Raw genomic sequence first — 55,647 nt, forward strand, 5'->3', positions numbered from 1 at the left:
CCAGCGCCCGGCTGCGCATCGACGAGACCACCGTCGGCCGCAGGCTGGCGCGCGCCCAGCGCGATCTCGGCGTGCCGCTGTTCGATGCGGTCGACGGGCTGCGGCGGCCGACACGCCATTGCGAGGCAGTGCTCGAGCATGTCGGCGCGATGGCCGCCCATGTCGCGGCGATCGACCGCATCAAGGAGAGCCAGCCCGGGCCGGTCGGCCGCCTCCGCATCGCCTCGACCAACGCCGTCGCTGAAGAATTGCTGGCGCCGCGGGCGAGCGCGTTCCTGCGCGATCATCCCGGCCTGACCCTGCAATTCCTCACCTCCAGCGGCAACGTCAAATTCTCGCGCTGGCAGGCCGACCTCGCCATTCGCCTGCGCAAGCCGGAGAGGGGCGATTTCACCATCTCCAAGCTCGGCGATGTCAGGCTGTATTTCTTCGAGCCGGCAGATCGCTCGGGCGATGACTCGGTCGCCTGCGTCTATCCGGACGAGCTCGACACCATTCCCGAAGCGCAGTTCCTGCGGGCGAAGCGGCTGAAGAACGTCCGCTGCATCACCGACAATGTCCGTATCATCAGGACCATGATCCAGTCGCATCAGGCCGTCGGCGTGCTGCCCGAGCACAGCTGCGAAGGCTTGCTCGCCGACCGCAGCCTGCGCGCCACGCTGCTGCCGAAACGGCGCGACGTCTGGCTGCTCGTGCAAAATCATCTCAAGCGCGACGCCGCAACACGCGTGACGATCGACTGGGTGCGGGCCTGCTTCACGCCGCGTCCTTGACGCCGCGCCGCATGTGATCATCGCGTCACAGTGCGCGATGCGCGACAAAAAATCTTCGATCTTCCTCTTGCAACCGGAACGCGCTTCGTCTATTAGCCCGCTCCTTCGCTAGGCCATGGGTTCGGGCTCTCTGAGATCCCGACTGGCGCGGGCCGGTCTCCGGTTTCGTGTTCCGCCGAATGAAGGCAAAACGCAGGACGTAGCTCATGGAGAGCGTCGGGCTGAACGCCCGAAGGCATCGGTTCGATTCCGGTCTCTTGCCCCACGAAGGATAGCTCAGTTGGGTAGAGCAGGTGACGTTGAAATCATCGGGTCGCGGGTTCGAATCCCGCTCCAAGCGCTCCGTTTCAGCCTGAAAAGCTGATACCTCTGACGAGGACCGGACGCGCGCTTCAGTCGCAGTCCGGCCGTTTTGCCGAAAGGCTTTCCGTCCGAACCTAGACACTGTGAGACCGGCTTTGCGCCGCGGGTAGATACCGCTTGCGCTGATGCCGGGTGGCTCCACGTGACCGCGCGACACACGTCGCGCGATCGCGCGCGTGCGCCCGTCGTCATGCAAGCTCAAGCCCCGGTCCGCCGATTTTTCAGGAAGCGTCGTCCGCGTCCTCACGTCCTTTGCAACCGAAACCTGTTGTCCGGCATCGGCCGGGCGCAAATGAAGGAGGCGTGCCATGAGCTGGCAGTTGCTGATGCTGAACGTGACGGTGAAGGATGGCGAGCGCGCGTTGCTGACGCGCAACGGGCAGCTCGTGCGCGTGCTCGCGCCCGGTCGGCATCGCCTGTTCGATCCCTTGCACGAGCTGAAGGCCGAGGTGCTCGACGTCGTCCGTGCGGAATTCTCCGCCGATCGCTACGCGGTGCTGAAGGCCGCGCGGCCTGATCTGGCCGCCGAACTGTTCGAGGCGGTCGAGACCAAGGCAAACGAGGTCGCCATCGTCAGCCTCGACGGTCGGCCCGTGCATCTGATGACGCCCTGGCAGGTGCGCGTCTACTGGAAGGTCGCAACCCGCGTCGATGTCGAACGCATCGATGTGTCCGGCGATCCCAAGGTCAGCGCGCGGCATCTGGCCATGATCGAGCGCAACCGCTCGGCCGTGACGTCGGAAACGGTGGTCGAGAACCACGAGGCGGGCCTGCTCTATGTCGAGGGCCGGCTCGTGGAGCGGCTCGCGCCCGGCCGGCACGCCTTCTGGACCGTCGGCCGGAAGATCGAGGTGAAGCGCCTCGACCTGCGGCCCCAGGCGGTCGAGATCACCGCGCAGGAGATGCTGACCAAGGATCGCATCGCGCTGCGGGTGACGCTGACGGCGTTCCGTCGGGTGATCGATCCCGAGCGGACGGTTGCGACCGTGCCCGACGTGGATGCGTGGCTGTACCGCCTGGTGCAGTTCGCGATCCGCGAGGCGGTCGCGGGCCGGACGCTGGACGAGGTGCTGTCCGCGAAGGCGGCGCTGGACGCGGAGCTGCGCGACTATGTGCGGGCACGCGTCGGTGAGTCCGGCGTGGAAGTGACCGAGCTCGGCGTCAAGGACGTGATCCTGCCCGGCGAGATCCGGGAGCTGGTGAACAAGGTGGTGGAGGCGGAGCGGGTTGCGAAGGCGAACCTGATCCGCCGGCAGGAAGAGACCGCGGCGACGCGTTCGCTCCTGAACACCGCACGTCTGATGGAGGAGAACCCCCTGCTGCTGCGGCTCAAGGAGCTGGAGTCGCTGGAGCGGCTGGTCGAGAAGGTCGGCCGCATCGACCTCCATGCCGGCGAAGGCGAGGGCCTCGACGCCCTGCTGACCCGGCTCGTGCGCCTGAAGGCGCCCGAGAGCGCATGAAACCGAAGGGCCGCCTACGGGCGGCCCTTCACATGTCCGGTGTCGTCGCTTTGCCATGAACGCGTCACGGTGCCTGTGCGACCAAAATCACGGCGCCGGGATTGCAGGCGCGCGAAGGTTGCGTAATCTCGCGATGAGACTTGACCAGGGCAGGTGCATGACCACTCTTTCGGAAACGATCCGCACCTCGCGGGCGCAATCGCGGGAATGGAAGGCGATCGTCATCCTGATCCTGCTGATTCCGCTGCTGTGGTCGCCGCTGGTCCTGTTTCGCTTCGTCCTGTACCAGCCGTTCAGTATCCCGTCCGGTTCGATGGCGCCGACGCTGATGGTCGGCGACTACGTCTTCGCCGCGAAATATGCCTACGGCTATGGCCGCTATTCGTTTCCCTTCGCGCCGTCCTGGATCTCGGGCCGCGTCCTTGCCGCCGAGCCCGAACATGGCGACATCGTCGTGTTCCGGACGCCGAAGGACACTTCGGTCGACTACGTCAAGCGCGTAGTCGGGCTTCCCGGCGACCGCATCCAGATGCGGCAGGGCCAGCTCATCCTCAACGACCGTCCGGTGACGCGCGCCGCGCTCGAATACGGGCTCGCCGACAACGCCTGCGGTGTCGATGGCGGCGTCAAGGTCAAGCGCTGGCGCGAGGCGCTGGCGAACGGTGCGTCCTATGTCACCTTCGATTGCGTCGACAACGGTTTCCTCGACAATACCAGCGTCTTCACGGTGCCGCCCGGCCACTTCTTCGTGCTCGGCGACAACCGCGACAATTCCACCGACAGCCGCATGTCGACGTTCGGTTTCGTGCCGATGGACAATCTCGTCGGCAAGGTGACGCGGATCTTCTGGTCGCTCGACGAAGACGGCGAGCCGCACATCGAGCGGCTGGGGAAGGTGCGGTGAGGCGCCGCTGATCTGCGCCCCGGAATGACCGATCTCGCTACTTTTGGGTGTGGTATGCAAAACAAAAACCCCGGCATCGCTGCCGGGGTTTCGTAGTTCTTGAGATGGCCGGACCTTAGAAGTCCATGCCGCCCATGCCGCCGCCCGGGGGCATCGCCGGACCGGCTCCGCCCTTCTTGGGCAGCTCGGCGACCATGGCTTCCGTGGTGATCAGCAGCGCCGCAACCGAGGCAGCGTTCTGGATCGCGGTACGGACCACCTTGGTCGGGTCGATGATGCCCTTCTTGACGAGGTCGGCATATTCGCCGGTCTGGGAGTCGAAGCCGTAAGCGTAGGTCTTGTTCTCCAGGATCTTGCCGACGATCACCGAGCCGTCTTCACCGGCGTTGATCGCGATCTGGCGAGCGGGAGCCGACAGCGCCTTGCGCACGATCTCGACGCCGGTCTTCTGGTCGTCGTTCTTGGTGCGCAGGCCCTTGAGCTGCTCGGAGGCACGGAGCAGGGCGACGCCGCCGCCCGGGACGATGCCTTCTTCCACAGCCGCGCGGGTCGCATGCATCGCGTCATCAACGCGATCCTTGCGCTCCTTCACCTCGACCTCGGTCGCGCCGCCGACGCGGATCACCGCGACGCCGCCGGCGAGCTTGGCCAGACGCTCCTGGAGCTTCTCACGGTCGTAGTCCGAGGTGGTTTCCTCGATCTGCGCCTTGATCTGGGCCACGCGCGCTTCGATGTCGGCCTTCTTGCCGGCGCCGTTGACGATCGTGGTGTTCTCCTTGTCGATCATCACCTTCTTGGCGCGACCGAGCATGTTGAGCGTGACGTTCTCGAGCTTGATGCCGAGATCTTCCGAGATCGCCTGGCCGCCGGTCAGGATCGCGATGTCCTGCAGCATGGCCTTGCGGCGATCGCCGAAGCCCGGAGCCTTGACGGCTGCGACCTTGAGGCCGCCGCGCAGGCGGTTCACGACCAGGGTCGCGAGGGCTTCGCCTTCGACGTCCTCGGCGACGATGACCAGCGGCTTGCCGGTCTGCACAACGGCCTCGAGCAGCGGCAGCAGCTCGTTCAGCGAGGAGAGCTTCTTCTCGTTGATGAGGATGTAGGCGTCGTCCATCTCAACGCGCATCTTGTCGGCGTTGGTGACGAAGTAGGGCGAGATGTAGCCGCGGTCGAACTGCATGCCCTCGACGACGTCGAGCTCGGTCTCGAGCGACTTGGCTTCCTCGACGGTGATGACACCCTCGTTGCCGACCTTCTTCATGGCGTCGGAGAGGAACTTGCCGATCTCCGCGTCGCCGTTGGCCGAGATGGTGCCGACCTGGGCGATCTCGTCGTTCGAGGTGACCTTCTTGGAGTTCTTCTGGAGGTCCGCAACCACGGCTTCGACCGCGAGGTCGATACCGCGCTTGAGGTCCATCGGGTTCATGCCGGCGGCGACCGACTTGGCGCCTTCCTTCACGATCGCTGCTGCGAGCACGGTGGCGGTGGTGGTGCCGTCGCCGGCCGCGTCAGCGGACTTGGAGGCGACTTCGCGCACCATCTGGGCGCCCATGTTCTCGAACTTGTCCTCGAGCTCGATCTCCTTGGCGACGGTGACGCCGTCCTTGGTGATGCGGGGAGCGCCGAACGACTTGTCGAGCACGACGTTGCGGCCCTTCGGACCGAGCGTGACCTTCACCGCGTTGGCGAGAATGTCGACGCCGCGCAGCATCTTGTCGCGCGCTTCAACCGAGAATTTGACTTCTTTGGCTGCCATGTGGATTTTTCCTTGGAATGTTTGACTGGAGGGAGAGAGGGGCTCTTAGGCCGCCTTCTTCTTGGAAGCGGGGACGTCGAGAACGCCCATGATGTCGCTTTCCTTCATGATCAGCAGGTCGACGTTGTCGATCTTGACCTCGGTGCCGGACCACTTGCCGAACAGCACGCGGTCGCCGACCTTCAGGTCGATCGGGATCAGCTTGCCGGCTTCGTCGCGGCCACCCGGGCCGACGGCGACGACTTCGCCCTGCGAGGGCTTTTCCTTGGCAGTGTCGGGAATGATGATGCCGCCAGCGGTCTTCTCTTCTGCGTCGATGCGCTTGACCACGACGCGGTCGTGAAGCGGACGGAATTTCATGCAGTCCTCCTAAGCATTTGCTCGGGTTGAGATTTTCAGATTGTTAGCAATCGGTGCCCGCGAGTGCTAGCACAGGCGAGGTTGAAATAGGACAGGAATTTTGCGGGAGCAAGGGCTTCTAGCAGAAAAATAAGCACCCGGAAGCGCGGACTGCCAGAAATTCTTTTCCATCGTTAACCGGGGCGGGTCCGTATTAGCACGGTGCCGCATCTGCTGCTAACGCATTGAATTTCAACAGCTTGTTAAACTTTTGGGCTTGAGATGGATTGTCAGTTTGCGTCACATTTCTCTCATGTGAGCGCATCAGTACCGGGTGGCTCGTAAGGCGCACACCGACCAAGCCGCCCCTTGAATGCGCTCCTGCAAAGGAGGTTGGCATGGGCTTGCCGAGTGGGCGCGTTTCCGAGGATTTCCGGAAACAGATGCTGGGTTACGGGCTGACGACGGCACAAATTCTCTATCGGATGCCGGATCATCCCTCGCTGCTACAGACCTACGTCTGGCAGAACTACGACATGTTTCCGAAATTCCCGGCGCTGAAGGATTTCCTGGCGTTCTGGCAGGAGAAGCTCGATGGCCCCCTCCATTCGGTCACCGTAGCGCATTCCAAGCTGATCAAGCCGGCCGAGCTGCGCGCCGTGGATGGCGTGTTCCGGCTGCATTGAAGCGGAGCTCAGACGCCGCCGTTGCAATAGCGCTTCCACATCGCGCGGTAGGCCTCGTCCACCGCCCGCGCATATGGGACAGGGTTGCCGGCGGCCGCGGAGTCGATCTGTCCAGGCAGGTCGCGGCGCAAGCGATCGAGTGCATCGATGTCAGCGGCATGGCCAACAGCGATTTCGATATAGCCCTCATCGCTATCCGTGACCCAGTCCGGCAGGCCAAGCGCCGTGAGGATGGAGCCGGCAGCACGGCTGGGCAGGCTGTTGCCGAGTTTCGCCACCACCGGCACGCCCATCTGCAGGGCTTCCCATGTGCTGACGCCGCCGTTCTGCGGGAACGGGTCGAGGCAGATATCGACGCGATTGAAGGATGCCAGATGCTCGCTCCGCAAGGTGGCTCCGAGCAGATCGACGCGTTCGGCCGGCAATCCGCAAGCCGCAAACCGTGCCAGCAGATTGTCGCGGACCAGCTGATCGTCAAGCGCAACATCCTTGATCAGCAGTCGCGAACCCGGCACTCGCTTGAGAATCCTGGACCAGACTTCCGCGGCCTCGTCCGAAATCTTGCTGATGCGGTTGAAGACGCCGAATGTGACGAAGTCGTTCGAGATCGCCGGGGTCGGCGCCCGCTCAATCCCGGCCGGCAGTGGCGTCAGCGTCACAAAGCACGGCAGGTCGACAACGGTCTCCGCAAACAGGTGCCGGACCGCGAAAGGAATCGCGACCGGGTCCGAGAACAGATAATCGATCGTCGGCAGTCCGGTGCCAGTGCCGTGGCCCCAGCCATGGACCTGGATCGGTGCCGGCTTGCGCGCAAACACGCTGAGACGGTTTCCTCTGGTATGGCCGGACAGATCGATCAGGATATCGACGCCATCGGCGCGGATCTCGGCGTCGAGACGCTCGTCGGTCCATTGCGAGGCGTCGCGCCAGCGATCGGCAATCCCTTGGAATTCGCTGGTCGTCGTGTCCACTTTTGACGAACAAGAGTAGCAAACGATCTCGAACTGTGCCCGGTCATGGTGTTGCAGCACTGGCTTGAAAATGAACGCGGCCGAATGCGCGTTGAAGTCCGACGAGACATAGCCAAGCACCAAGCGGCGATCCGGATCGCGGCTGTTGTCATGCGGTCCGGCCGCCTCCGAAGCGATCTTCGCGCCGACACGCTCCCACCATACCTGCCGCGCCTGCTGGTGCCGTTCGACGGTGGCATCCCCCACAAAATCGAGCGTGAATATCTTGTTGGAGATCGCGCTTTGGAGGTCAGGCTGGATGTCGAGGGCTCTGCCGAAACTGGCGAGGGCTTCGTCGACCCGGCCAAGCCCGGCGAGGCAAAGGCCCAGCACCAGGTGAGCTTGAATGGAATCGGGAGCGATCGCGAGAGCCTGCTCGCAATCGTGCGAAGCCTGGGCGATTTGCTGGATCTGGAGCAGGACACCGGCCCGCGCGAGCCACCCATTCGCCTCGTCGGGTGCCAGCGCGATCGCCCGATTGCCATCTGCCAGGGCTTCGTCAAATCGCTGAAGTTCCCGCAATGCAACCGCGCGGTTCGCCAGCGCCGCGGCGTAGTCAGGCTTGATCGATAGCGCGCGGTCTAGGCTTGCGAGCGCCCCGTCATAGTTGCGCAGACGGCTGAGCGCCCAGCCCCGGCCGTTATGGGCTTCAGCAAGGCTTGCATTGAGTGCGAGCGCCCTGTCGTAGCTGTGGAGCGCCTCCTCGTGAAGGTCGAGGGCCACGCTCGCGTTACCGAGATTGGAGAGGGTTACGGCGTGGTTGGGCCGCAAGGCGAGGGCCTTTCGATAGCTCGCGCAGGCCTCGCCGTGACGCCGTAGTCCGTTGAGCGCGACGCCCAGGCTCATATGAGCATCGGCCGACCGCGGATCGACGGCGACCGCCCGGCTCAGCAGAGTTTCCGCCTGCTGATAGTTCTTGGCATCGGCCTCCAACACGCCGAGCATATGCAGCGCGATGAATTGGTTGGGGGCGAGCTGCAGGAGTTGGCGATAGGCGGCCTGGGCCTCGGGGAAAAGCCCCATCTTGTGCAACTGGAGTGCATGCCCGAGCAATGGCAGCACTTCGGCTTTCTGTCGCTTCTGAAGCCGAGCATTTTGAAATGCACGCTGACCTACGCTGCTGCCCATGAATCAAATTCCCCAGGATCTCCCGGCGAGATTAATTCAGCGTGAGAACGAATACGAGACGAGGGCGGCTCGCCACGACAGCCTGGGACAAGCTACGATTGGATCTTCGACTGACCAGCCCGCAATTGCTGCCTCGTCCAAGACTGGATAATCTGCCTTCGGGTCGTACCCGTCCGGCGGGTGCAGCTCAGATCAGGGAGGCAGACAATGGCCAAGCAAAAGGCATCAAGACCCGCAACGAAGACTGCGGTGAAGAAGCGCAGCGGAGCAAAGGCGGCGGCGCGATCGTCGGCGCGCAAAGCGGTGAAGGCGAAGGCCCGCATTGTGGCTCCGAAAAAGCCCGCGCGCCCCAGGCAACGCATCGCGATCAGCCATCACCGCGAGGAAGACTTCAAGGCCGACGGCCTGCGCGCCTACGCCAAATACCGCGACCTCGGCATTGCCGCAGCGTCCCATGGTCTCGCGCAAGCGCATGTGATCCGCCTGCAAGGCCCCTGCAATCCGGCCGAGGTCTCGAAGCTGCACTTCCACGACGTCGAATTCCAGATGGTCTACGTGCTCAAGGGCTGGGTGAAGACCTACATGGACGGGCAGGGCGAGACGCTGATGAAAGAAGGCAGCGCCTGGACCCAGCCGCCGAAGATCAAGCACATGATCCTGGACTATTCCGACGACGTCGAGCTACTCGAGGTAATCCTGCCGGCGGAGTTCAGGACGGTGGAGTTAAAGGCGTGATGTCATTCCGGGGCGCGACGAAGTCGCGAGCCCGGAATCCATTCATCCACCGTCTCCGCCGCTCTGATTCCGGGTTCGCGCTACGCGCGCCCCGGAATGACGAGGGAGATTACGTCAACACCCCCACCACCGCCCCCATCAAGCACGTCGTCAGCGTCCCCGACAGGATCGACTTCAGTCCGAGCGCGTTGATCTCCTCGCGCCGCTCGGGCGCCATCACGCCCAGGCCGCCGATCATGATGCCGAGGCTGGCGAAATTGGCGAAGCCGCACATCGCATAGAGCATGATCAGGCGCGAGCGCGGATCGAGTGCATCGGGCGGCAGCTTCGAGAAATCGACATAGGCGATCAGCTCGTTGAGCACGGTCTTCGTGCCCATCAGGCTGCCCGCCGTCACCGCCTGATCCCACGGCAATCCCATCAGCCAGCACACCGGCGCCATCACGAGGCCGAGCAGGCGCTGCAACGAGACCGTGGCGCCGCCGATGTGTGGCAAGAGGCCGAGGATGGCGTTGACGAGATAGACCAGCGCCACCAGCACCAGCAGCATCGCGACGATGTTGATCAGCAGCTCAATCCCTGCGGTGGTGCCCTTCACGATCGCATCCATCGTGCCGGAGACCTCCATCTCGGGATCGCTGGCGACCCGGGGATCCCCCAACGTGCCGCCGGTGCGCTTGTCGGAGGTTTCAGGCACCATGATCAGGCTGACGAGGATCGCAGCCGGCGCGCCCAGCACCGAGGCGATGACGAAATGCGCGGCGGCATCAGGGATGAGGGGAGCAAGGAACGTCGCATAGAGCACCAGCACCGTGCCGGCGATGCCCGCCATGCCGCCGGTCATCACCAGGAACAGCTCGCTGCGGGTCATCTGTTTCAGATAGGGCCGCACGAACAGCGGTGCCTCGACCATGCCGAGAAAGATGTTGGCGGCGGTCGACAGGCCTACCGCGCCGCCGACGCCCAGCGTCCGCTCCAGCAGCCAGGCCATGCCGCGCACGATCGGCGGCAGCACGCGCCAATAGAACAGCAGCGTCGTCAGCACGCTCATGACCAGCACGATCGGCAGCGCCTGGAACGCCAGGATGAAATCGGCGCCCGGCACCTTCAGATCGAAGGGCGGGGGGCCGCCGCCGATATAGCCGAACACGAAGGCGGAGCCGGCGCGCGAGGCCGCGGAGATCGCACCGACCGCCTCGTTGATGGCACCGAAGGCGCGCGCGACGATCGGTAGCTTCAGGAGCACGATCGCGGTGACGAAGGTGGCGACGAGGCCGATCGCCGCCTGTCGCAGCGACACGGCGCGTCGATTTTCTGCGAGCGCGAAGGCGATCAACAGCAATGCGAAAATGCCGAGTGCCGATTGCAAGCGCAGCATGATGTCCCCAAACCCTCAATGATTATGGCCGCGCCTGTGCTGCAAAGGCAATGCCGGGAGATGCGGGATACGCCCCGCTGTTGACAAGCGGGCCCGCCTCAGCCACGCGGGGGGCCGTCGATATCAGGGGGCGAGCGGTCCGAGGGTGACCCAAAAGACGATCCACGAGGCGATGCCAGAGCAGCCAATATCCGGACATCCGCCGGTCAGCGCCGGCGCGCTCCTCGCCCACCGCGCCTTCCTGTTCTTCCTGCTCTCGCGCAGCCTGTCGCGCTTTTCCAGCCAGATCGCGGCGGTCGCGATCGGCTGGCAGATCTACGATCTCACCGGCTCGGCCTTCGACCTCGGTATGGTCGGCCTGGTCCAGTTCCTGCCCACCGCGCTCCTGGTGTTCGTCGCGGGCCACGCTGCCGACCGTTTCGAGCGCAAGCGCGTGGTCCAGCTCTGCCAGCTCGTCGAAGCGGCAACCGCGCTCTATCTCGCAACCATCACTTATCTCGGCGCGGTCAGCGAGGTGCAGATCTTCATCGCGACCTTCGTGCTCGGCATCGCCGGCGCATTCGAGAGCCCGACCACGGCGGCGTTGCTGCCGTTGATCGCGCCGCAGGGCTCGCTCCAGCGCGCCACCGCCGTCTCCAGCGGCGCGGCGCAGGTCGCGACCATCACCGGGCCGGCGCTCGGCGGCCTCGCCTATGCGGTCGCCCCGCATCTTGCCTATGCCATGATGGTGGTGTTCTGGATCTTCGGGATGATCCTGACCGGCTTCATCCGGCCGCGCCCGCAGGCGGTTGCCAAGGAGGGGACGGACGCGGACAACATCTTCGCCGGCGTCCGCTTCATCCGCAGCAATCCCGCAATCCTCGGCACCATCTCGCTCGATCTGTTCGCGGTGCTGTTCGGCGGCGTCACTGCGCTGTTGCCGATCTATGCCCGCGACATCCTCCAGACCGGCCCGGTCGGGCTCGGCGTGCTGCGTGCGGCGCCCGCGGTCGGCGCGCTCCTGATGACCATGGTGCTGGCGCGCCACGCCATCTCCAGGCATGTGGGCCTGCGCATGTTCCAGGCCGTGATCGTGTTCGGCCTCGCCACCATCGTGTTCGCGCTGTCGCCCTGGATGTGGCTGTCGGTGCTCGCGCTCGCGATCCTCGGGGCCGCGGATACGATCAGCGTCGTGATCCGCTTCTCGTTGGTGCAGCTGTCCACGCCCGACGAGATGCGCGGCCGAGTCGGCGCGGTGAACTTCCTCTTCATCAACGCCTCGAACCAGCTCGGCCAGTTCGAGAGCGGCGTGGCAGCCGCGCTGCTCGGTGTCATGCCAGCCGCCGTGCTCGGCGGCGTTGCCACCGTCGCGGTGGCGCTGCTCTGGATGAAGCTGTTTCCGAGCCTGCGGCAGGTGGAGAGCTTGGAGTAGGGAAGATCGCGTGTCCCGGACGCGGGGCGGCACGAAGTGACGCACCGCAGAGCCGGGACCCAGAAGGGCCAAGAACGAGATCGCGGAGGCATGGGCCCCGGCTCAGCAGCGCGCCATTGCATGCCGCGCTGCGTCCGGGGCACGAGAGCGGCGACTAACCCCGCCCCACGAACGGCATCTTGGTCGCCATGACCGTCATGGTCAGCACGTTGGCGTCGAGCGGCAGGCCGGCCATGTAGGCGACGGCGTCGCCGACCGCCTTCGCGTCCATGCGCGGCTCCTGCTTCGATGTGCCGTCGGGCTGCAGCACGCCGGGGCCGTTGACCATGCGATCGGTCATCGGCGTCGCGGCATTGCCGATGTCGACCTGGCCGACCGCGATGTCGTACATGCGGCCGTCGAGGTTGGAGGCCTTGGTCAGGCCGGTGATGGCGTGCTTGGTCGAGGTGTAGGCTGCCGAGAACGGCCGCGGCGCATGCGCCGAGATCGAGCCGTTGTTGATGATGCGGCCGCCGCGCGGGGTCTGGTCCTTCATGATGCGGAACGCGTGCTGGGTGCACAGGAACGGGCCGGTGAGGTTGGTGTTCACCACCGCCTGCCACTGCTCGAGAGTGAGATCCTCGAAATTCACCGGAGGGGCGCCCATGCCGGCATTGTTGAACAGCACGTCCAGCCGGCCGTAGGTCGCCTTCACCTTGTCGAACAGCGCGGCGATCGAATCCGGCTTGGTCATGTCGGCGGTGACGCACAGGCTCTTGCCGGCGGGACCGAGCTTTGCGGTCTCCTCGAGCATGTCGAGCCGGCGCCCGACCAGCACCACGGTGAAGCCGGTGTTCATCAATGCCAGCGACGCCGCGCGCCCGACGCCGGTGCCGGCGCCGGTCACCACTGCGATCTTCTTTGCTTCACTCATCGTTTCCTGCCTTTTCTTGCTGTCAGGTTTTCGGTTCTTTTTCGTTCTTGTAGGGCGGCCGCGGAATGTTCTGGTGTGCCGCCCGCAGGGCCGCAGACCAGCGCGAGCGCAGATCGTGGAAATAGGGCTCGCCGGCTTCGATGCGGTGGTTGAGATCGGCCTCGCAGGCGTCCGCGCGTACCACCAGCACGTCGATCGGCAGGCCGACGCCGAGATTCGAGCGCATGGTCGAGTCCATCGAGATCAGGCCGGTCTTCAGCGCCTCGTAGAGCTCAACGTCGTAATGCATGGCGCGGTCGAGCACCGGCTTGCCGTATTTGTGCTCGCCGATCTGCAAATAGGGCGTGTCGGTGGTGCACTCGATGAAGTTGCCGGCGGTGTAGATCATGAACAGTCGCATCCGGGAGCCCTTGATCTGGCCGCCGAACAGGAACGAGACGTCGAAGGACACGTCCTCGGATCTCAGCGCCGGCCCTTCGGTCGCGTGCACCGCCCGGATTGCCCGGCCGATGCGCTGGGCGGCCTGGAACATGGTCGGTGCGTTCATCAGCGTCTCGAGCTCGCCCGTGTTGGGGTCCTCCAGGCCTTCGGTCAGCGTCGACAGCACCGACTGGCTGATGGCGAGGTTGCCGGCGCTGGCGATCGCCATGATGCGCTCGCCGGGCTTCGAGAAGATGTGAAGCTTGCGGAAGGTCGAGACGTTGTCGAGACCGGCATTGGTGCGGGTATCGGCGATCATCACCAGACCGTCCCGAACCAGGATTCCGCAACAATAGGTCATTTCCAGTCCCCGAACGCGTTTGCGCGGAATTACTAGCGAATTTCGGGGGCCGCTCCAACCCCATTCCTGCTGTCATTCCGGGGCGCGACGAAGTCGCGAGCCCGGAATCCATTCCTCAACTAACCTTGCCGCCTGATGGATTCCGGGCTCGCGCTACGCGCGCCCCGGAATGACAGTTAGTTTCGCCGCTCAATCTGCGGCATCGACCAGAAACGCCTCATCAACCGGCACGCCGAGCGCTGTGACAAGACGATTGGTCTCTGCGGCCATGCCGACGATGGCGAGCAACTCGCCATATTCGGCCTCGGTCATGCCCTTGGCCCGTGCGGCGGCGGTGTGCGAATGGATGCAGTAGCTGCAGCCATGCGCGATCGAGACCGCGACATAGAGCATTTCCTTGACCTTGGGATCGAGCGCGCCCGGAGCCATCACTTCCTTGATGCTCTCCCAGGTCCGCCGCAGCGTCTTCGGATCATGCGCCAGCGCGCGCCAGAAATTGTTGACGAAATCCGATTTCCGCACTTTGCGGATATCGTCGAAGACGGCGCGCGCTTCGGTGGAGAGTTCATCGTCCGAAAGCAGCTTAACGGTTGCCATGGGGTACCTCGCGGGGACAGTTTGGTTCCGCGAGTGTAGCACGGCCTTGCATTTGGACGGTTGCGCCTAGCTTTGCCACTGTGACTGCGATTGCGACTGCCCGCCGCGGCCGGCCTGCTCGACCTTGACCGCCACCGTCAGCGTCTCCGTGCCGCCGCCATAACGGGTGCCGCGCACCGGTGCTGCGCCGAGATAGTCGAGCCCGATCGCGACGCGGACATGAGCGTCGGTGGCGCAGATGCTGTTGGCGGGGTCGAAGCCGATCCAGCCGAGATCGGGCACGTAGGCCTCCGCCCAGGCGTGCCCGGCGTCCTGATGCAGCATACCGTCCGAGCGAAGGAAATGGCCGGAGACGAAGCGCGCCGGTACGCCGCCGGCGCGGGCGCAGGCAATGAAGATGTGCGCGTAGTCCTGGCAGACCCCGCGCTTGAGCGTGAACGCCTCCGCCGCCGAGGTGCCGCTGTGGGTGGGGTCCTCGTCGAAGGTCATGTGATCGGCAATCTGGCTCATCAGCGTATGCAGGAAGCCGAGCGTGTCGCGCTCGGCCTCGCTGCGCAACTGGCGCGCAACCGCCATCATCGCCGGATTGACGGTGGTGAGGTCGGTGGAGCGAAGAAACATGCCGGCCGGAAAGCGCTCGTCGGTGCCGCGCAGCACGCCGCCGGTGTCGTGGGTCTCGATCAGTCCTTCGGCGATGATCTTGATGTCGCCGACCGGTCCGCAGGACAGCACGTGTGTGACGTTGCCGAACGCGTCCTCATGCGTGTCGAGCTTGGTGTCCGTGGAGACGTCGATCTGCCATTCCGCCACATATTGCCCGTCATGGCTGCCGGGTGTCATGCGCAGGATCTGGATCACGCTCGTGGCCGGCGGCTCGTAGCGATAGGTCGTGGTGTGCAGGATTCGCAGGCGCATGGTAGACCGTGTCGTTAGTTGTGAGGCCGACTGCCGCCGCAAAGAAGCTCCGTCATGCCCGGGCTTGTCCCGGGCATCCACGTTCTTTCTCGTCGCGCGAAGAACGTGGATGGCCGGGACATCTAGCGCGAAGACGCGCTTCGCGCTTTTGCCCGGCCATGACGGTATCCTATTTCGTCAGTCGGAGGACATCAGATCAAATACTGCTTCGTGATGATTTCGCCCAGCCTGGAATTGTCCGTGATGAATTCCTGAATGAATTCATGCACGCCGTGCTGGAAAATGTCGTTCATATTGCTGTGTTCCAGCCGGTTGCGGATGCCGCGGGCGTGGCGCTGGGCCGGGCCCTGGCGGCCATAGGCGACGCCGATCTGGTCGAGGTTGCGCACGAGGTTGCCGTAGCAGCTCGCCAGCGAGCGCGGCAGCGTGTCGTTGAGGATGAGCAGGTCCGCAATCAGCCAGGGCTTCAGCGTTTCGCGATAGACCCAATGATAGGCCGTCAGCGCCGATACCGAGCGCAGGATCGAGCTCCACTGATAGAAGTCGAGCGGGCCGCCAACATGCTCCTCCTCAGGCAGCAGCACGTGATACTTCACGTCGAGAATGCGCGCGGTGTTGTCGGCGCGCTCCAGATGCACGCCCATCCGCGAGAACCAGTAGGCGTCGTTGCGCAGCATGGTCCGGTAGGCCGAGCCGTCGAAGCGGAGCGAGGTCTCCTGCACGAAGCGGAGGAATTTGGCGAGGTCCTCGCGCGTCGAGGTGCCTTTGCTCCAGACCGCCTGAAGCTCGATCCAGGCCGAGTTGATGGTGTCCCACATCTCGCTGGTCAGCGCGGTGCGCACCGAGCGCGAATTCAGCCGCGCCGCTTCGATGCAGTTCCTGATCGAGGACGGATTGTCCACGGAGAACGAGAGGTAGTCGACGACATTGTGCTCGTTGGCTTCCTCATAGGTCTGATAGAAGCTGGCGGCGACGCCGGCGGTGAGCAGCGCCGAGTCCCATTCGTTGGTTTTGCCGACATAGGCGGCGGGAAGCGCGGTGACGCGCAAGGTCGCATCGATGGTGCGCGCGAGATACTCGGCCCGTTCGACGTAGCGGGCGAGCCAGTAGAGGTTTTCGGCGGTACGCGACAGCATCTGTCTACTCGTCCAGGATCCAGGTGTCTTTGGTGCCGCCGCCCTGGCTGGAATTGACCACAAGGGAGCCTTCCTTCAGCGCGACGCGGGTCAGCCCGCCCGGCACGATCGTGGTGCGCTTGCTGCCGGTGAGCACGAACGGCCGCAAATCGACATGGCGAGGTGCAAGGCCTGACGCCGTGCAGGTCGGGCAGGTCGAGAGCGCCAGCGTCGGCTGCGCGATGAAACCTTCCGGCTCGCGCTTGAGCTTCTCGCGAAACGCTTCGATCGTCGCTTTGGTCGCGGCAGGTCCGATCAGCATGCCGTAGCCGCCGGAGCCATGAACCTCCTTGACGACGAGCTCGCCGAGATTGTCCAGCACGTAGGCGAGATCCTTCGGCTCGCGGCAGCGCCAGGTCGGCACGTTCTTCAGGATCGGCTCCTCGCCGAGATAAAATTTCACGATGTCAGGCATGTAGGAGTAGATCGCCTTGTCGTCGGCAATCCCGGTGCCGACGGCGTTGGCGAGCGTGATGTTGCCGGCCGCATAGGCCGACATCAGCCCGGGCACGCCGAGCACGGAATCGGGACGGAAGGTGAGGGGATCGAGGAAGTCGTCGTCGACGCGGCGATAGATGACGTCGACCCGCTTCAGCCCTTCCGTCGTCCGCATGAACACTTCGTTGTTCTTGACGATGAGATCGCGGCCCTCGACCAGCTCGATACCGAGCTTGTCGGCGAGGAAGGAGTGCTCGTAATAGGCGGAGTTGTAGACGCCGGGAGTGAGCAGGGCCACCGTCGGCTCGCCCGATGCGCTTTGCGGCGCGACGGAGCGGAGCGCCGAGAGCAGCTCGTCCGGATAGCGCTCGACCGGCGCCACCCTGTGGCGGGCGAACAGATCCGGAAACAGCCGCATCATGATCTCGCGGTTTTCCAGCATGTAGGAGACACCGGACGGCGTCCGCGCATTGTCCTCCAGCACGATGAAGTCGTTGGCGTCGACCCGGACGATGTCGATGCCGGCGATGTGCACATAGACGTCGTGCGGCACCTGCTGGCCGTTCATCTCGGGCCGGAAGACCGGGTTCTGGAAGATCAGATCGTCGGGTACGATCTCTGCGCGCAGGATGTCGCGGCCGTGATAGATGTCGCGCAGGAACATGTTGAGCGCGCGCACGCGCTGCTTCAGGCCCTTTTCCAGCAGCGCCCATTCCTTGCCCGACATGATCCGCGGGATCACGTCGAAGGGGATCAGCCGCTCGGTGGACTCGGCCTCGCCATAGACCGCGAAGGTGATGCCGATGCGGCGGAACAGGAGCTCGGCCTCCTGGCGGCGATATTCGAGCGCCTCGGGAGGCGTCTCCTTGAGCCAGCGCGCCAGCTCCTCATAGGCGGGGCGAAGCTCCCCGCCGGGAATATTCATTTCATCAAACGCGACTGCCATAGATCCCGACTTGTCTCCGCGAGGCGTTGCGCCATTGGACAGGTCGCCAAGCCCTGGTGAAGCCGCAACGTCCTGGCCATGCGGCAAGAGTGCATGACTCTGAGGTGGTAGCAAGGGCCGGGCCAGCGCGATAAGCATGGAGAGAGGGCATTTGCCTGATATGGCCGGCGGCTTGCCTGAAAAAATGGCTGAGGACTGCTTATTTCGACAGCAAAACCGCGTGACTTCAACGCGTTACCTCGGCAAAGTCGGCGCCACAGGTGAGGGACTTAAGTTATGAGCGAGATCGTCACGGCGGGCATTCTGGTCATTGGGGACGAAATTCTGTCCGGCCGGACCAAGGACAAGAATATCGGTTTCATTGCCGAATACCTCACCAATATCGGCATCGACCTGAAGGAGGTCCGGGTCGTCTCCGACGACGAGGCCGACATCATCGCGGCCTTGGACGCACTGCGGCATCGCTACACCTACGTCTTCACCACGGGCGGCATCGGGCCGACCCATGACGACATCACTGCCGACAGCGTCGCCAAGGCGTTCGGCGTCGGCATCGACCACCACCCGGAGGTGGTCGCCCGTTTCCGCGAGCGCTGGAGCGAGCAGGATCTCAACGAGGCCCGCCTGCGCATGGCCCGCATCCCCGACGGTGCCGAGCTGATCCAGAGCGCGACCATCCTCGCCCCCGGCTTCAAGATCGGCAATGTCATCGTCATGGCCGGCGTGCCCTCGATCATGCAGGCGATGATGGATATCGTCTCGCCCAAGCTGAAGTCGGGTGTGCGCATGCTGTCCGAATCGGTTCGCGCCAATGCGCGGGAGGGCGACATCGGCAGCCCCTTGCGAGCGATCGCCGCCGCTCATCCCGACACCATCATCGGCAGCTATCCCTTCATGGACGAGGAGCAGAAGCCGAACACCAATCTGGTGGTGCGCTCGCGCGATGCGGACAAGCTCGCATCCGCGATGGCGGCGGTGAAGGAAATGCTGGCGGAATTGAACATCACCCGCTAGCAGAGAAAACTGCCCGCAGACCAATGGCAGGAGACGACGATGGCTGGTGAAGCACCGGAACTGAGCGCACAGGAGCGGGCGGGCAGGGCCTTTCCGGTCTCCTGGGACCAATTCCACCGGGATTGCCGGGCGTTGACCTGGCGGCTCAACGAGGTCGGTCCGTTCCACGCGGTGATCGCGATCACCCGCGGTGGCCTCGTGCCGGCGGCGATCGTGGCGCGCGAGCTCGGCGTGCGCGTGATCGATACGGTCTGTATCGCCAGCTACGACCACAACAAGCAGGGCGAGCTCCAGGTCCTCAAGGGCATTTCGGAAGCGGCGATGAAGCTCGGCGGCGGCACCGGCAAGGGCCTCCTGATCGTCGACGATCTCGTCGACACCGGCAAGACCGGCAAGCTGGTGCGCGAGATGCTGCCCGATGCGCATTTCGCCACCGTCTACGCCAAGCCGATGGGCCGTCCGCTGGTTGACACCTTCATCACGGAAGTCTCGCAGGACACCTGGATCTTCTTCCCCTGGGACACCGCGCTGTCCTACCACCCGCCGCTGCGCGACGGCGCGGCGTGACTGAAGGCGAATGGCGAGTGGCCAATGGCGAATAGTGAATCCTCCATTCGCAATTCGCTATTCGCTACTCGCCCCCTGCAAAACCGCGTCACCCCCACCGGCGACATCATCGCCACCCCGCACCGCGGCCTGTTCACCGGCAATCGCGGCATCATCCATGATCCCGCGACGAAGACACTGCTGAGGAAGCGCTGGTCGTCGACGGCCTGGCTCACCTGCACTTGTGAATTCCGGGGCCGCCGCCGCGAGGTGATGGCACAGCGAAGCTGGACCGAGCTGTTCTTCCTGGACGAGGCCACCGCACTCGCCGCAGGCCATCGCCCCTGCTTCTATTGCCGCCGCGACGATGCCAATCGCTTCCGGGCCGCGTGGGAGAAGGGCAATCGCGTCCACGACGTCCGCATGCACGACATCGACACGGTGCTGCATCACGAGCGGCTCGATCATGGCAGGAAACGGCTGCACGCGCTGATGGTGCCGCTCGAACAGCTCCCCGCCGGTGCGATGGTTCAGCAGGGCGACGAGAGCTTTTTGGTGACGCAGGGCAGGGCGCTGCTGTGGTCGCCGGCGGGCTATGGCACGGTCGAGCGCCAGCTTGGCGAGGTGGCGTTGCTGACGCCACCCTCGACGCTACGCACGCTCAATGCCGGCTACCAGCCCATGCTGCATCGGACGGCGTCAGGCTAGAGTAAGTCCAACGCCGTCGTCGTGATCACCCCAGTTTCTCGCGCGCCAGCGCCGCACCTGCGCCGAGCGCCATCAGCTTGGCTTCGGCGATCTCGCGCGCCATCGGCGCCATGCCGCAATTGGTGGTGGCGATGATGTTGCTCTTGGGCACGAATTTCGACACCGCGTCGATCACCTGAACGACGTCTTCGGCCGTCTCCACAATGTCGCTGGCGACGTCGATCACGCCGGCCTGCACGATCTTGTTCTTCAAGAGCGCGAGCAGATCGAGCGGCACTTTCGAATTGCGACATTCGATCGCGACCTGCTGGATCGGGCTGGCGTCGATCGCGGGGAAGATCTGCTCATACTGCCGCCACTGGCTGCCCAGCGTCTCCTTCCAGTCGGTGTTGGCCTTGATGCCATAACCGTAGCAGATGTGCACCGCGGTGGCGCAGGTGAGGCCCTGCGCGGCGCGCTCCAGCGCCTTGATGCCCCAATCGTTGACCTCGTCCATGTAGACGTTGAAGGCCGGCTCGTCGAACTGCACGAGATCGACGCCGTCGGCCTGCAATGCCTTCGCTTCCTCGTTGAGCAGCTCGGCGAAGGCAAACGCCATCTTCACGCGGTCGCCATAGTAGCGATCGGCAATGGTGTCGATGATGGTCATGGGGCCGGGCAGCGTGAACTTCAGCTTCCTCTTTGTATGCGTGCGCGCCGCGCGCGCCTCAAAGGCATGAACGCGTTCCCTGAGCCGGAGCGGCGCGACCACCTGCGGCACCATCGCCTTGTAGCGATCCTTGCGGATGCCCATCTCGACCTTGTGGGCGAAGTCGATGCCTTCGACCTTCTCCAGGAAGCCGTGGACGAAATGCTGCCGGGCCTGCTCGCCTTCGGTGACGATGTCGATGCCGGCGTCCTCCTGGAACTTGACCCAGATCAGCGTCGCGTCGCGCTTGGCGCGGAGAAGCTCGTCGCCTTGCGACTTCCAGGGCGCCCAGAGCATGTTGGGCTCGGCGAGCCATTCCGGCTTCGGCAAGGAGCCGGCGATCGTGGTTGGAAACAGCATGGCGGCCCTCCCGGCAGGTTGTGTTGCGCCCCTTCCTGCCATGTCCTAACGTCAAGGTACAGAACAACAAAAGTCGCTCTCTATTCCGGCGACGGGAGCAGGGAAGGCCAAAGGAAAGGTCATGATCGACCTCTATTACGCGCCGACGCCGAACGGCTGGAAAATCTCGATCATGCTGGAGGAGCTCGGGCTTCCCTATGACGTGAAGCCCGTCAACATCCGCGCCGGCGAGCAGTTCAGCCCCGAGTTTCTGGCGATCTCCCCGAACAACCGCATCCCCGCGATCGTCGATCACGCACCCGCCGACGGCGGCGAACCGTTCTCGGCCTTCGAGACCGGCGCAGTCCTGATTTATCTGGCGGAGAAGACCGGCCGCTTCTTGGCCACCGACTTGCGCGGCCGCTCCACCACCATCCAGTGGGTGATGTGGCAGATGGCCGGGCTCGGGCCGATGCTCGGCCAGCACGGCCATTTCGCGCTCTATGCGGCGGAGAAGATCCCTTACGCGATCCAGCGCTACCGCGACGAGGCGGCCCGGCTGTATGGGGTACTCGACCGGCAGCTGGAGAAGACCGGCGCCTATGTCACCGGCGATTATTCCATCGCCGACATCGCCTGCTTCCCCTGGACCATGACCCACAAGGCGCAGGGCTTTACGCTCGACGACTATCCGAACGTCAAGCGCTGGTATGCCGAAGTCCGCGCCAGGCCGCAGGTGCAGGCGGGGCTTGCGATCGGAAAATTCGTCAAAGAGCCGTTCGACGAGGAATCACGCAAGATCATGTTTGGCCAGCGTGCGAAGGAAGTGCTGGGAAGGAACTAACGGCCACTGCTCTCACCTCGTCATTGCGAGGAGCCCGCGACAAAATTGCGAAGCAATTTTGCGCTGGCGATGAAGCAATCCAGACTGTTTCCGCGGAAAAAGATTCTGGATTGCTTCGCTTCGCTCGCAATGACGGAAGATAGAGCTTACCGATACAAGAAAAAGGAAACGCCATGATCGAATTCTTCTTCGACTGCTCCAGCCCCTGGACCTATCTCGCCTTCCACAACATCCAGCCGCTCGCCAGGGAATTGGGCGCTGAGATCGTCTGGCGGCCGATCCTGGTCGGCGGCATCTTCAACACGGTCAACCCGAGCGTCTACGCGCAGCGGGAGACGCCGGTGCCGCTGAAGGCGCGCTATATGAAGAAGGACCTTCAGGACTGGGCGCGTTCGGTAGGTCTTGCGATCAAGATGCCGCCGACTGTGTTTCCGGTGAACAGCGTGAAGGTGATGCGCGGCTGTATCTGGCTCGGGAAGGACATGGTGCCGTTTGCAACGGCCGTGTTCGAGGCCTATTGGGGCGGTGACAAGGACATCTCGCAGGACGCGGTGCTTGCCGACATCTGCAAGCAGGTCGGCATCGACGCGCCAAAATTCTTCGCGGGTATCTCGGAGCAGGGCATCAAGGATCAGCTCAAGGCGAATACGGAAGAGGTGGTCGCCCGCGGCGGCTTCGGCTCGCCGACGATCTTCGTTGGCAAGACCGATATGTACTTTGGCAATGACCGCCTGCCGTTGATCCGCGAGGCGCTGTTGCGCAGCAAGGCGAGCGCGGCCTGATGGTGCGCGCTGTCGTCTGCCGCACGTTCGGCTCGCCCGAAACGTTGCGGCTGGAGGAGTTTCCGCCGCGCGTTCTGAAGCCGGGGGAGGTGCGCGTCGCGATCCGGGCCGCCGGGCTGAATTTTCCCGACGTGCTGATGGCCGCCGGCGAATATCAGCTCAAGCCGGAACTGCCGTTCACGCCGGGCATGGAAGCCGCTGGTGACGTGACCGAGGTGGGCGCGGAGGCGCGCGGTGTTGCCGTCGGCGACAAGGTCATCGTCAAGATGCGCCACGGCGCATTCACCGAGGAAGCCGTCGTCACGCCGTCGCAGCTCACTCCCAAGCCGTCGACATTCGACTACGCCGAGGCTGCGACCTATCTCGCCGGTCATGGCACCGCCTATCATGCGTTGATTGATCGCGGCCGAATTGCGCCCGGCGAGGTGCTGCTGGTGCATGGCGCCGGCGGCGGCGTTGGCCTTGCTGCCGTCGAGATCGGCAAGATGCTGGGTGCAACCGTGATCGCGACCGCCTCCAGCGACGAGAAACTCGCCATCGCCAAGGCCCGCGGCGCGGATCATCTCGTGCGCTACGACCGCGAGCCGTTTCGCGATGCCGTCAAGCGCATCACCGATGGTCGCGGCGCCGATGTCGTGTTCGATCCCGTGGGCGGCCAGGTCTTTGAGGATTCGATGCGCTGCATCGCTTGGGGCGCGCGGCTCCTGGTGATCGGCTTCACCGGCGGCATCGGCTCGGCGAAAACCAATCTCCTGCTGATCAAGGGCGCCAGCGTGCTCGGCGTGCGCGCGGGTGAAGCGGTGCGGAAGAATCCGGCGCTCGGCGAGGTGCGCCTGAAGGCGCTGCTGCAATGGGCGGAGGAGGGCAAGCTGCGCCCGAACGTGTCGCATCGCCTGCCGCTGGAAGAGTATGCGAAGGCGATGCGGCTGTTGCTCGACCGTAAGGCGATCGGGCGGGTGGCGCTGGTGATGGAGTGACGGTGCCGTAATGACCCTACGAGAGCGTCACTTATACTCCCGCTCCGTCCACCACGGGAAATAGTCCGGCATGTCGCTGGACACCTTGTTCTTGAACTGCGCCGGACGCTTCTCCAGGAACGACACCACGCCTTCCTTGACGTCGTCCGAGCGGCCGCGGGCGTAGATGCCGCGGCTGTCGACCTTGTGGGCTTCCATGGGATCGTCAGCGCCCATCATCCGCCACATCATCTGGCGGATCAGCGCCACTGACACCGGGGCGGTCTTGGCGGCAAATTCCTTGGCGAGCGCGCGGGCCGTTGGAAGCAGATCATCGGGAGCAACGACCTTGCTAACGAGACGCCCGGCAAGCGCCTCCTGCGCCGGAAATACGCGGCCCGAATAGCACCATTCCAGCGCTTGCGATATGCCGACGATGCGCGGCAGGAACCAGCTTGATGCGGCCTCGGGCACAATGCCGCGCTGGGAGAACACGAAGCCGAACCGCGCGGCATCCGACGCAATGCGGATGTCCATCGCGAGCTGCATGGTCACGCCGATGCCGACCGCGGGGCCGTTCACGGCGGCGATCACCGGCTTCAGGCATTTGAAGATGCGCAAGGTCACCTGGCCGCCGCCGTCGCGCACCTGCGGATCGCTGTAATCGACCTTGCCGTCGGCGAAGCGCTTCACGGGACCACGGCGCGCGTCGCGATCGAACGTGTCGGCGCCGGAGGAGAGGTCGGCGCCCGCGCAAAAACCACGGCCGGCGCCGGTCACGATGATGGCGCGGACATTGTCGTCCTTGTCGGCGGCGTCGAATGCGTCGATGAGTTCGGCCTGCATCTGCGCGTTGAAGGCGTTGAGCTTGTCGGGCCGGTTCAGCGTGATGGTGAGGATCTGCTCGGCGACCTCGTATTTGATCGTCTCATAAGCCATGGGTGGTTTCCTTCGCTGTCTTGAATTCGGTCTCGCTGAGACGAGATGCATGGTCGCCACCGTCCGTCTTGCGCGGACTGGGCACGTAGCGGCCTGTAGAGGAACGTAGATGGCCGGGACAAGCCCGGCCATGACGCATGTTACTTCGCCGGCGGGCTCGGCCAGGGCCGCTGCGGCCCGCGCAAACCTTCAAAGGCCTTGGCCATGCCGAGCACGCCGATATCGTCGAAGCGGCGGCCGACGATCTGCACGCCGATGGGAAACCCCTTGGCGTCGAAGCCGCCGTTGATCGAGACGGCGGGGTTCTCCGACATATTCCACGGCACGGTATAGGCGATGTGCTCGAACGGTTTCATCGGATCGTTGGTGGGGGAAGCCCACTCCGCCGGATAGTTCACGTTTGGCGCGGTCGGCGAAATCACGTAATCGAGCTCGCAGAACAGCTTTGACGCCGCCGCGCGGATCGCCATGGTCTGGTTGAAGCCGCGGATGACGTCGACGCCCGACAGCTTGGCGCCGGACTCGCCCCATTTGAAGATATAGGGCAGCACCTTGGCCTGTTCGGCCGGCGTCAGCCTGGCCAGATCGTCCCACATCCGCGCACGCCAGAAGTTGTCGAGGCCATCGAGCATCTCGCGCGTGAGAATGCCGTCGACCTCGGTCACGACGGCGCCGGCGGATTCGAACGCCTTGGCCGCTTTCACCGCGACTTCGCGCACCGGCTTCTCGAGCGCCAGGCCGCAGCCGGGATCCAGCATCAGGCCGATGCGCAGCTTGCGCGGAGATTTCTCCAGGCCCTTCCAGTTGAGCGGTTCGGCGGGCAGGCTCATGCCGTCGCGCCGGTCGGGCTTTGCGATCGCGCTCATCATCAGCGCGCAATCGTCGACCGTGCGGGCCATCGGGCCGGCGACGCGGCCGACATAGGTGGGATCGATCGGCACCCGGCCAAAACTCGGCTTCAATCCGACGAGGCCGCACCAAGCGGCGGGCAGGCGCACCGAGCCGCCGATATCGGTGCCGAGATGCAGCGGACCGTAGCCGGCCGCCGCTGCCGCGCCTGCGCCCGCGCTGGAGCCGCCGGGGTTCTTGGAGAGGTCCCAAGGGTTACGCGCGAGCGCGTGGAAGCTGGAGAGTCCGGAGGACAGCATGCCGTAATCGGGCATGGTCGTCTTGGCGAAGATGATCGCGCCGGCCTCGCGCAGCCGCGCGGCGGGCGGGGCATCCTTCTCGGCCGGCACGAGCTTGACGCTGGCCGCCCCGAGCGGCACCGGCACGCCCTTGGTCGCGATGTTGTCTTTCACTGTGACCGGAACGCCGTCGAGCACGCCGGAAGGCTCGCCGCCGGCCCAGCGCGCGGTCGAGGCCTTCGCGGCCTCGCGCGCGCTGTCGGGGTCGAATGCATAGAGCGCCTTCAGATGCGGCTCCCACGCAGCGACGTGCGCAAGCACGTCCTCCAGCACCTCGCTCGGCGAGAATTGCTTGGCGCGATAGCCCGCGATCAGATCGACCGCGGACAGATCGTGCAGCGGGGTGACCGCCTGTTCGACGTTCTTTTTATGCATGGGCACCTACCGGCATGCGCGTCTCGATGATCCGGGCGAACATGCTGGCACCGATCGGCAGGATCTTGTCGTCGAGCACGAAGCCGGGATTGTGCACGGGCACCGAGCCGTCATGGCCGACCCAGAAATAGGCGCCGGGAATGGTCTGCAGCATGTCGGCGAAATCCTCGCTGCCCATCTTCGGCTGGGCGCGGGTGATCACGTTGGCGGGATCGACGATGGTGCACGCGACCTCCTCGACCACCTTGGACTGCTCGACCTGGTTGACCAGCACGTCGAAGGTATCGCGGATGTCGACGTCGATCACGCACTGATAGGCGCTCGCGATGCCGGCGCAGATCGTGCGGATGCGTTCGCTGATCAGGGTGCGGACTTCTTTCGAGAAGGTGCGGATGGTGCCGCACAGATGCGCGTCGCCGGGGATGACGTTGTAGGCGGAACCGGCGTGGATCTGGGTGATCGAGATGACGGCGGCCTGCAGCGGCTCGACGTTGCGGCTGACAATGGTCTGGATCGCCTGCGCCAGCGTGGTCGCGATGATCACCGCGTCCTTGGAGCGTTCGGGCATCGCGCCATGCGCGCCATAGCCGGTGATGCGGAGGTCGAAGAAGTCGGCGCTGGCCATCGCCGGGCCCGGCAGGATCGCGATCTCGCCGTGGTTGAGATCGGGCGCGTTGTGTAGGCCGTAGAGCTCATCGCACGGAAACTTCTCGAACAGGCCGTCCTTGATCATCGCGCGGGCGCCGCCGAGGCCTTCCTCGGCCGGCTGGAAGATCAGGTGCACGGTGCCGTCGAAATTCCTGGTCTCGGCGAGATAGCGCGCGGTGCCGAGCAGCATGGTGGTGTGGCCGTCATGGCCGCAGCCGTGGAAGCGGCCGGGGATTTTCGAACTCCATTTCAGATTGGTGTTCTCTTCCATCGGCAGCGCGTCCATGTCGGCGCGAAGCCCGATGCGCTTGTTGCTCGAACCCTTGCCCTTGATGACGCCGATCACGCCGGTGCCGCCGAGGCCGCGATGCACCTCGATGCCCCAGCTCTTCAGCTTGTCGGCGACGATGCCGGAGGTGCGCACTTCCTCGAAGCCAATCTCGGGATGGGCATGGAGGTCGCGGCGGATGGCGGTGAGTTCGTCGGCGTAGCCGTCGATGCGGTCGATCGTGGGCATGTGTTCCTGTCCGGTTAGTGTGAAGGAGGATTGAAAACGGGGCCGTTCGGCTTGATGCGAATGCCCGGGCGCAGGCGCGTCCAGGGCAGCGTTGCGGTGTCGGCCGGCATCGCGCCGGGCGCGGCGCAGATCATCAGCTTTTCCGCGATCGGCTCGAAGTCGGCGCGGAAGTGCACTGAGCTCTTGTTGACCAGGATCTTCTCTTCGGTGGGCTCGATGCCGACATAGCGGTACATCGCCTGGTCGGCGAGCTGTGCCTTGTGCGAGGAAACGACGACGCGGACGTCGCCGATGCGCAGGCAGGCCGAGGGACCCATCTCCATCTCGCGACCGCCATAATAAGGGCCGGGCGCGATGAAGCGGCCGTCGGAGAGCTTTTCGACCACGAAGGTCTCGCGATAAGGCTCGTCGCCGGGGATGCCGGACTTGCCGCCGAGCGACAGCGTCACGGTGGCGCCAATGCCGGCCTCATGCGCAGCCTTGGCTGAAACCGGATCGTAGATCGCGCCGGTCGCGGCGCTCGCCTTGTTGCGCACCAGCGCGCGCAGCATGCCGGTGGTGTCGGAATCGCCGCCGGCGCCGGGATTGTCCTGAGTGTCGGCAATGATGATGGGCTTGCTCGCGGTCTTCGAGAGTTCCATGGCGTGACGCACGCCGTCGTCGGGGGACCAGATCTTGCCGTCGAAATCGTCCTCGTGGCTTTCGATCAGCTTGACGATCGCATCCGCCGCGCGGTCGGCATCCGCCTGCGTCCTTCCATAAGCGAACACACTCGGACCGCAATCGCGGAAGTCGGCGGCGGGGAAGCCGGGCGCGAAAGAGAGCGTCGGAACCGCGTCGCTCTCCAGCGCTGCGAGCTGTTCGTAGATGCCTTTGGTCGGCTGGTCGTTGGTGCATTGCCAGCTGATCGGGATCAGGAACGGCAATTGCCGGAACGCCTTTGCGAAGCGCTGCTTCGTCTTCAGCAGCAGGGCGAGATGCCGCGCCGAGGCGCGGCCGGTCTCGGCCATGTCGACATGGGGATAGGTGCGGTAGGCGATCAGCGCGTCGGCATGCTCGATCATCTCGGGCGTGACGTTGGCGTGCAGGTCGAGACTGGCGACCAGCGGAACATCCTTGCCGATGACGGGGCGCACGCGGGCGAGAATCTCGCCTTCGCCGTCGTCGAGATGCTCGGTCACCATGGCGCCGTGCAGATCGAGATAGACCGCATCGATCGGGCCGGCGGCTGCGATGCCGTCGACCATCACCTTCACGATGCGCTCGAAGGCATCCCTGGTGACGTGTGCCGAGGGGCTCGCCCCGCAGGCGATCGTCGGAACGAGTTCCCAGCCGTTCGCTTCAGCGCTGTCGACGAAGCCGGCGAGGCCGACATTGATGCGCCGCATCACCTTCAACACGTCGGCGCCTTCCGTCATCGCCGGCCAGCCGCCGCCATGCTGGAAGTCCGCAAATGTCGCCTTCGTCGGGGCGAAGGTGTTGGTCTCGTGCAGGAAGCCGCCGACGGCGATACGGGTCATTCAGTTCAGTCCCAATTGAAGGTGCGCGACGTTAGCCCCGGCGTTGCGGCGAGGGCAAGCAAGGCAGGCCATCGCGCCGCGCATGGCTTTAAGCTGTTTTGGGAATACTTCCCGCGATCACCGTCATTGCGAGCGTAGCGAAGCAATCCAGACCGTTTCCGCGGAGGGATTCTGGATTGCTTCGCTCGCAATGACGAGGGGAAAGGCTTACGCGCTGACTCCCACGCCCTCCGACACCGGCCGGAAGTTCGCAAAGTCCCAGTCGCGGCCCGGAGCGGCATCGAGCAGCGCCTTGGTGTAGGCCTCCTTCGGATGCGTCAGCACCTCGGCGGCGGGGCCTTGCTCGACGACGCGGCCGTGCTGCATCACCACGACCTCGTCGCAGATTTGCGCGGCGACGCGCAAATCATGCGTGATGAACAGGATCGCGATGCCGAGACGCTTCTGGATCTCGTCGAAGAGTTCCAGCACCTGCGCCTGTACCGAGACGTCGAGCGCGGAGACCGCCTCGTCCGCGACCAGCACGTCGGGGTCGAGCGCGAGCGCGCGGGCAATGGCGATGCGCTGACGCTGGCCACCGGAAAACTGGTGCGGATAGCGCGACACCGCATCGGCCGGCAGGCCGACGAGCTCGAGCAGCTCGCGCGCCCGTTTCATCGCGTCAGTGTGCGCGACGCCGTAATTGATCGGGCCTTCGGCGATGCTCTCGCCGATGGTGACGCGCGGGTTGAGCGAGCGGTAGGGATCCTGGAACACGATCTGGATCTTCTGCCGGTGCGGCTGCAGCAGCCGCCGCGAGATGTCGGCGATCTCGCGCCCGGCGAGACGCACGCCGCCGGAGGTCGGGTCGATCAGGCGCACGATGCAGCGTGCCACCGTCGACTTGCCCGAGCCGCTTTCGCCGACGATGCCGAGCGTACGGCCCTTGCGCAACGTCAGCGTCACCTTGTCGGCGGCGACGACCTCGCGGCCTTTGCCGAAGAACGCGCGCTCCTTGTAGACCTTGCTGAGGTCGTTGGCCTCCAGCACCACGGGCTCACGGCTTTCCTCGCGCGGCGGCCGCGGCACCAGGCTCGGCACCGAGGCAAGCAGGTTGCGGGTGTATTCCATGGTCGGGTTGCGCAGCACGGTATCGAGCGGACCGGTTTCGACCAGGCGGCCCTGCCGCATCACCGCGACGCGGTCGGCGATCTCGGCGACCACGCCCATGTCGTGGGTGATGAACAGCACAGCGGTGCCGTGATCGCGCTGGAGTTCGCGGATCAGGCTCAGGATCTGCTTCTGCGTGGTGACATCGAGCGCGGTGGTCGGCTCGTCGGCAATGAGGAGTTTCGGCTCCAGCACCAGCGCCATCGCGATCATGATGCGCTGGCGCTGGCCGCCGGAGAGGCGGTGCGGGTAGGAGGCGAAGATGCGTTCGACCTGGGGCAGGTGGACTTGCTCCATCATGTCGAGGATGCGCTTCCTGCGCGCCCTGGCATCGAGCTTGGTGTGTGCACGCAGGACCTCGTCGATCTGGCGGCCGACCGGCACCACCGGATTGAGCGCGGTCATCGGCTCCTGGAAGATCATGGCCATCTGCGTCGCGCGCAATTGGCGCAGGCGGCGGTCGGTCGCGGTGAGCAGCTCTTCGCCGACCAGCTTGACGCTGCCAGCGGTGGGAACCAGCGTGCCCTTCGGCAGGAGGCCCATCGTGGTGAGCGAGGTCACCGACTTGCCCGAGCCGCTTTCGCCGACGAGGCACAGCGTCTCGCGCTCACGGACCTGGATCGAGATGCCGTCGATGATCTTCGGTCCATTCGGCTTCTTGCCGACGGAGACGACGAGATTGTTGATGTCGAGGATGGTGTTGGTCATCGCTTTATCGCTCATCACTTGCCTTCCCGCTGCTTCATGCGGGGATCGAGAGCGTCGCGGGCGGCATCGCCGATCAAATTGATGCTGAGGATGGCGATCGAGAGCAGGAGGCCGGGCCAGAAGATCAGCGATGGCTTGATCTGGAAGTACTGGCGGCCCTCGGCCATGATGTTGCCCCAGGTCGGCGTTTCCGGCGAGATGCCGGCGCCGAGGAAGGAGAGGATGGCCTCGGTGAGGATCGCGCTGGCGCAGACATAGGTGCCCTGGACGATCAGCGGCGCGATCGTGTTCGGCATCAGATGCCGCCACATGATCTTCGGCAGGCTGGAACCCACCGAGATCGCCGCCTCGACGTAAGGCTCTTCGCGCGCCGACAGCACGACCGAGCGCACCAGGCGTGCCACGCGCGGAATCTCGGGAATGGTGATCGCGATCAGCACGGTCCAGAGGCTGGCACCGGACAGCGACACCACGGCGATCGCCAGCAGGATGCTCGGCATCGCCATCAAGCCGTCCATGACCCGCATCAGCACAGCATCGACCAGCTTGAAGAAGCCGGAGACGAGGCCGATCGCGAGCCCGATGACGATCGACAGGATCGCCGAGCCGATGCCGATCAGAAGCGAGATCCGACCGCCATAGAGGACGCGCGAAGCCAAGTCACGGCCATAGGCGTCGGTGCCGAGCAGGAATTGCGCGGACGACGGCTTCAGCCGCTGCGACGGCGCGAGCTGGATCGGATCATGCGGCGCGATCAGCGGCGCGAGGATCGAGATCAGCACGATCAGCGCGAGCAGGACCGTGGCCGTCGCGATGATCGGTGTCGAGGTGAGGAATCCGAAGCGCGGCCGCAGCGGCGACGTGATCGGAATAGAGGACTGGGGAAGGGTATCGACCGACATGTTTGTCCTTGTCCTTGCCTCAGTACCGGATCCGGGGATCGAGCAGGGTGTAGGCGACGTCGATGAGAAGGTTGACGACGACGTAGATCAGCGACGTCAGCAGGATCATCGCCTGGATCACCGGATAGTCGCGCGCCAGCACCGCATCCACGGTGAGACGGCCGATGCCGGGGATGTTGAACACGCTCTCGGTGACGACGACGCCCGAAATCAGAAGCGCGAAGCCGGTGCCGATCACGGTGATCACAGGCACAGCGGCGTTGCGCAGCGCGTGCCGCATCATCACGGCAACCTCGTTGATGCCCTTTGCGCGCGCCGTGCGGACGTAATCCTCACCGAGCACGTCGAGCATCGCCGCGCGCGTCATGCGCGCGATCAGTGCGATGTAGATGAAGGAGAGCGCGCAGGTCGGCAGGATGATCCGCTCGAAGAACGGCCCGAAGCCGTTAAAGATGCTGCGGAAGCCCTGCACCGGAACCCAGCGCAATTCGATCGCGAAGATCTGGATCAGGATGTAGCCGACCACGAACACCGGGACCGAGAAGCCGAGCACGGAGAGGCCCATCACGAAACGGTCGATCCAGGTTCCGTGCTTCCACGCCGCGATCACGCCCAAGGGAACGGCGACGACGACGGCGAGGACGATGGTCGACAGCGCGATCGAGATCGACGGCTCGACGCGCTGGCCGATCATCTTCATGACAGGCAGATTGGAGATCAGCGACGTGCCGAGGTCGCCGTGCAGTAGCTTGTTCACCCAGGTGATGAACTGCACGATCAGCGGCTCGTTGAGGCCGAGCGAGGTGCGGATGCGCTCCAGCCGTTCGGGCGTGGCGTTGTCGCCGGCGAGAATCGCGGCGGGGTCGCCGGGGGTGAGGCGGAGCAGGAGGAAGACGAACAGCGCGACGACGCCCATCACGGGCACGGCGGCGAAGATTCGGCGAAGGAGATATCCGAGCAAGTTGGATCCGTCAGATTGGAGTTAATCGGCGGCAGCGGTCATAGCCTGTTCTGCCACCAGCCTAACATTTCAGCAATTCCCGTGCCATCAGGGCCACAGGTTTTGCAGTGCGGCCACTCATTTGGGGCACCTCTTCGGACGAGGCCGAGCGGAGGGGCCCGCCGGACGAAATATGGCGGCCGGGCGCAAGGCGTTCTGCGCACCCGACCACACTGTTCACTCCAGCGTCGCCAGCAGCCCCGCCATCAGGCGGCCACGCTCGACCAGGCTCTCGACCTCGATATACTCTTCGAGCGTGTGACCGTTGCCGCCGCGCACGCCCAGGCCGTCGAGCGTCGGGATGCCCATCGCACCGGTGAAGTTGCCGTCGGAGCCGCCGCCGGAGCTCGCATGCGGCAGTTCGGTGCCGAGTGATTTGGCGATGCCGCGCGCCTTTTCGTACAGCGCCATCGTGCCGGCATCCGGCTCCCACACCGGACGCGTCACGCCGCGCGTCACCTTGAAGGCGACATCGTTGGTCGTGCCCGACAGCGCCAGCATCCGCTCGACGCCGCGGTCGAGATCGGCCTGCCGCTTGGCCATGGAGAGCGCTTCCCCGGTGGCGGTCGTGGCAACGCAATTGACCCATTGCCCGCCATGCACGACGCCGACCGAGAAGGTGCAGTCCTCCGTCGTCATCGCGTCGATCGCGAGAATCTGCCGCGCCATCTCGCGGATCGCCGAGCGCCCCGCCGACAACGTCGCGCCGGCGTGGCTTGGCCGGCCGGTCGCCTCGAGATTGAAGCGTGCGATGGCGTAACGTCCGGTGGTGACGCCGTTGTCGGCACGGCCGGGCTCGGGCACCAGCACATATTTGTTGCGCGCGGCCTCGGCCTCAATGATGTCGCGCGTCGAGGGTGTGCCGACTTCCTCGTCCGGCGTGAACAGCACGGTGATCGGCAGCGGCGTGGTGAAGGATGCGCGCGCCAGCTGCCGGATCGCTTCCAGCGAGAGGTAGTTGCCGCCCTTCATGTCGTAGATGCCGGGGCCATAGCACTTGTTGCCCTCGCGCCGCCATTTCAGCGTCTCGATGGTGCCGACCGGATGGACGGTATCCATGTGGCCGGCGATCAGGATGCCGGGTTCGCCTTGCTTTGGGTGCGGAAAGCGCGCGCGGATCACGCCGCCGAAGCCTTTCCGGCCGGCGATGCGCTCGATCGTCGCACCCATGATCGCCATATCCCGCGCTGCGATATCGAGCATGCGGTTCACGGCACCGGCGTCCCAGGTCGGGCTTTCGCATTCGACCCAGCCACGCAGACCCTGGAGCATTGCCTCGGAATCGAAAGGAAGATTGGCTGGATTCATCTCAATGTCTCTCAAGCTTCGAAAGATGGAACGCGCATTGCATTGCCGCGCGGCAGGACGAGTGGAGAGTTGTAGAGCCAAACCGATCCTTGTGGAGCCCGTGCCCGCGCCGCCAGGGCTTGCAGCGAAACCGGATTGACGCGCTCGGCACTGTCTGCAAGTCTCGAAAGATAAAGGCATTGCATGAGGTTAGTTCGCCCAAGGAACGAGCCGCATGCTTAACCAATAACCTGCCTTTGAACAGTTTCACGTCAGGAGAAACTTTTTATGTTCCACTTCATGCGCCGGAGGCCTCGCGCGCTTGCCTCCAAACTTGCGCTGTCTGTCATCGCGCTGTCGACAGCGCTCGCAACGCCCGTGCTCGCAGCGGGCAAGACCATCACGGCGGTGATGCATTCCGATCTGCGCATCATCGATCCCATCTTCACCACGGCCTACATCACGCGCGACCATGGCTACATGGTCTACGACACGCTGGTGGCCCCCGATTCGACCTTCAAGATCCAGCCGCAGATGGCGGACTGGAAGATCTCCGACGACAAGCTCACCTACACCTTCACCCTGCGCGACGGGCTGAAATGGCATGACGGCGCGCCGGTGACGGCGGAGGACTGCGTCGCTTCGTTGAAGCGCTGGGCCGCGGTCGACGGCATGGGTCAGAAGCTCATGGACTTCACCGCGAGCATCGAGGCGACCGACGCCAAGACCATCACGCTGAAGCTGAAGGAGCCCTACGGCCTCGTGCTCGACTCCATCGGCAAGCCGTCCTCGCGCGTCGCCTTCATGATGCCGAAGCGCCTCGCAGAGACGCCGGCGGACAAGCAGATCCCGGAGCAGATCGGCTCGGGTCCGTTCAAGTTCGTGGCGTCGGAATTCCAGCCCGGCGTGAAAGCGGTCTACGTCAAGAACACCGACTACGTGCCGCGCAAGGAGCCGGCGAGCTGGACCTCGGGCGGCAAGGTGGCGAAGGTCGACCGCGTCGAATGGATCACGATGCCGGACTCGCAGACCGCGGTGAACGCGCTGCAGTCGGGCGACATCGATTTCATGGAGAACCTGCCTTACGACATGCTGCCGGTGCTGGAGGCGAACAAGGAGATCACGCTCGAGGTCTCGAACAAGTTCGGTTTTCAGACGCTCGGTCGGATGAACTTCCTTTATCCGCCGTTCGACAACGTGAAGGTGCGGCGGGCTGCTCTTCTGGCCATGAACCAGAAGGACGTGCTCGACGCGCTGGTCGGCAATGCCAAATATCAGAAGATCTGTGGTGCGTTCTTCATTTGCGATACGCCGTTCGCAACCGAGGCCGGCGCCGAGACTCTGGTGAAGGGCAATGGCATGGCGGAAGCCAAGAAAGCGCTCGCCGAGTCCGGCTATGACGGCACCCCGGTCGTGGTCATGGCGCCGGGCGATGTCACGACCCTCAAGGCGCAACCGATCGTTGCGGCCCAGTTGCTGCGCGAGGCCGGTTTCAAGGTCGACCTGCAGGCGACCGATTGGCAGACGGTGGTGAGCCGTCGCGCCAGCCAGAAGCCGCCGAAGGAGGGCGGCTGGAACATGTTCTTCACCAACTGGGTCGCGGCCGACGTCTCCAACCCGATCGCCAATCTCTCGATCGGCGGCCAGGGCAAGAAGGGCGGCTGGTTCGGCTGGGCGGAAAGCGCCAAGATCGAGCAGCTCAAGGACGCCTTCGTCCGTGCCCCCTCGCTCGACGAGCAGAAGAAGATCGCCGCTGACATCCAGAAGGAAGCCTACGAGCAGGTGATCTATATCCCGCTCGGGCAGTATCTCCTGCCGAGCGGCTGGCGCAAATCGCTGACCGGCGTGCTCGACGGCCCGGCAACGCCACTGTTCTGGAACGTCGACAAGTCGGAGTAGGCGGGAACGCCTGGGTTTGAAAAAGCGAACGGCGCCGCAGGTCATCGCGGCGCCGTTTTCTATGAAGCGATCCCTGGTCGATCTGGTCTAGCAGTTCCCGTCGCGCAGCTGCTCGAGCCCTTCACTTGCGAATGGCAGGCTCGTGTCCGGCCGCTCACCGGACGAACCTTGCCGTGAAGCTGGCCGTTCGATCTCCCATGCGGGCTGATCCGGTCTGTTCTCTTGTTCCATTTGGCCAATCCTCTGAATTGCTGCAGTACAACATAGAGAGGAGCGGGAAGTTCCTAGCCGATCGAACGATGATGCGGCTTGAACAGCCGTCCCTTCTCCACCACCAGCACGATTGCGAGCGCAGCGAGCGTCGACAGGAAGAAGCCGACGGAGAACGGCAGCAGTGTGCCGTCAAAGCTCTGTCCGATCGCCATGCCGACCACGATTCCGATCAGCGTCGTGATCGAGCCGTAGAGCGAGGAGGCGGTGCCGGCGATGTGGCCCTGCGGCTCCATGGCGAGCGCGGTGAAGTTAGCAACCATCATGCCAAACGAGAACATCATCAAGGCGGAGAGCACCATGAACAACGCGAGCGGCAACATGCCGAGGCTTTCCGTCAGCAGCATCACGGCGGCAACGGCCGTGTAGAGCGCCAGCGCCCCGTGCGAGATCACGCGCATGCCGAGCCGCCCGACCAGCCTCGCATTGAGGAAGCCGGCGATGGCTGTGCCGGCCGCAATCGCGGCGAAGGCGAGCGGGAAGTAATGGCCGAGGTGATAGATCCCGGTGAAAACCTGCTGGGCGCAGAAGACATAGGCGAACAGCGCGCCGATGACGCTGCCGGCGGCCGTCGCATAGCCGATGGTCTGGCGATTGGTCACGGTCTGGCGGAACGCCGAGAGCACGTCGGCGGGCGCCAGCGACCGGCGCCCGGACTCCGGAAGGGTCTCAGGCAGCCGCAGCACACACCATGCGAGCGCGAGCAGGCCATACAGCATCAGCACCACGAAGATGCCGCGCCATGCCGTCACCAGCAGCACCGCCTGTCCGAACGAGGGGGCGATGACGGGTACCGCGATGAATACCATCATCGCGAGCGACATCACGCTCGCCATGCGGCGGCCGGCATAGCAGTCGCGCACGATCGAGGTCGCGATCACGCGCGTCGCCGAGGTGCCGAGCCCCTGCAGCGCGCGCGCCAGCAGCAGCGTCTCGAACGAGGGCGCTGCGACCGCCAGCACGCTCGCCACCGCATAGACCGCCATGCCGCCGAGCAGCACCGGCCGGCGGCCGAAGCGGTCCGACAGGGGGCCCATGACGAACTGGCCGGCGCCGAAGCCGATCAGGAAGGTCGACAGCACCAGCTGGAGATGGTTGGCGACGGGGATATTGAAGGCGGTGCCGATATTGGGCAGCGCCGGCAGCATCATGTCCATCGCGAGCGGATTCAGCGCCATGATGGACGCGATCACGATGACGAATTCTGGAAAACCCATGGGGCGGTGTCCGGAGGACACCCAGGAATCGGCATTGACGTCGGACAAGAAGCTCACCTCTGAAATCGAGCGACTTTATCCATCTTCTATGCTGCGTTGCACAACCCTTGTTTCGGGATGGCTGGCAGGCGGCGCAGGCGCGGACAAGAATTGGTGAGGGAGCCAGCCCCGCTGGGCCGCCCGGAACGCGGTCTTGGGATGTGCCGGAAACCGCTGATTCACCATTCCTGCCTAAAGGTCGGCACCGGACGAGGCTCTTCGATCCCCCGGGATGAAACGGAAACCCATCCTGTCCACTGTGGCGGCTGCTTCCCGGCGCCAATGCGGCGCCTCATCGAACCAGGCCAAAAGGTATCCGTTTGTGTCCGACGTGACCGATGCAGCACGATGGTTGGGACCCTCGGCCGACCCGGCTGCGGGGCGAAGGACCTGGCTTGCCTGCCTGATCGCGCTGACCGCGCTGTTTGTGCTCGGCAATCTCGCCAATTACGCCCGGCTCGATCTCAATTATGGCTGGGATCTTCACGTCAATTGCGCGGCGGTCGATGCGCATGCCAGGGGTCTCGATCCATATTTCGTCAAGAACCTGAAGGTCACCACGCTCTCCTATCCCTATTTGCCCGTGACGCTGGATGTCTTCCGCCCGTTATGCACGGGCGGTTTTCTCGCCGGTCACTACATGGCCGTCTACTTCGTCCTCGCCGTGCTCTGCGGTCTCCTCTTGCCCGCTCTCGGCCGAACGCGCACGCGCGCGCGCGATGTTGCGCTCCAAGTGCTATGCACGCTCGGCGCCTTCGTCGGCTTCGAATGGGTGCACGTGTCGGGGAACTTCGCGATCCTGAGCGGCGTGCTGACCACGATCGCGTCGATGCTCCTGCTTCGTGCGCCAGCCGGCGGAGCGTCGGAGGATCCGAGCTTCGCCTTGCGCCTCGCCGGCGCTGCGCTGCTTGGTCTTGTGACGTCGTTCAAACTGGTGTTCTTCCCCGTGCTGGCCGCGCTCTATTTTCTGCCGCTGCCGCGTGGTCGCAAGCTGGTGCTGATCGCGGCGGCGGCGTTCAGCTTTGTCGTGCCGATCCTGATATCGCGGCTGTTGTACCCCGATCTGTTCGCGACCTGGCTGCTTGCGATTGCAGGACAGATTCCCAACCAGCACTCGGTCAATCTCGTGGAGGTCAATCCATCGCTGCTGCTGCTCGCGCAGAGCCTGATGGATCACGCCGGCAGTGACAGCAAGCCGGCCGTGTTCGCGACCTATGCGCTCGCAGCACTCGCGCTCGTGCTTGTGCCGTTCGCCTTGTCCGTCCTGCGTGTTGCTGCGGATCGGTCCGTGCGGGAAGGGGGATCGCGCCTGTTGCAGCTGGATCGCTGGCTGATGGACCATCCCCGCGCGGCCATGCGCATCACCGTGCTTGCCATGTTTGCGCTCTATCTCAGCTCGCCGCGCCTCAAGGAATATGCCTTCTTCGAGCTCGCGCTCTATGCCGCGGTTTTGGTCGTCGACCTGCCGGCCCGCGCGCTCGCTGCCGTTCTCACCGTCGGTCTTCTCATTCCCGCGCTGATCTCGCTTGCAGGGACGGCGCTCGAAGGCACTTTCATCCTCCTCATCGTCGCGCTGATGTGTTTCTGGATCCTGCTGCTGGATTTTCGCGCGGAGCCGAAACGCCTCGAGATGGAGGGCGCCTAACCATGACCGACGTCGCCGCGTCCGCGGAAAGCGGAGAACGAGGCGCTCTTGTCGCCAATGCGCGGGGGAGCAACTGGATGACCCGCTTCATCCTGGCCTTGGCGCTGCTTGTCGCCACGCTTGTCGTGATCGATATGGGCATGGACGAGACGTTCGGCTGGGATGCGCGGGTGAATTGCGCAGCCGTCGATGCGCATATCGGGGGGCTCGATCCCTATTTCGTCAAGAACCTGAAGGACACCAAGCTCTCCTATCCCTATCTTCCGGCGACCCTCGATGCCTTTCGGCCGGTCTGCGCCGGCGGTTTCCTCGTCGCGCACTACAAGCCGATCTATCTCGTTCTCGCGTTGGTCTCTGCGCTGCTGCTGCCCGGTCTCGGCAAGACCCGGCCGGGCTTGAGGGATGTCGCGCTGCGGAGCCTGTTCGCGCTCGGTGGCTTCCTCGGTTTTGAATGGATCATCGCGACAGGGAATTTTGCGATCCTGAGTGGCCTGTTGACGGCCGCATCGCTTGCCTTGTTGCTGCGTCCGGCGCAGTCCGGGCGCGGGGGCGGCACGAGCCTCGCACCACAGCTCGCCGGTGCGGCCGTGCTCGGCCTCGTCACCTCGTTCAAGCTGGTGTTCTTCCCGGTTCTTGCCGCGCTCTATTTCCTGCCGCAGCCAAGAGGTCGCAAGCTTCTCCTGATCGCCGTCGCAGCCGGCATGTTCGTGCTGCCGATCCTGGCTTCGCTGGTGATCTATCCGGACCTGTTCAGGAGTTGGCTGAGCGCGATCTTCGGCCAGATCCCCGGACAGCATTCGCCGGGGAACGAGGTCAATCCGTCGCTGCTCTTCCTCGGCCAGACGGTTGCGGACCGCATTGGGCTCGCCGGCAGCAAGCCGGTCGTTGCCGCGCTCTATGGTCTGATCGCAATCGCACTGGTGCTCGCGCCGCTCGCGATCTCGGTGTGGCGCATGGTCGGCGCGTCGCGCCCCGCCCGCAAGGCATCGCTTCTTCAGACGCTCGACGATTGGCTGGTCGAGCATCCTGACGCCGCAATGCGCATCACTGTGCTCGCGATGTACGCGCTCTATCTCTGCGCGCCTAGACTGAAGGAGTACGCCTTCTTCGAGGTGGCGCTGTACGCCGCGGTTCTCGTCGTCGATCTGCCTGCTGCGCTGATGGCGGCCGTGCTAACGGTTGCGATCGCCATCCCGACCCTGGCGTCGGTCTCGGGCGTGTTCATGGACGGGTTCAGCCAGCTCACGCTCGCGCTGATCTGTTTCTGGCTCATGCTGCCGCGTGGACCTTCAAGCGGCCCGGCCTCTTGGCACGGGCCCCGGCAGACCTGACCTTACCGGGGCGCGGCCTCTCGTCGGGTGTAGAGGCTGACATACGCGCCGGTATATTCCTCTTTCCAGCCTCTCTCGCTGACCAGGAAGTGCCGCAGCGGGTCATGTGCTCTGACCCAGAGCACGGCATCGATCTTGTACTTGCTAATCACCTTGTCCCAGGTCGCCTCGTCGATGTCCCACCGGACCAGCTTGAGATAATCGCGCAGCAGCTCGTCCGGGTAGGCGGTCGCCGCCCGGCCGTCGACGAAGACGGGCACTGATCCCTGCGTCCTGAAGATCAGGAGCCCACCGATGTTCCAGTGGTTCAGCAGGCGCGCGTGCGAGCTGTGCGCCTCGAGATAGCGCGCATCCTCCTCCGAGAGCATGTCGGGCAATGCCAGAGCCGGTCTCACCTGCATGAACGTGAAGGGCAGCAACAGGATGCCGACGACGCCTGCCGCCAGCATCGCGCGCTGGACCTCGAAACCCGACAGGCGTTTCGGCAGCAGCCGGTCGATGTGAAGCGCCATCGGGACGCTCGAGAAGATGAAGAAGAACGCGGTGTATCTGAACTGATAGAGACCCAGAAACAGGAAGAGCCACGCAAGCACGCGCGCCTCGAGCGGAACGCGCGTGGAGCTTCGGTATCGCAGCTCAAGCGCAACGAACGTCAGCGCATAGGCGATGCCTGGAATGCTGCCCGGCAGCTCAATGTTGTGAAAATAGGACCGCCATTCGCCGATATCAGCCTGGACGAAATGACCCAGCGTCGCCCTGACGCCGTCATAGACATGCCATCCCAGCGGATTGACGAAGATCGCGACGAAGCACCCCACGCCCGCGAGGCAGTAGTTCCGAAAGTTTGTCCAGTCCCGCCGCAGCAAAGCGAGGCCACCGAACACGCCGAGGATCGGAAAGGCGAGCATGAAGCCACCATGCAAATTGACCCAGAGGATCATCATCGGGGGCAACAGGAACCATCCTCGCCGCCGCAGACACTCCCCGTAAAAGACGACCGCGAACAGCATGGTCGCGATGTTCGGCGATGCCGCCAGATACATGTTGGGCGAGGCTTCGTAGCAGGGGTAGAGCAGGCACGCGGCAAAGACTGCGATGCAAACCGCCAGGGGCGATGCGCCGCTACTGAGGCCGCAGAAGGCGAGGTATCCTGCGATGACCGCGCCGCTGGCGACGACCATGAGGACGATCCCGGCAAAGCCGGCGTGCTGATAGAGCGCGCTGGCCATCACGTCCCAGAGCCAGGACAGATTGTACCATCGCTTGTCGCCGAGGGTGAACGCCCACGGATCCTGGAAGGGGACTTCGCCGCGCTGCCTGATCAGGTCCCCGGCGGCGAGATGCCAGCCCAGATCATAATGGCCGAGCAGAAGCGGTCCGTTCGACAGGTAGAACACGGAGAGGAAGGCGATCAGGAAGACGTAGACCTCGCGCCCGTGCAGGTAACGTCCGGGCGCTGCTTGCCCTCCGTCAATCCCGGACCGGGACCAATCCTCGCGCGCGTCCATTGGAGCTCTCACCATCGAAGCCAATAGCTCCAGGCCCTGCATGTCCCTGGGTCTGCATCGACGGGCAGACATCGTTCGATTTAGGGGGAGACGGACTAAAGCCGAGTAAAGGCCCGCGCCGGGCTCTGGGCAGTCTCGCCGCCATCAAATCTCGTGGTGCGGGCAGCCGGGGTCGAACCGGCACAGCGCTTGCGCACCGAGGGATTTTAAGTCCCTTGCGTCTACCAATTCCGCCATGCCCGCTTGATCCAACGAGATCAAATACTTAAGTCCATCTCCGGCCGTCTGGAATTGGCGCTTTGCCTGTTCGGAGGGACGGTTCTTCCTTAAGCGAGCCGGGCCCACAAGGCAAAGCCTCAATCCGGACATCTGTTGTTGCTTTAGGCATTCTCAATCCACGGGGGCTATTCATCCGGCATGGTTGCTTCGTTTTCCTCTTCGCCGCGCGGCTTTGGCGCGCTCCTGGCGCTGCTCGCGGCCGGCGCCGTGCTGTCCGGCTGCGCCGGCATGAGCGAGACGGTCGCGCCGGCCTTTGCCGATCCCGCCAAATACGAATTGTACGACTGCAAGCAGCTGGAGGGTGAGCGCAAGGCGCTCGCCAAGCGCACCGACGATTTGCGCGGGCTGATGGAGAAGGCCGAGACCGGGACGGGTGGCGCCGTCGTGTCCGAGCTCGCCTATCGCAACGACTATATCGCGGTGCGCGGGCAGGCCCAATTGGCCGAGGACGCCTGGCGCCGCAACAAGTGCCGGGAAACGCCGCCTGAGGCGACGCCGCCTGCCGCGCAATTGTCGCCCGCGGCCACCGCCAAACCAGCATCGAAATCCGGGAAAGCGGCCCGCTGAGGCCGGCGGCGCGTCGATCAGGACCGCCAGCCGTAGATCCAGTCCTGCCGCGCCAGCATGCGCTCCGGGCCGAGCGCGCGGATCGCGAGATCGCGTGCGGCCGCAAGCGGCCCACCGAGATGATAGATGCGGCCCTGCTGCCGCGCGGTCCGCTGCACCCGCCGCACCCGCGCCTGGCGCGCGCGGCCGTATTGCTTCAGTGCCGCACTGATCCCCGCGGTGCTCTCGGCGGCTTCAAGGCTCAAATGGCGGGCGAGCACCGCGGCATCCTCGATCGCCATGCCGGCGCCTTGGGCGGCAAAAGGCAGCATCGCATGCACGGAATCGCCGAGCAGCGCCACCGGACCTTGGCTCCAGGGGCAGCCGTCGGGCACGCCGAACAGCGCCCATTTCCGCCAGCTGTCGACCGTGGCGAGCATCATGCGCGCCGCCGGCGGCCAGCGTGGGCCGGCAAAGGCGTCCATCACCTCGAGAGGGTCGCCGGCCGTGCTCCAGCCCGGCCTGTTCCAGGTGCCCGGCAGCACCGCGACCACGTTGATCTGGCGGCCCCCCGCGATGGGATAGGCGACGAGATGGGCATTGGGTCCCATCCAGAGCTGCACCCGGCGCGCGGTGTAATCCTTTGGCAGTTGCGTGGCATCGAGCGTGCCGCGCCAGGCGATCAGTCCGGAGAAGCGCGGCTGCACCTCGGGAAACAGATGCTGGCGGACCGTCGACCAGATGCCGTCGGCGCCGATCAGCGCACTGGCGAGATCACTGCGGCGGATCGTACCGCTGCGATGGACGACGGTCAGCCCCTTGGCATGCGGCGCGACGTCTTCGAAGGTCGCGCCCAGTTTCAGGTCGATATCGGGATGATCGGCAACAGCGCCGGCCAGCGCCGATTGCAGGTCGGCGCGGTGCACCACCCAATAGGGCGCGCCGGCCCGTAGCGAAGCTGCTTCACCGAGCGGCATGCGCAGCAGCTCGCCGCCGGCCCGCGCGCTCATGATCGAGACCGCTTCCGGGGTGACGGCGCGCAGCTTGAGGCGCTCGGTGAGGCCGAGCTCGACCAGCACGCGGCTGGCATTGGGGGAGAGCTGCAGGCCGGCGCCGACTTCCTCGAGGCGCTCGGCCTTTTCCAGCACGACGATCCGGAAGCCGCGGGCTGCGAGCGCAAGCGCAGCCGTCAGTCCACCGATGCCGGCACCGGCGATGACAATCGTTCGGGAGAGCGCCACCCCTGACCGATGGAAGCGGTCAGGCCACCTTGTCCTTCAGGACGCATTCCGGCGGGCGGGCTTCGCCTGCCTTCAGGTCGGCCGCGAACCGGTACAGCGTCGAGCAGTAGGGGCAGATGATCTCGTTGTCGTTGCCGAGGTCGAGGAAGACGTGCGGATGGTCGAACGGAGGGTTGGCGCCCACGCACATGAACTCTTGCGAGCCGATCTCGATGACGGGGACACCGGCATCGTTGTGGAAGTGCGGGACGACATGGTCGGACATCGAACTCATCCTGGAGTGGCAATGGCGGCAGACACAATCACGAACTGACGCGGCATCTTTAAGGCGCCGCGGACCATACTGGCGGGTGCAGACGATTGCTAGTCCAGCGGAACCGAAAGGTCCGCAATTGCCCCATGCTCATTTGCTCATGCAAATTCGACACAATCTTGAGGCCTGAGAGAAGCCCTTCTTTCGTCGGGGACGTTGTGTCGCAATTTTGGCATACTATGTCTGTGGACGAGCGTGATTGCGACCAAAGACGACTCAATCGTCACCCGATTTCAGGACCGTCCAGGCTTCCCACATGAAGTGGCTGCGAATCAGCACAGCGTTGACCGGTATCGCGGCGTGCAGTTTCATGCTCGCGCAGGTAGCGCCGCACGCCCGTGAGGCCGGCGCGATCCTCGCCGCCCAGGATGATCCGGCCGTGCTCTCCGAACTGAAGCTCGATGCGCTGCTGCAGCGGAATGACCGGCTGGTTCAGGACAACATCGAGGCCGCGCTCGCCGCCGGCGACGCCGATCTCGCCGACAGTTTTGTGGCGCTGGCGCGCGACCGGAACATCGCGTTGCCCGACGACCTGCTGAGCCGCGTGAGCGATGCGGTCAAGGAACAGAATTCCACCTCGTATTTCGCAAAGCGCTTTGCCACCGGCCTCGTCACCGGCAACGCCGACGATGTCGCAAGCCTGTCCGGGACGGTGGCCGGGGATCTCTTCGTGATCGGCGACATCAGGGACGTCGTGCGGGAGGGCAAGCACCTCGCCATGGGCGAGGACACCGATCGCCTGGTGCTCGGCCTGGCGACGGCCGGCCTTGCGGTGACTGCGGCAACCTATGTGTCCGTCGGTGGCGCTGCGCCCGTGCGCGCCGGACTGACGCTGGTCAAGGACGCCCGCAAGGTGGGGCGACTCAGTGAGAGCCTTGCGGCATGGGCCGGACGCTCGGCGCGCGAGGTGGTCGATACCCCGATGCTCCAGAACGCCGTGGCCAAGGGCTCCGTGTTCCGCCCGGGCGAGACCGTCAGCGCGATCAAGGCCGCGTTCCGCGCCGAGAAGGCCGGCGCGCTGGTTCGGCTCGGCAAGGACGTCACGCGCGTTGCCGGAAAGACCGGCACGCGCGGGGCGATGGACACGCTGCGCATCGCCGAAGGTCCGAAGGACGTCGCGCGCGCGGCGCGGCTTGCGGAAGCGCAAGGCGGCAAGACGCGCGCGATCATGAAGCTGCTCGGCCGCGGCGCGCTGCTGCTGATCGGCGGTGCGTTCGATCTGGCGCTCTGGCTGTTCGGCGCGATGCTGACGCTGTTCGGTCTTCTCTCTTCCATCAAGGCGACGACCGAGCGTCTCACACAGGCCTGGTGCGATCGCAGGCGCGCGCGGCGGCTTCGCCGGGCGCAGATCGCAGCCGAAGCCGCTCTGGCGAACGCCGCCGTCACGGCCTAAAGCCCCGTCTTAGGTTATTGTTTGAGCATGATGTTGCCGGAAAACCGCTGCACAGTTTTGCGGATCGTGCTCTAACACCAACCATTCCCCTCAAGACCTCACGGAACTGATGATGCCGAGCTTTCACAACGGCGCCGTTGAAATTGCCTATCTCGATGAAGGCGAGGGGGATCCGATCATCCTGGTGCACGGCTTTGCCTCGAGCAAGAACGTGAACTGGGTCTATCCGACCTGGGTTTCGGAGCTGCGCAAGAACGGCCGCCGCGTCATTGCGCTCGACAATCGTGGCCACGGGGAAAGCGCAAAGCTCTACGAGCCTGCGCAATATTCGATTCCCGTCATGGCCGGCGACGTGCTCGCGCTGATGGATCACCTCGCCATCCCGCAGGCCGACATCATGGGCTATTCGATGGGCGGACGGATGGCGGCCTGGCTGTCCCTCAACGAGCCGCAGCGCCTGCGCTCGGCGATCCTCGGCGGTATCGGCATCGGCGGCCTGATCGAGGGCACTGGCCCCGGCGAGAACGTCGCCAAGGCGCTGGAGGCGCCCGCGTTGGATGACGTCACCGAACCCATGGGGCGCACCTTTCGCGCCTTCGCGGACCAGACCCGTTCCGACCGTCGCGCCCTTGCCGCCTGCCTGCGCGGCACGCGCGAGCTGATGACGAGGCAGCAAGCTGCACGCATCGAGGTGCCGGTGCTGATCGCGGTCGGCACCGCCGACGACGTCGCAGGCTCCGCCGGCGCGCTCGGCGCGATCATCCCCGGCTCGGAAGTGCTCGACATTCCGAACCGCGACCACATGCGCGCGGTCGGCGACAAGGTCTACAAGACCGGCGTGCTGGATTTTCTGTCACGGCTGGGGTGAGGCACAAAGCGCCACGGGGGTGGTCTGATGCCTCTCATCCAAAGAATGCCATGAACGATTGTCGCGCTGGGCCGACCAAAGCCAAGTGAAGGCGGTGGGGTGAGGGAGGCTCCTCCACACTCAGCTATGGTGATCGCAGGAGATAGACTGACGTGTCCGATACCCAGAATCTGACCCCAGCGCATGCAAGGCAATTCGGAGTTGATGGTCGAAAGACGCTCTTCTTGCTGCTTCTCCTTTTCGCGATCCCCGCGGACGACTGTTCCGCGCAGACACCGCCGCCGCCAGCCGACGAACGTGCGTTCGAGCGCGTGCAGCCGACGGTCGTGAAGAGATTGGCGACCCGCTTTTCGCTAGGCGCATTCGCCGGCCGCTTCGAGGAGACGCCGCTCGGCGCAATCCGCGAAGCCGTGGGCGAAGGGACCATCCAACATCAGGGCCATGCTGGAGGTAGCATTTATTGGCTGTGTTACAGGCGCGCGCAGCATCGATTGTGGGTCGTGTCCCACGGAGAGATGGGCGGCCCGGACCATCTCGTCGCAGAGATCGTGGAAGAGCTCACCGAGAAAGACACCGAGACCTCGACCGATTGCGCCATCATCCCGGAAAAGTTCGCGCCCGTCGTCTTCGACGGCAAGCTGCATTTGGGTATGTCGCGTTCGGAGGTAGTCACGGCGCTGGGACCGCCGTCGAAGTCGGAAGCTGCTCAGATGGTGTATTATCACGAAGGAAAGCTCGCAGACGGTTTCGATGAGGCCGCGTGGTTCGTTCTCCGATTTCGTGAGGAAAAGCTCGTGTCCATGCGCGGGGGCAAGACCACGACGAATTGAAGTGGCTGCTACCAGCGTTCAAGCTTCACAGCGTGATGCACGCAAGTCACGCTCGCTCACAAAAGCTACTCGCTTGCGGCGTCCACTACGGGTTGCCGACGCGGATAGGCTGTCGAATGCCAAGCCTAGGTGTTCATTTTCGATGAAAGCGATCGCTGCTCGCACGATACCAAGCGCGATGCCCCTTCATCCCAATCTCATCGCGCCTTGACGTCGTCCCCAAACCGCCGCGCCAGCGCCATCAGCACCACGAAGGTCGCAACCCACACCATCCGCGCGCCGTAGCGGTCGTGCGGGCCGGAGATGACGCCGCAGATGAAGGCGTTGCCGAGCAGAGCCAGCGTCACGGTCGCTGCCAGCAGCGTCAGATCGTCCAGCCGACGGTTTGCGAGCGCATGGCCGAGCAGTGCGAGCAGCGCCAGCATCGAGGCCAGCGCCACCGGCACGTGCAGCCAGTTGATGGTGTCGAAATTGACACCCCAGTGCTGCTGCCGCGCGGCGCGCATCGGCGCGGCCTGTGCGGGGACGTAGCGCTCGATGATGCCGCGGGTGTGCGGGATCCAGCCGTTGGTGCCTTCGCCGGTCGCGACATGCAGCAATTGCTGGCCCATCGCCCGCAGCGCCGCGCCGGCCTGCCAGGCCGGATAATCCGCGAGCGAATGCACGACGATGTAACCCATCTCCTCGTTCATGCCTTCGAAGCGGCCGAGCGTGTTGAACATGCTCTTGCCCCACAGGAACTCGTCGGCGCTCGCCGGCAGCTCGTTGCGATAGGGGCAGAGCTTGTAGCGCTCGCGAGGGCAATGATCGCTAAGGTAGCGCGCGACGATGCCGTCCTGCATCATGCGGCCGAAGGCGACGCCGTAGCCGCCGGGCGTCCAGGCCAACTTGCCGGACAACGCATAATTCGCCGACACCAGCATCAGGCCGCCCACGACGATGGTGAGGCTCGCCTGCGCCAATCCGGCAAGCGGAAGCCGCTTCTTGAGAAACGGCCGTGCCATCCAGCCGGCGGCACAGAGGCCGAGCAGCACGCCGAGCGTCGCGCTGTGGGTCGCGGCGGCAAAGGCGGTGAAGACGAACAGCGAGGTCTTTTCGAGCGTCGATGTCCGTTGCCCGCCGACGACAAGCAGGAACAGCGACAGCACCGAGAGTCCGGCAAAGATGTCCGTAAGCAGCATGCTCGCAAGCCAGGGCAGGGCGGTCGACACGATCAGGAGCAGGCAGATCGCGACGAAGCGGAATGTCTGCATCATCGAGTGCACGCGAAGGGTGAGCTGCAACAGCCACAGCGCCGCCAGCGACTGGACCGCGAGGTTGATCCAGAAACCAAAACTCTCGCCATAGTGCAGATAGAGGCCGAACACCGTGGAGCGGCTGGGGACGAGATAGCCCTCGTACCAGCGCGCCAGATAGCCGCCGGTATCCCATTGCAACAGCGGATAGCCGTTCCAGAACGCCGGCGCGATCATCAGAAGGGGCAGGGCCACGGCCGCCAGACGCAGCCAAAACGTACCCGCGGCGCGCGCGCGCAATTGCTCGGTGGTGATGCTCAAATCTGCTTCCGTCCTCGCTTGCGACCATGCCCGCAATAACGGTCGGCAGAGAATTCACCAATAGTTTGACGCCGCCCGGCTTGAATTTGGCAAAACTCTGACCACTTTGAGCCGACCTTACCGCTTGGGGGCGTCAGAAGAAGCCGTTGTGTTTCAACGTCTTGGCGTGCTTTCGCGAGGCAAGGTGCTGTTCACTCTCAGGCAAGCCCGTCGGGACTTTGTCGCCTAGACTATGCTATAGAGCCGGTAAAGCGGGCCCATTCGAAAGAGCAAATCCCAGAGAGCAAATCCATGGCAGTGCATCAGGTCAATCCGGGAGGAAAGCTCGCATCGCTCGATCCGATATGGGACCGGATCCGGGGCGAAGCGGAGGACATCGTGCGTCGCGAGCCGGAGCTTGCGACCTTCATCTATTCGGCGGTGCTGCATCACGGCCGCCTGGAGGACTCAGTGGTCCACCGCGTCGCCGAACGGCTCGATCACTCCGCCCTGTCGGGCGACCTCGTGCGCCAGACCTATGGCGAGGCGTTGCGCGACGATCCCGATCTCGGGAATGCCTTTCGTGCCGATCTCGTTGCCGTCTACGATCGCGATCCCGCGACTTCGCGCTTCATCGATCCCTTGCTCTACTTCAAGGGCTTTCACGCGATCCAGACCCATCGCCTCGCGCACTGGCTCTATCTGAAGGGCCGCAAGGATTTCGCGTATTATCTCCAGAGCCGCGCCTCCGCGGTGTTCCAGACCGACGTCAATCCCGCCGCGCGCATCGGCCGCGGCATCTTCCTCGATCACGCCACCGGCTTCGTCTGCGGCGAGACCGCCATCATCGAGGACGATGTCTCGATCCTGCACGGCGTCACGCTTGGTGGCACCGGCAAGGAGAACGAGGACCGTCATCCGAAGATCCGCCATGGCGTGCTGATCGGCGCCGGCGCCAAGATCCTCGGCAACATCGAGGTCGGCCATTGCGCGCGCATCGCCGCCGGCTCGGTCGTGGTCAAGCCCGTACCGCACAACGTCACGGTCGCGGGCGTGCCCGCCAAGATCGTCGGCGAGGCCGGCTGCGCCGAGCCGTCGCGCACCATGGATCAGATGATCAACGCGATGGGGCTTTGAGACCCGGCTTTGACGTTGAAAAGGGGCCGGATTTTCCGGCCCTTTTGATCCCCAAATTCTTTGGCAATTCATGCTGGCGGTTCGTCGCGTCTCGTCCTAAAACCCGCCGACCATTTTCGATCGGAGACTTGCCGTGGACGTCAAAGAAGTCAGAAAGCTCGACGCATATCTGAAGCGCGTATTCGGCAATCCCAAGATCCGCGTCGTGCCGCGGCCGAAGAAGGACGATTCCGCCGAGGTCTATATCGGCGAGGAGTTCATCGGCGTGCTGTTCGTCGACGACGAGGACGACGATCGCTCGTTCCAGTTCCAGATGGCGATCCTCGAGGACGATCTCGTCGATCAGGAGTAGGCGCGAAGCGCCGCTGCGGCGTTGTGGCCCGTCGGGTCAGGCGCCCATCGCCGCGATCATGTCGGGAACCGTGACGAACTTCTCCCGTGGCTTGCCGAGCGGGGCTCCCTTGCGTTTCTCGGCTGTATCGATCGCCATCCAGTCAGGGTAGCTCACGACGCGTGCCACGCGGCTGGCGATCCGTGCAAGCAGTGCGTCGGGCGCATCCGAACGGGTCCGCTGATGGGCAAAGTCGGCCAGGACGGCCTCCGCCGTGGCCATCCCGCAGCCGCGATTGGTGCCGATCGTGCCGCTCGGCCCGCGCTTGCTCCACCCGCAGACATAGAGCCCCTCGATCACGGAATGCCCCGACGTAACGCGCCCATCGATGTTCGCGTGGACGCCGCGCTGTGCGTCATAGGGAACGCCGGCGATAGGCGTCGTCCTGCGGCCAATGCTGCCGAACGAGAGGCCGCACGCGATCTCCTCGATGGCACCCGACCGGCTCCCGAGCGCGACCGTCTCGACCCGGCCGTGTCCCTTGATTGCGACGGGAGAGAGACCAAAACGAAAGAGACAGCGCCTTGGCCTGGTCGCGGTCTGCCGCGAAAACGCGCGCAGCAGCGAGAGTTTTTCGGCGAGCTCCTGATCCCCGGAAATCTGCGGCTCGAATTCGTCCGGGCCGATCCCGCGGTCGTCGACCAGCGTGTCGCATGCGCTCAGTTCGAGGAAATCACGCAATTCCTTAGCGGTGAATTTCGCCTGCGCCGGCCCGCCGCGGCCGACGATGACGATCTGGCGAATCCGGCTCTCCGCCAGAACTTCGAGCGCGTGCCGCGCGATGTCGGTCTGGCGTAGCTCGTCGGCGGACTTGGCGAGAATGCGTGCGACGTCGAGAGCGACGTTGCCATGGCCGATGATCACCGCCGCCTCGTGCTCGAGATCGAATTTGAGATCGGCGAATTCGGGGTGGCCGTTGTACCACGCGACGAAATCGCCGGCGCTGTGGCTCCCTGGCAGCGCCTCGCCCGGAACGTCCAGAGGCCGGCTCAGTTCGGCGCCGGTCGCGAGCACGACGGCGTCATAGGCCTCGCGGAGCTCGTCGACCGTGACATCGTCTCCAATCGTGACGCCGCCGACGAAACGAAAACCAGGCGTTCTCGCGATCCTGTCGAAGGCGATCGTGACTTGCTTGAGCTTTGGATGGTCGGGAGCGACGCCGAACCGCACCAGCCCGTAGGGCACCGGCAGCCGCTCGAACATGTCGACGGTCACAGATGCGTCGGAGCGCAGCAGCGCTTCGGCGGCGTAGAAGCCGCCCGGTCCGCTGCCGACGACAGCGACGCGGAACTTGCCCGCCTCGACCTCTGAGGCTCGTTCCGTCATCGGCCCAGCGCCACCCTACGCTCGTCGGCGCCCGGCAGAGGCGCCAGACGTGCGCTGACGACGGGAGTTTCGGCCGCGCGCTTGCGATTGACGTCGATCCAGAATTTCTTGTCCGCAGCCAGACGATAGTCGGGCTCGATCGCGCCGACCGGGCAGGCCGGCGCGCAGCCACCGCAATCGATGCAGTTTTCCGGGTCGATATAGGTCATGGCGTCGTCGAGGTGGAAACATTCCACCGGGCAGACGGTGACGCATTCCGTGTATCGGCAGCCGCGGCAATTGTCAGTGACCACGTAAGTCATCGTCAGGCTCCGCTGGCTTGGACGGCACTGGCTTGGACGGCACTGACTTGGATGCCACTGACTTGGATGCCGCTGACCTGGACGAGGATGTCGGAGAAGGTCGGCGCGCGACCGAGGTCGGCGAAGGCTGGGGGCGTCAGCGCGTGGACGGTCGCTCCCTTGCGGTTGGATCGTTGCCAGTAGCCCGACGGCGCCACCACGACGCCCGGCATGATGTCGGGGGAAACGGTCGCGAATGCCTCGAACGAGCCGCGATCGTTGAACACGCGGATGGGTGCGCCTGCGATGATGCCCCGTTGTGCCGCATCGTCAGGGTTGAGAAGCACCGCCTGTTCCTCGCCGGCCTGCGCGGTTTGCGCCGGCAGGTTGCCGTAGTTCGAATTCAGGAAGGCGTGGCTCTTCGGTGAAATCAGGCTGAGCGGATAGTGGGTCGCCAGCGCGGGCGCCGAGCGCGGGTTCTCGTTCGGCCGGATGTAGTGAGGCAGGGGATCGACCGGCGCGCCGTCCTGGTCGCCATTGTAGCCCTGGCGGAACAGCGGCACCACGAAGTTGCCTCCGCCGGCGATCGTCGACTTGAACTCGCACTTGCCGGAGGCGGTCGGAAAGTTGCCCTCGCGGTGCGGTGCCCAGTCGGCGGGCGCGGGCATGTTGAGGCGCACATAGCCCTTGGCCTTGACGTCCTCGAGCGAGATGCCATCGAGCACCGGGCTGCTCCAGTCGAGCGATGCGGCGATCATCTCCTCGTCGGACCGGAAGAAGGCCGGGTCCGTGATGCCCATCGCGCGCGCGAGGCGGCGGAACAGCTCGGTGTTCGGAACGGCTTCGCCGAGCGGCTCGATCGCCTGGTTGTTGTAGGAGAGGTAAAGGTGTCCCCACGAGAACAGGATGTCCTTCTGCTCGAGCTGCGTGGTCGCAGGCAGAACGATGTCGGCATACCTGGCGGTGTCGGTCAGGAAATGCTCGCTGACGACCGTGAAGAGATCCTCGCGTTCCAGGCCCTTTTCGAGCTTGCCCTGTTCGGTCACCATCGCCATCGGATTGGCGTTGTAGACGAACAGCGCCTTGATCGGTGGATCGAAGCCGAGCTCGCCCGTCAGCGCCGCTCCGAGGCGCCAGGAATTGAGCACGCGCATTTTTTCCGGCTGGAGATCGGGACGCATCAGCACGTCCCATCTGACCGGGAATGCCCAGATCGGAAGCTGGAGCAGGCCGCCGCCGACATGCTTCCATGCGCCGATCAAGCCGGGAAGACAGGCGATCGCGCGCACGGTCTGGCCTCCGCCGGCATGCCGCTCGACCGCGACGCCGATGCGCACGACGGCCGGAGGTGTCGTGGCATATTCCCGCGCCAGCCTGATGATATCGTCGACGGGAATGCCAGTTTCCTCGGAGGCAAATTCGGGTGTGTAGATCGACGCTCGCTCGGCCAGCTCGTCATATCCGACGGTGTGCTTGTCGACGTAGTCGCGATCGACCAAGTTCTCCTTGATGATGACGTGGATCATTGCGAGCGCGAGCGCAGCGTCGGTGCCGGGACGGATCGGAATGTGCCAGTCGGCGAGGCGCGCCGTGCGGGTGCGGACGGGATCGATCACCACGAGCTTGGCACCGGCCTTCTTCGCCTGCTCGATGAACGGCCAGTGATGCGAGTTCGTGCTCAGCGTATTGCAGGCCCACAGGATGATGTATTTCGAGTGCACGAAGCTCTCGGGGTCGACGCCGGGGGTATGCCCGATCGTCATCATGTAGGCGGTGCACGAGGCGGAATCGCAGAACGTGCGCTCGAGCACCGTTGCGCCGAGCTTGTTGAAGAGGGGATCTCCGACGTTCAGCCCGTTGATGATGCCCTGGGTGCCCAGATAGCTGTAGGGCAGGATCGCCTGCGCGCCGTGCTCGGCGATAGTGGATGTCCATCGCGATGCGATGGTTTCGAGGGCCTCATCCCAGGAGATCGGCTGAAACTGTCCGGCGCCCTTCGGGCCGACCCGTTTCAGCGGATGGAGGACGCGCTTGTCGCTGTAGACGCGCTCCTCGTAGTTGTTGACCTTGACGCAGAGCCGTCCGCGCGTGAACGGATGATCGGGATTGCCGCGCACGGCAATCGCCTTGCCATCCTCGACCGTGGTCAGGATGGAGCAGGTGTCCGGGCAATCGTGGGGGCACGCGCCTATTACCGTGGTTCGGGACATGGACCTCCTCCTGATTCAAGATGGCGCCGAGCATGCGGCGCCCGGGCACGACCTGGCTTTTCCAAACGTGCGGTGTTGTTGTCCCGGACTGCTCTCGACCCGTGGACGGCTGGTCGGATCTCTGGCATGGTTATTGCTGGACCTAGCAATACCGTTGCCCCCACGTCGCGCTATCTGGCGGAGATTCACGATGGGCATGCTTGGCAACTCTGTCGATAAATATGTGACCGGCAGAATGCTTCAGACGTCCAACGACCGGCGATGGTCGCACCTCCTCGCCGAGCGATGGAGCCATGAGCCCGGCGACCTGCCACCACAATTGCCGCGGGACACCGAGATCGCAATCCTGCTCCGTGGCAACTCGGTCGTCGACCGCGAAGGCGCCGGCATGCGGCAGCGCACCTTCGGCAGAAGGGGCACCGTGTGGCTTTGCCCGGCCGGCATCCGCGAGGACTTCATTCGGGTCGAGAACCAGATGCAGGAATGCCTGCATCTCTTCCTTCCCGGCAAGCCGTTCGACGACACCATGCTCAGGGACCTCGACATCGACCCGTCGGGAATCTCGATCCGCTATGAGACCATTGATCAGGACATGTTCATCGAGCATGTCGCGGACCGGATCCTGGCTGAACTCGAACAGGAGACCTCCACCGGCCGGCTCCTGATCGAAAGCCTGGGGCGCGCGTTGTCAGCCCATCTGGTGCACAGCTACTCGGCCACCGCGGTCACGCTCCGGCAGTTCAATGCCGGTCAAAGGCCGCTCGACGCCAAACGGCTGTCGCGCGTGACCGAGTTCATCGATGCATCCGTCGAGCGCGATTTCACGGTCAAGGATCTGGCATCGGTGGCGTGCATGAGCCCGGCGCATTTCTCGCGGAGCTTCAAGGCGGCGACCGGGGTCGCGCCGCATGAATATGTCAGCCGGCAGCGTCTCGATCTCGCCAAGCGGCTCTTGTCCACCAGCGATCGTCCGCTGGTCGATATCGCCTATGCCACCGGATTTTCGTCGCAGGCCAATTTCAATCGTGCGTTCCGCAAGTCGGCCGGGACAACGCCAAGCCTTTACCGGGCGCAGAAGATCCGCGACTGACGCGGCGGGGGTGCTGACGGTCAAGAGCATCTCGCGTCGGCTGTGAAGGTCGCTTCGTCGGCACCCCATGATGCCATCATGCCCCTGTTTTGCCCGACGGGTCAAGGCGCGATTCGTAAAATACGAAAAGCCTCGATGCTGCCGATGCTTGGCTACTGTGCATGGGGTTGTTTTCGCGGTTTTTGTTTTAGGTAGCTCGCGGCAGGGCAGGGCCGCTCAACCCTTCGGCCCGCGCAGCTGCGCGGTCAGCTTCTCCATCGCATCCGCCACGTCACGCCATTGCGACAACCAGCTGCGCGGAAAGCGGAAGGTGAGGTCGGCGCCGCCGACGCGGCGCTCCGAGAGACACATGCCGGGCGTCGCAGCATCGCGGGTGCAGCGCGCGGTCAGCGCCGGGCTTGCGGCGGAATAGAGGTCCTCGTTGCCGTAAGGGGTGTCCGTGCGGAACATCCGCATCGTCAGGCCGTCCACGGGCATCGCC

50 protein-coding genes and 3 tRNA genes (2 of these 53 running past the window's edge) are annotated in these 55,647 nt (G+C 64.6%); 24 read left to right on the top strand and 29 right to left on the bottom strand.

The window, feature by feature from the left end:
- The 5 genes from IVA81_RS35830 to lepB form a co-directional block, all read left to right on the top strand.
- A protein-coding gene (locus IVA81_RS35830; RefSeq protein ID WP_247327128.1) for a LysR family transcriptional regulator crosses the window boundary here: on the top strand, positions 1 to 773 show its 3' portion. It extends 61 nt beyond the left edge of the window; only the last 773 of its 834 coding nucleotides appear in the window; its start codon lies off the left edge, out of view; its stop codon occupies positions 771 to 773.
- Positions 774 to 965: 192 nt separating this feature from the next.
- Positions 966 to 1,038, top strand: a tRNA-Phe gene (locus tag IVA81_RS35835).
- A 4-nt stretch (positions 1,039 to 1,042) separates the two neighbouring features.
- Positions 1,043 to 1,110: transfer RNA gene (locus tag IVA81_RS35840), tRNA-Gln, on the top strand.
- A gap of 334 nt (positions 1,111 to 1,444) precedes the next feature.
- Positions 1,445 to 2,596, top strand: a complete 1,152-nt coding sequence (locus IVA81_RS35845; protein ID WP_247326982.1) for a slipin family protein — start codon at positions 1,445 to 1,447, stop codon at positions 2,594 to 2,596.
- A 157-nt stretch (positions 2,597 to 2,753) separates the two neighbouring features.
- Positions 2,754 to 3,500: a signal peptidase I gene (gene lepB, locus IVA81_RS35850; protein WP_247326984.1), complete on the top strand. Its 747-nt coding sequence runs from the start codon at positions 2,754 to 2,756 to the stop codon at positions 3,498 to 3,500.
- Positions 3,501 to 3,615: 115 nt separating this feature from the next.
- On the opposite strand, the gene groL is transcribed toward lepB, so the two are convergent.
- A complete protein-coding gene (groL, locus tag IVA81_RS35855) occupies positions 3,616 to 5,256 on the bottom strand; it encodes a chaperonin GroEL (RefSeq protein ID WP_247326988.1) in 1,641 nt (546 codons plus the stop codon).
- 45 nt (positions 5,257 to 5,301) lie between these two features.
- Positions 5,302 to 5,616: a co-chaperone GroES gene (locus tag IVA81_RS35860; RefSeq protein ID WP_008139213.1), complete on the bottom strand. Its 315-nt coding sequence runs from the start codon at positions 5,614 to 5,616 to the stop codon at positions 5,302 to 5,304.
- Between the two features lie 377 nt (positions 5,617 to 5,993).
- Between IVA81_RS35860 and IVA81_RS35865 the strand changes: the two genes are divergently transcribed.
- On the top strand, positions 5,994 to 6,281 hold the full coding sequence (locus IVA81_RS35865; RefSeq protein ID WP_247326991.1) for an usg protein: 288 nt from the start codon (positions 5,994 to 5,996) through the stop codon (positions 6,279 to 6,281).
- 8 nt (positions 6,282 to 6,289) lie between these two features.
- Here the strand turns inward: IVA81_RS35865 and IVA81_RS35870 are convergent, their stop codons facing one another.
- On the bottom strand, positions 6,290 to 8,419 hold the full coding sequence (locus IVA81_RS35870; RefSeq protein WP_247326994.1) for a tetratricopeptide repeat protein: 2,130 nt from the start codon (positions 8,417 to 8,419) through the stop codon (positions 6,290 to 6,292).
- A gap of 207 nt (positions 8,420 to 8,626) precedes the next feature.
- On the opposite strand from IVA81_RS35870, the gene IVA81_RS35875 reads away from it, so the two are divergent.
- Entirely contained in the window at positions 8,627 to 9,154 is a 528-nt protein-coding gene (locus tag IVA81_RS35875; protein ID WP_247326996.1) for a cupin domain-containing protein, read from the top strand.
- Positions 9,155 to 9,263: 109 nt separating this feature from the next.
- Here IVA81_RS35875 and IVA81_RS35880 read toward each other — a convergent pair whose 3' ends face one another.
- On the bottom strand, positions 9,264 to 10,532 hold the full coding sequence (locus IVA81_RS35880) for a nucleoside transporter C-terminal domain-containing protein (protein ID WP_247326997.1): 1,269 nt from the start codon (positions 10,530 to 10,532) through the stop codon (positions 9,264 to 9,266).
- Between the two features lie 172 nt (positions 10,533 to 10,704).
- Here IVA81_RS35880 and IVA81_RS35885 point away from each other — a divergent pair, with 172 nt between their 5' ends.
- Positions 10,705 to 11,943, top strand: coding sequence for an MFS transporter (locus IVA81_RS35885; RefSeq protein WP_247327130.1), 1,239 nt, complete (start codon positions 10,705 to 10,707; stop codon positions 11,941 to 11,943).
- A 154-nt stretch (positions 11,944 to 12,097) separates the two neighbouring features.
- Here IVA81_RS35885 and IVA81_RS35890 read toward each other — a convergent pair whose 3' ends face one another.
- The 6 genes from IVA81_RS35890 to IVA81_RS35915 all read right to left on the bottom strand — a co-directional run bounded on the left by IVA81_RS35890 (position 12,098) and on the right by IVA81_RS35915 (position 17,708).
- Positions 12,098 to 12,856, bottom strand: coding sequence for an SDR family oxidoreductase (locus IVA81_RS35890; protein WP_247326998.1), 759 nt, complete (start codon positions 12,854 to 12,856; stop codon positions 12,098 to 12,100).
- A 22-nt stretch (positions 12,857 to 12,878) separates the two neighbouring features.
- Positions 12,879 to 13,637: a proteasome-type protease gene (locus tag IVA81_RS35895; RefSeq protein WP_194403044.1), complete on the bottom strand. Its 759-nt coding sequence runs from the start codon at positions 13,635 to 13,637 to the stop codon at positions 12,879 to 12,881.
- A 189-nt stretch (positions 13,638 to 13,826) separates the two neighbouring features.
- Positions 13,827 to 14,234, bottom strand: coding sequence for a carboxymuconolactone decarboxylase family protein (locus IVA81_RS35900; RefSeq protein ID WP_092259187.1), 408 nt, complete (start codon positions 14,232 to 14,234; stop codon positions 13,827 to 13,829).
- A gap of 66 nt (positions 14,235 to 14,300) precedes the next feature.
- Entirely contained in the window at positions 14,301 to 15,149 is an 849-nt protein-coding gene (locus tag IVA81_RS35905) for a transglutaminase family protein (protein ID WP_247326999.1), read from the bottom strand.
- A gap of 191 nt (positions 15,150 to 15,340) precedes the next feature.
- Positions 15,341 to 16,285 carry an alpha-E domain-containing protein gene (locus tag IVA81_RS35910; protein WP_018322069.1) on the bottom strand — a complete coding sequence of 315 codons (945 nt, stop codon included), beginning with the start codon at positions 16,283 to 16,285 and terminating at the stop codon, positions 15,341 to 15,343.
- Between the two features lie 4 nt (positions 16,286 to 16,289).
- Positions 16,290 to 17,708, bottom strand: a complete 1,419-nt coding sequence (locus IVA81_RS35915) for a circularly permuted type 2 ATP-grasp protein (protein WP_247327000.1) — start codon at positions 17,706 to 17,708, stop codon at positions 16,290 to 16,292.
- A gap of 276 nt (positions 17,709 to 17,984) precedes the next feature.
- On the opposite strand from IVA81_RS35915, the gene IVA81_RS35920 reads away from it, so the two are divergent.
- The 3 genes from IVA81_RS35920 to IVA81_RS35930 are packed head-to-tail and all read left to right on the top strand — an operon-like array spanning position 17,985 to position 19,976.
- The gene (locus tag IVA81_RS35920; RefSeq protein WP_247327001.1) at positions 17,985 to 18,722 is read left to right on the top strand and encodes a molybdopterin-binding protein; all 738 of its coding nucleotides are present in this window, start codon (positions 17,985 to 17,987) and stop codon (positions 18,720 to 18,722) included.
- Between the two features lie 39 nt (positions 18,723 to 18,761).
- A complete protein-coding gene (gpt, locus tag IVA81_RS35925; protein WP_212081434.1) occupies positions 18,762 to 19,289 on the top strand; it encodes a xanthine phosphoribosyltransferase in 528 nt (175 codons plus the stop codon).
- A 24-nt stretch (positions 19,290 to 19,313) separates the two neighbouring features.
- Positions 19,314 to 19,976, top strand: coding sequence for a hypothetical protein (locus IVA81_RS35930; RefSeq protein ID WP_247327002.1), 663 nt, complete (start codon positions 19,314 to 19,316; stop codon positions 19,974 to 19,976).
- A 25-nt stretch (positions 19,977 to 20,001) separates the two neighbouring features.
- On the opposite strand, the gene IVA81_RS35935 is transcribed toward IVA81_RS35930, so the two are convergent.
- Positions 20,002 to 21,024, bottom strand: a complete 1,023-nt coding sequence (locus tag IVA81_RS35935) for a methionine synthase (protein WP_247327003.1) — start codon at positions 21,022 to 21,024, stop codon at positions 20,002 to 20,004.
- 121 nt (positions 21,025 to 21,145) lie between these two features.
- Here IVA81_RS35935 and IVA81_RS35940 point away from each other — a divergent pair, with 121 nt between their 5' ends.
- From IVA81_RS35940 to IVA81_RS35950, 3 genes are all read left to right on the top strand, one after another.
- Entirely contained in the window at positions 21,146 to 21,847 is a 702-nt protein-coding gene (locus tag IVA81_RS35940) for a glutathione binding-like protein (protein ID WP_247327005.1), read from the top strand.
- Positions 21,848 to 22,020: 173 nt separating this feature from the next.
- Entirely contained in the window at positions 22,021 to 22,629 is a 609-nt protein-coding gene (locus IVA81_RS35945) for a 2-hydroxychromene-2-carboxylate isomerase (protein ID WP_247327010.1), read from the top strand.
- On the top strand, positions 22,629 to 23,606 hold the full coding sequence (locus tag IVA81_RS35950; RefSeq protein ID WP_247327013.1) for an NADPH:quinone oxidoreductase family protein: 978 nt from the start codon (positions 22,629 to 22,631) through the stop codon (positions 23,604 to 23,606). The genes IVA81_RS35945 and IVA81_RS35950 overlap by 1 nt, the downstream gene beginning before the upstream one ends.
- 27 nt (positions 23,607 to 23,633) lie before the next feature.
- On the opposite strand, the gene IVA81_RS35955 is transcribed toward IVA81_RS35950, so the two are convergent.
- The 8 genes from IVA81_RS35955 to IVA81_RS35990 all read right to left on the bottom strand — a co-directional run bounded on the left by IVA81_RS35955 (position 23,634) and on the right by IVA81_RS35990 (position 33,838).
- Positions 23,634 to 24,524, bottom strand: coding sequence for a crotonase/enoyl-CoA hydratase family protein (locus tag IVA81_RS35955; RefSeq protein ID WP_015685180.1), 891 nt, complete (start codon positions 24,522 to 24,524; stop codon positions 23,634 to 23,636).
- Positions 24,525 to 24,664: 140 nt separating this feature from the next.
- Positions 24,665 to 26,086 (bottom strand): amidase, encoded by a 1,422-nt coding sequence (locus IVA81_RS35960; protein ID WP_247327016.1) that lies wholly within the window; start codon positions 26,084 to 26,086, stop codon positions 24,665 to 24,667.
- Positions 26,079 to 27,251: a M20 aminoacylase family protein gene (locus IVA81_RS35965; RefSeq protein ID WP_247327018.1), complete on the bottom strand. Its 1,173-nt coding sequence runs from the start codon at positions 27,249 to 27,251 to the stop codon at positions 26,079 to 26,081. Before IVA81_RS35965 ends, IVA81_RS35960 begins: the two co-directional genes overlap by 8 nt.
- 14 nt (positions 27,252 to 27,265) lie before the next feature.
- Positions 27,266 to 28,771 carry a M81 family metallopeptidase gene (locus tag IVA81_RS35970; RefSeq protein ID WP_247327020.1) on the bottom strand — a complete coding sequence of 502 codons (1,506 nt, stop codon included), beginning with the start codon at positions 28,769 to 28,771 and terminating at the stop codon, positions 27,266 to 27,268.
- A gap of 207 nt (positions 28,772 to 28,978) precedes the next feature.
- A complete protein-coding gene (locus IVA81_RS35975) occupies positions 28,979 to 30,628 on the bottom strand; it encodes an ABC transporter ATP-binding protein (RefSeq protein ID WP_247327132.1) in 1,650 nt (549 codons plus the stop codon).
- 14 nt (positions 30,629 to 30,642) lie between these two features.
- Positions 30,643 to 31,530 carry an ABC transporter permease gene (locus IVA81_RS35980; RefSeq protein WP_247327022.1) on the bottom strand — a complete coding sequence of 296 codons (888 nt, stop codon included), beginning with the start codon at positions 31,528 to 31,530 and terminating at the stop codon, positions 30,643 to 30,645.
- A 19-nt stretch (positions 31,531 to 31,549) separates the two neighbouring features.
- Positions 31,550 to 32,491 (bottom strand): ABC transporter permease, encoded by a 942-nt coding sequence (locus IVA81_RS35985; RefSeq protein WP_247327025.1) that lies wholly within the window; start codon positions 32,489 to 32,491, stop codon positions 31,550 to 31,552.
- 216 nt (positions 32,492 to 32,707) lie between these two features.
- The gene (locus IVA81_RS35990) at positions 32,708 to 33,838 is read right to left on the bottom strand and encodes a M20/M25/M40 family metallo-hydrolase (protein WP_247327027.1); all 1,131 of its coding nucleotides are present in this window, start codon (positions 33,836 to 33,838) and stop codon (positions 32,708 to 32,710) included.
- 267 nt (positions 33,839 to 34,105) lie between these two features.
- Between IVA81_RS35990 and IVA81_RS35995 the strand changes: the two genes are divergently transcribed.
- On the top strand, positions 34,106 to 35,716 hold the full coding sequence (locus IVA81_RS35995; RefSeq protein WP_247327028.1) for an ABC transporter substrate-binding protein: 1,611 nt from the start codon (positions 34,106 to 34,108) through the stop codon (positions 35,714 to 35,716).
- 284 nt (positions 35,717 to 36,000) lie between these two features.
- Here IVA81_RS35995 and IVA81_RS36000 read toward each other — a convergent pair whose 3' ends face one another.
- The gene (locus tag IVA81_RS36000) at positions 36,001 to 37,251 is read right to left on the bottom strand and encodes a multidrug effflux MFS transporter (protein WP_247327030.1); all 1,251 of its coding nucleotides are present in this window, start codon (positions 37,249 to 37,251) and stop codon (positions 36,001 to 36,003) included.
- 313 nt (positions 37,252 to 37,564) lie between these two features.
- On the opposite strand from IVA81_RS36000, the gene IVA81_RS36005 reads away from it, so the two are divergent.
- Together IVA81_RS36005 and IVA81_RS36010 are read left to right on the top strand one after the other, a co-directional pair.
- On the top strand, positions 37,565 to 38,887 hold the full coding sequence (locus tag IVA81_RS36005) for a hypothetical protein (protein WP_247327032.1): 1,323 nt from the start codon (positions 37,565 to 37,567) through the stop codon (positions 38,885 to 38,887).
- A gap of 77 nt (positions 38,888 to 38,964) precedes the next feature.
- The gene (locus IVA81_RS36010; protein ID WP_247327034.1) at positions 38,965 to 40,218 is read left to right on the top strand and encodes a hypothetical protein; all 1,254 of its coding nucleotides are present in this window, start codon (positions 38,965 to 38,967) and stop codon (positions 40,216 to 40,218) included.
- Positions 40,219 to 40,220: 2 nt separating this feature from the next.
- On the opposite strand, the gene IVA81_RS36015 is transcribed toward IVA81_RS36010, so the two are convergent.
- The gene (locus tag IVA81_RS36015) at positions 40,221 to 41,726 is read right to left on the bottom strand and encodes a hypothetical protein (RefSeq protein WP_247327036.1); all 1,506 of its coding nucleotides are present in this window, start codon (positions 41,724 to 41,726) and stop codon (positions 40,221 to 40,223) included.
- Positions 41,727 to 41,880: 154 nt separating this feature from the next.
- Positions 41,881 to 41,969, bottom strand: a tRNA-Leu gene (locus tag IVA81_RS36020).
- Positions 41,970 to 42,143: 174 nt separating this feature from the next.
- Here IVA81_RS36020 and IVA81_RS36025 point away from each other — a divergent pair.
- On the top strand, positions 42,144 to 42,572 hold the full coding sequence (locus tag IVA81_RS36025) for a twin-arginine translocation pathway signal (RefSeq protein WP_247327038.1): 429 nt from the start codon (positions 42,144 to 42,146) through the stop codon (positions 42,570 to 42,572).
- A 17-nt stretch (positions 42,573 to 42,589) separates the two neighbouring features.
- On the opposite strand, the gene IVA81_RS36030 is transcribed toward IVA81_RS36025, so the two are convergent.
- Complete coding sequence (locus IVA81_RS36030) at positions 42,590 to 43,792, bottom strand: FAD-dependent monooxygenase (RefSeq protein ID WP_247327040.1); 1,203 nt, start codon at positions 43,790 to 43,792, stop codon at positions 42,590 to 42,592.
- A 19-nt stretch (positions 43,793 to 43,811) separates the two neighbouring features.
- Entirely contained in the window at positions 43,812 to 44,057 is a 246-nt protein-coding gene (locus IVA81_RS36035) for a zinc-finger domain-containing protein (RefSeq protein ID WP_007602543.1), read from the bottom strand.
- 304 nt (positions 44,058 to 44,361) lie between these two features.
- Between IVA81_RS36035 and IVA81_RS36040 the strand changes: the two genes are divergently transcribed.
- The 3 genes from IVA81_RS36040 to IVA81_RS36050 all read left to right on the top strand — a co-directional run bounded on the left by IVA81_RS36040 (position 44,362) and on the right by IVA81_RS36050 (position 47,196).
- Positions 44,362 to 45,498 carry a hypothetical protein gene (locus IVA81_RS36040; protein ID WP_247327043.1) on the top strand — a complete coding sequence of 379 codons (1,137 nt, stop codon included), beginning with the start codon at positions 44,362 to 44,364 and terminating at the stop codon, positions 45,496 to 45,498.
- A 112-nt stretch (positions 45,499 to 45,610) separates the two neighbouring features.
- Positions 45,611 to 46,366: an alpha/beta hydrolase gene (locus IVA81_RS36045; protein ID WP_247327046.1), complete on the top strand. Its 756-nt coding sequence runs from the start codon at positions 45,611 to 45,613 to the stop codon at positions 46,364 to 46,366.
- 152 nt (positions 46,367 to 46,518) lie between these two features.
- Positions 46,519 to 47,196, top strand: a complete 678-nt coding sequence (locus IVA81_RS36050; RefSeq protein ID WP_247327049.1) for a hypothetical protein — start codon at positions 46,519 to 46,521, stop codon at positions 47,194 to 47,196.
- Positions 47,197 to 47,393: 197 nt separating this feature from the next.
- Here the strand turns inward: IVA81_RS36050 and IVA81_RS36055 are convergent, their stop codons facing one another.
- Positions 47,394 to 48,752, bottom strand: a complete 1,359-nt coding sequence (locus IVA81_RS36055; RefSeq protein WP_247327051.1) for a hypothetical protein — start codon at positions 48,750 to 48,752, stop codon at positions 47,394 to 47,396.
- Positions 48,753 to 49,043: 291 nt separating this feature from the next.
- Here IVA81_RS36055 and cysE point away from each other — a divergent pair, with 291 nt between their 5' ends.
- Together cysE and IVA81_RS36065 are read left to right on the top strand one after the other, a co-directional pair.
- Positions 49,044 to 49,868 (top strand): serine O-acetyltransferase, encoded by an 825-nt coding sequence (gene cysE / locus IVA81_RS36060; RefSeq protein ID WP_247327054.1) that lies wholly within the window; start codon positions 49,044 to 49,046, stop codon positions 49,866 to 49,868.
- Positions 49,869 to 50,001: 133 nt separating this feature from the next.
- Positions 50,002 to 50,220, top strand: a complete 219-nt coding sequence (locus IVA81_RS36065) for a DUF3126 family protein (RefSeq protein WP_007602550.1) — start codon at positions 50,002 to 50,004, stop codon at positions 50,218 to 50,220.
- Between the two features lie 36 nt (positions 50,221 to 50,256).
- Here IVA81_RS36065 and IVA81_RS36070 read toward each other — a convergent pair whose 3' ends face one another.
- From IVA81_RS36070 to IVA81_RS36080, 3 genes are read right to left on the bottom strand one after another with little or no spacing between them, the layout of a single operon-like run.
- Positions 50,257 to 51,585 carry an FAD-dependent oxidoreductase gene (locus IVA81_RS36070; protein WP_247327059.1) on the bottom strand — a complete coding sequence of 443 codons (1,329 nt, stop codon included), beginning with the start codon at positions 51,583 to 51,585 and terminating at the stop codon, positions 50,257 to 50,259.
- Entirely contained in the window at positions 51,582 to 51,887 is a 306-nt protein-coding gene (locus IVA81_RS36075) for a ferredoxin family protein (protein ID WP_247327062.1), read from the bottom strand. Before IVA81_RS36075 ends, IVA81_RS36070 begins: the two co-directional genes overlap by 4 nt.
- A 2-nt stretch (positions 51,888 to 51,889) precedes the next feature.
- Entirely contained in the window at positions 51,890 to 54,076 is a 2,187-nt protein-coding gene (locus tag IVA81_RS36080; protein WP_247327065.1) for a molybdopterin oxidoreductase family protein, read from the bottom strand.
- Between IVA81_RS36080 and IVA81_RS36085 the strand changes: the two genes are divergently transcribed.
- Positions 54,018 to 55,166: an AraC family transcriptional regulator gene (locus IVA81_RS36085; protein ID WP_247327067.1), complete on the top strand. Its 1,149-nt coding sequence runs from the start codon at positions 54,018 to 54,020 to the stop codon at positions 55,164 to 55,166. The two genes, IVA81_RS36080 and IVA81_RS36085, sit on opposite strands and share 59 nt — an antisense overlap.
- 216 nt (positions 55,167 to 55,382) lie before the next feature.
- Here the strand turns inward: IVA81_RS36085 and IVA81_RS36090 are convergent, their stop codons facing one another.
- Positions 55,383 to 55,647: the end of a hypothetical protein gene (locus tag IVA81_RS36090; protein WP_247327134.1), read on the bottom strand. Its footprint extends 443 nt past the window's final position; the window shows 265 of its 708 coding nt (coding positions 444-708); its start codon lies off the right edge, out of view; its stop codon occupies positions 55,383 to 55,385.

The sequence above is a fragment of the Bradyrhizobium sp. 141 genome (genome assembly GCF_023074055.1).
GTDB lineage: Bacteria > Pseudomonadota > Alphaproteobacteria > Rhizobiales > Xanthobacteraceae > Bradyrhizobium.

What these genes read in the sequence shown, in the direction of transcription:
- IVA81_RS35845 (WP_247326982.1), top strand. Translation starts at nt 1,445, where the DNA reads ATGAGCTGGCAGTTGCTGATGCTGAACGTGACGGTGAAGGATGGCGAG.
- lepB (WP_247326984.1), top strand. Translation starts at nt 2,754, where the DNA reads ATGACCACTCTTTCGGAAACGATCCGCACCTCGCGGGCGCAATCGCGG.
- groL (WP_247326988.1), bottom strand. Translation starts at nt 5,256, where the DNA reads ATGGCAGCCAAAGAAGTCAAATTCTCGGTTGAAGCGCGCGACAAGATG.
- IVA81_RS35860 (WP_008139213.1), bottom strand. Translation starts at nt 5,616, where the DNA reads ATGAAATTCCGTCCGCTTCACGACCGCGTCGTGGTCAAGCGCATCGAC.
- IVA81_RS35865 (WP_247326991.1), top strand. Translation starts at nt 5,994, where the DNA reads ATGGGCTTGCCGAGTGGGCGCGTTTCCGAGGATTTCCGGAAACAGATG.
- IVA81_RS35870 (WP_247326994.1), bottom strand. Translation starts at nt 8,419, where the DNA reads ATGGGCAGCAGCGTAGGTCAGCGTGCATTTCAAAATGCTCGGCTTCAG.
- IVA81_RS35875 (WP_247326996.1), top strand. Translation starts at nt 8,627, where the DNA reads ATGGCCAAGCAAAAGGCATCAAGACCCGCAACGAAGACTGCGGTGAAG.
- IVA81_RS35880 (WP_247326997.1), bottom strand. Translation starts at nt 10,532, where the DNA reads ATGCTGCGCTTGCAATCGGCACTCGGCATTTTCGCATTGCTGTTGATC.
- IVA81_RS35885 (WP_247327130.1), top strand. Translation starts at nt 10,705, where the DNA reads ATGCCAGAGCAGCCAATATCCGGACATCCGCCGGTCAGCGCCGGCGCG.
- IVA81_RS35890 (WP_247326998.1), bottom strand. Translation starts at nt 12,856, where the DNA reads ATGAGTGAAGCAAAGAAGATCGCAGTGGTGACCGGCGCCGGCACCGGC.
- IVA81_RS35895 (WP_194403044.1), bottom strand. Translation starts at nt 13,637, where the DNA reads ATGACCTATTGTTGCGGAATCCTGGTTCGGGACGGTCTGGTGATGATC.
- IVA81_RS35900 (WP_092259187.1), bottom strand. Translation starts at nt 14,234, where the DNA reads ATGGCAACCGTTAAGCTGCTTTCGGACGATGAACTCTCCACCGAAGCG.
- IVA81_RS35905 (WP_247326999.1), bottom strand. Translation starts at nt 15,149, where the DNA reads ATGCGCCTGCGAATCCTGCACACCACGACCTATCGCTACGAGCCGCCG.
- IVA81_RS35910 (WP_018322069.1), bottom strand. Translation starts at nt 16,285, where the DNA reads ATGCTGTCGCGTACCGCCGAAAACCTCTACTGGCTCGCCCGCTACGTC.
- IVA81_RS35915 (WP_247327000.1), bottom strand. Translation starts at nt 17,708, where the DNA reads ATGGCAGTCGCGTTTGATGAAATGAATATTCCCGGCGGGGAGCTTCGC.
- IVA81_RS35920 (WP_247327001.1), top strand. Translation starts at nt 17,985, where the DNA reads ATGAGCGAGATCGTCACGGCGGGCATTCTGGTCATTGGGGACGAAATT.
- gpt (WP_212081434.1), top strand. Translation starts at nt 18,762, where the DNA reads ATGGCTGGTGAAGCACCGGAACTGAGCGCACAGGAGCGGGCGGGCAGG.
- IVA81_RS35930 (WP_247327002.1), top strand. Translation starts at nt 19,314, where the DNA reads ATGGCGAATAGTGAATCCTCCATTCGCAATTCGCTATTCGCTACTCGC.
- IVA81_RS35935 (WP_247327003.1), bottom strand. Translation starts at nt 21,024, where the DNA reads ATGCTGTTTCCAACCACGATCGCCGGCTCCTTGCCGAAGCCGGAATGG.
- IVA81_RS35940 (WP_247327005.1), top strand. Translation starts at nt 21,146, where the DNA reads ATGATCGACCTCTATTACGCGCCGACGCCGAACGGCTGGAAAATCTCG.
- IVA81_RS35945 (WP_247327010.1), top strand. Translation starts at nt 22,021, where the DNA reads ATGATCGAATTCTTCTTCGACTGCTCCAGCCCCTGGACCTATCTCGCC.
- IVA81_RS35950 (WP_247327013.1), top strand. Translation starts at nt 22,629, where the DNA reads ATGGTGCGCGCTGTCGTCTGCCGCACGTTCGGCTCGCCCGAAACGTTG.
- IVA81_RS35955 (WP_015685180.1), bottom strand. Translation starts at nt 24,524, where the DNA reads ATGGCTTATGAGACGATCAAATACGAGGTCGCCGAGCAGATCCTCACC.
- IVA81_RS35960 (WP_247327016.1), bottom strand. Translation starts at nt 26,086, where the DNA reads ATGCATAAAAAGAACGTCGAACAGGCGGTCACCCCGCTGCACGATCTG.
- IVA81_RS35965 (WP_247327018.1), bottom strand. Translation starts at nt 27,251, where the DNA reads ATGCCCACGATCGACCGCATCGACGGCTACGCCGACGAACTCACCGCC.
- IVA81_RS35970 (WP_247327020.1), bottom strand. Translation starts at nt 28,771, where the DNA reads ATGACCCGTATCGCCGTCGGCGGCTTCCTGCACGAGACCAACACCTTC.
- IVA81_RS35975 (WP_247327132.1), bottom strand. Translation starts at nt 30,628, where the DNA reads ATGACCAACACCATCCTCGACATCAACAATCTCGTCGTCTCCGTCGGC.
- IVA81_RS35980 (WP_247327022.1), bottom strand. Translation starts at nt 31,530, where the DNA reads ATGTCGGTCGATACCCTTCCCCAGTCCTCTATTCCGATCACGTCGCCG.
- IVA81_RS35990 (WP_247327027.1), bottom strand. Translation starts at nt 33,838, where the DNA reads ATGAATCCAGCCAATCTTCCTTTCGATTCCGAGGCAATGCTCCAGGGT.
- IVA81_RS35995 (WP_247327028.1), top strand. Translation starts at nt 34,106, where the DNA reads ATGTTCCACTTCATGCGCCGGAGGCCTCGCGCGCTTGCCTCCAAACTT.
- IVA81_RS36010 (WP_247327034.1), top strand. Translation starts at nt 38,965, where the DNA reads ATGACCCGCTTCATCCTGGCCTTGGCGCTGCTTGTCGCCACGCTTGTC.
- IVA81_RS36015 (WP_247327036.1), bottom strand. Translation starts at nt 41,726, where the DNA reads ATGGACGCGCGCGAGGATTGGTCCCGGTCCGGGATTGACGGAGGGCAA.
- IVA81_RS36025 (WP_247327038.1), top strand. Translation starts at nt 42,144, where the DNA reads ATGGTTGCTTCGTTTTCCTCTTCGCCGCGCGGCTTTGGCGCGCTCCTG.
- IVA81_RS36035 (WP_007602543.1), bottom strand. Translation starts at nt 44,057, where the DNA reads ATGTCCGACCATGTCGTCCCGCACTTCCACAACGATGCCGGTGTCCCC.
- IVA81_RS36040 (WP_247327043.1), top strand. Translation starts at nt 44,362, where the DNA reads ATGAAGTGGCTGCGAATCAGCACAGCGTTGACCGGTATCGCGGCGTGC.
- IVA81_RS36045 (WP_247327046.1), top strand. Translation starts at nt 45,611, where the DNA reads ATGCCGAGCTTTCACAACGGCGCCGTTGAAATTGCCTATCTCGATGAA.
- cysE (WP_247327054.1), top strand. Translation starts at nt 49,044, where the DNA reads ATGGCAGTGCATCAGGTCAATCCGGGAGGAAAGCTCGCATCGCTCGAT.
- IVA81_RS36070 (WP_247327059.1), bottom strand. Translation starts at nt 51,585, where the DNA reads ATGACGGAACGAGCCTCAGAGGTCGAGGCGGGCAAGTTCCGCGTCGCT.
- IVA81_RS36075 (WP_247327062.1), bottom strand. Translation starts at nt 51,887, where the DNA reads ATGACTTACGTGGTCACTGACAATTGCCGCGGCTGCCGATACACGGAA.
- IVA81_RS36085 (WP_247327067.1), top strand. Translation starts at nt 54,018, where the DNA reads ATGGAGCAGGTGTCCGGGCAATCGTGGGGGCACGCGCCTATTACCGTG.
- IVA81_RS36080 (WP_247327065.1), bottom strand. Translation starts at nt 54,076, where the DNA reads ATGTCCCGAACCACGGTAATAGGCGCGTGCCCCCACGATTGCCCGGAC.